The sequence below is a fragment of the Candidatus Kryptobacter tengchongensis genome, assembly GCF_001458555.1.
Classification (GTDB): domain Bacteria; phylum Bacteroidota; class Ignavibacteria; order Kryptoniales; family Kryptoniaceae; genus Kryptonium; species Kryptonium tengchongense.
This window is the reverse complement of record NZ_CZVH01000054.1, coordinates 1-41,873: the sequence shown is the minus strand read 5'-3', so window position 1 is coordinate 41,873 and position 41,873 is coordinate 1. Positions and strand designations below refer to the sequence as shown.

At 36.8% G+C, this 41,873-nt stretch carries 38 protein-coding genes and 1 pseudogene; 15 read left to right on the top strand and 24 right to left on the bottom strand.

Annotation, left to right across the window (positions count from 1 at the left end; translation table 11 throughout):
* Positions 1-701, bottom strand: a 701-nt coding sequence (locus tag AT685_RS05065) for a hypothetical protein (protein ID WP_143713130.1), incomplete at its 3' end; no start/stop codon positions are given.
* 116 nt (positions 702-817) lie between these two features.
* Between AT685_RS05065 and AT685_RS05060 the strand changes: the two genes are divergently transcribed.
* The 3 genes from AT685_RS05060 to dcd are packed head-to-tail and all read left to right on the top strand — an operon-like array spanning position 818 to position 4,342.
* Entirely contained in the window at positions 818-2,392 is a 1,575-nt protein-coding gene (locus AT685_RS05060; protein ID WP_072151796.1) for an ATP-binding response regulator, read from the top strand.
* 4 nt (positions 2,393-2,396) lie between these two features.
* Positions 2,397-3,791: a sigma-54-dependent transcriptional regulator gene (locus AT685_RS05055; protein WP_072151795.1), complete on the top strand. Its 1,395-nt coding sequence runs from the start codon at positions 2,397-2,399 to the stop codon at positions 3,789-3,791.
* 14 nt (positions 3,792-3,805) lie between these two features.
* A complete protein-coding gene (dcd, locus tag AT685_RS05050; RefSeq protein ID WP_072150415.1) occupies positions 3,806-4,342 on the top strand; it encodes a dCTP deaminase in 537 nt (178 codons plus the stop codon).
* A 5-nt stretch (positions 4,343-4,347) separates the two neighbouring features.
* Here dcd and AT685_RS05045 read toward each other — a convergent pair whose 3' ends face one another.
* The 16 genes from AT685_RS05045 to mraZ are packed head-to-tail and all read right to left on the bottom strand — an operon-like array spanning position 4,348 to position 21,368.
* Positions 4,348-4,629, bottom strand: a complete 282-nt coding sequence (locus tag AT685_RS05045) for a 4a-hydroxytetrahydrobiopterin dehydratase (RefSeq protein WP_072151794.1) — start codon at positions 4,627-4,629, stop codon at positions 4,348-4,350.
* 3 nt (positions 4,630-4,632) lie between these two features.
* Positions 4,633-5,814, bottom strand: coding sequence for a cell division protein FtsZ (ftsZ, locus tag AT685_RS05040; RefSeq protein ID WP_234696248.1), 1,182 nt, complete (start codon positions 5,812-5,814; stop codon positions 4,633-4,635).
* Between the two features lie 22 nt (positions 5,815-5,836).
* Complete coding sequence (gene ftsA, locus AT685_RS05035; RefSeq protein WP_072151793.1) at positions 5,837-7,069, bottom strand: cell division protein FtsA; 1,233 nt, start codon at positions 7,067-7,069, stop codon at positions 5,837-5,839.
* A 17-nt stretch (positions 7,070-7,086) separates the two neighbouring features.
* Positions 7,087-7,809: a cell division protein FtsQ/DivIB gene (locus AT685_RS05030; RefSeq protein WP_072151792.1), complete on the bottom strand. Its 723-nt coding sequence runs from the start codon at positions 7,807-7,809 to the stop codon at positions 7,087-7,089.
* Positions 7,806-8,723, bottom strand: coding sequence for a UDP-N-acetylmuramate dehydrogenase (gene murB / locus AT685_RS05025; protein ID WP_072150411.1), 918 nt, complete (start codon positions 8,721-8,723; stop codon positions 7,806-7,808). Before murB ends, AT685_RS05030 begins: the two co-directional genes overlap by 4 nt.
* Positions 8,710-10,107, bottom strand: a complete 1,398-nt coding sequence (gene murC, locus AT685_RS05020; protein WP_072151791.1) for a UDP-N-acetylmuramate--L-alanine ligase — start codon at positions 10,105-10,107, stop codon at positions 8,710-8,712. The genes murB and murC overlap by 14 nt, the downstream gene beginning before the upstream one ends.
* Positions 10,091-11,197 carry an undecaprenyldiphospho-muramoylpentapeptide beta-N-acetylglucosaminyltransferase gene (gene murG, locus AT685_RS05015; protein ID WP_072151790.1) on the bottom strand — a complete coding sequence of 369 codons (1,107 nt, stop codon included), beginning with the start codon at positions 11,195-11,197 and terminating at the stop codon, positions 10,091-10,093. The genes murC and murG overlap by 17 nt, the downstream gene beginning before the upstream one ends.
* A 1-nt stretch (position 11,198) precedes the next feature.
* On the bottom strand, positions 11,199-12,293 hold the full coding sequence (locus tag AT685_RS05010) for an FtsW/RodA/SpoVE family cell cycle protein (protein WP_072151789.1): 1,095 nt from the start codon (positions 12,291-12,293) through the stop codon (positions 11,199-11,201).
* Positions 12,290-13,672 carry a UDP-N-acetylmuramoyl-L-alanine--D-glutamate ligase gene (gene murD / locus AT685_RS05005; RefSeq protein ID WP_234696247.1) on the bottom strand — a complete coding sequence of 461 codons (1,383 nt, stop codon included), beginning with the start codon at positions 13,670-13,672 and terminating at the stop codon, positions 12,290-12,292. Before murD ends, AT685_RS05010 begins: the two co-directional genes overlap by 4 nt.
* Positions 13,669-14,784: a phospho-N-acetylmuramoyl-pentapeptide-transferase gene (gene mraY / locus AT685_RS05000; protein ID WP_072151788.1), complete on the bottom strand. Its 1,116-nt coding sequence runs from the start codon at positions 14,782-14,784 to the stop codon at positions 13,669-13,671. The genes murD and mraY overlap by 4 nt, the downstream gene beginning before the upstream one ends.
* Before the next feature lie 4 nt (positions 14,785-14,788).
* On the bottom strand, positions 14,789-16,183 hold the full coding sequence (locus AT685_RS04995) for a UDP-N-acetylmuramoyl-tripeptide--D-alanyl-D-alanine ligase (protein ID WP_159420483.1): 1,395 nt from the start codon (positions 16,181-16,183) through the stop codon (positions 14,789-14,791).
* 2 nt (positions 16,184-16,185) lie between these two features.
* Entirely contained in the window at positions 16,186-17,676 is a 1,491-nt protein-coding gene (locus AT685_RS04990) for a UDP-N-acetylmuramoyl-L-alanyl-D-glutamate--2,6-diaminopimelate ligase (protein WP_072151786.1), read from the bottom strand.
* Positions 17,673-19,709, bottom strand: coding sequence for a penicillin-binding protein (locus AT685_RS04985; RefSeq protein WP_072151785.1), 2,037 nt, complete (start codon positions 19,707-19,709; stop codon positions 17,673-17,675). The genes AT685_RS04990 and AT685_RS04985 overlap by 4 nt, the downstream gene beginning before the upstream one ends.
* Positions 19,706-19,993 (bottom strand): FtsL-like putative cell division protein, encoded by a 288-nt coding sequence (locus AT685_RS04980; protein ID WP_072151784.1) that lies wholly within the window; start codon positions 19,991-19,993, stop codon positions 19,706-19,708. Before AT685_RS04980 ends, AT685_RS04985 begins: the two co-directional genes overlap by 4 nt.
* Positions 19,990-20,925 (bottom strand): 16S rRNA (cytosine(1402)-N(4))-methyltransferase RsmH, encoded by a 936-nt coding sequence (gene rsmH, locus AT685_RS04975; protein WP_234696246.1) that lies wholly within the window; start codon positions 20,923-20,925, stop codon positions 19,990-19,992. The genes AT685_RS04980 and rsmH overlap by 4 nt, the downstream gene beginning before the upstream one ends.
* On the bottom strand, positions 20,922-21,368 hold the full coding sequence (gene mraZ, locus AT685_RS04970; protein WP_072151782.1) for a division/cell wall cluster transcriptional repressor MraZ: 447 nt from the start codon (positions 21,366-21,368) through the stop codon (positions 20,922-20,924). The genes rsmH and mraZ overlap by 4 nt, the downstream gene beginning before the upstream one ends.
* A 237-nt stretch (positions 21,369-21,605) precedes the next feature.
* Between mraZ and lexA the strand changes: the two genes are divergently transcribed.
* Positions 21,606-22,235 carry a transcriptional repressor LexA gene (lexA, locus tag AT685_RS04965; RefSeq protein ID WP_072151781.1) on the top strand — a complete coding sequence of 210 codons (630 nt, stop codon included), beginning with the start codon at positions 21,606-21,608 and terminating at the stop codon, positions 22,233-22,235.
* On the opposite strand, the gene mfd is transcribed toward lexA, so the two are convergent.
* The 5 genes from mfd to mnmE are packed head-to-tail and all read right to left on the bottom strand — an operon-like array spanning position 22,185 to position 30,585.
* The gene (gene mfd, locus AT685_RS04960; RefSeq protein WP_072151780.1) at positions 22,185-25,442 is read right to left on the bottom strand and encodes a transcription-repair coupling factor; all 3,258 of its coding nucleotides are present in this window, start codon (positions 25,440-25,442) and stop codon (positions 22,185-22,187) included. The genes lexA and mfd overlap by 51 nt on opposite strands.
* 9 nt (positions 25,443-25,451) lie before the next feature.
* Positions 25,452-26,387, bottom strand: a complete 936-nt coding sequence (murQ, locus tag AT685_RS04955) for an N-acetylmuramic acid 6-phosphate etherase (protein ID WP_072150747.1) — start codon at positions 26,385-26,387, stop codon at positions 25,452-25,454.
* 1 nt (position 26,388) lies between these two features.
* A complete protein-coding gene (rsmG, locus tag AT685_RS04950) occupies positions 26,389-27,111 on the bottom strand; it encodes a 16S rRNA (guanine(527)-N(7))-methyltransferase RsmG (RefSeq protein ID WP_072150748.1) in 723 nt (240 codons plus the stop codon).
* Between the two features lie 57 nt (positions 27,112-27,168).
* Positions 27,169-29,058 carry a tRNA uridine-5-carboxymethylaminomethyl(34) synthesis enzyme MnmG gene (gene mnmG / locus AT685_RS04945; protein WP_072151779.1) on the bottom strand — a complete coding sequence of 630 codons (1,890 nt, stop codon included), beginning with the start codon at positions 29,056-29,058 and terminating at the stop codon, positions 27,169-27,171.
* Positions 29,059-29,106: 48 nt separating this feature from the next.
* Positions 29,107-30,585 carry a tRNA uridine-5-carboxymethylaminomethyl(34) synthesis GTPase MnmE gene (gene mnmE / locus AT685_RS04940; protein WP_234696245.1) on the bottom strand — a complete coding sequence of 493 codons (1,479 nt, stop codon included), beginning with the start codon at positions 30,583-30,585 and terminating at the stop codon, positions 29,107-29,109.
* A 70-nt stretch (positions 30,586-30,655) separates the two neighbouring features.
* Here mnmE and AT685_RS04935 point away from each other — a divergent pair, with 70 nt between their 5' ends.
* Genes AT685_RS04935 through AT685_RS04915 form a run of 6 tightly spaced genes read left to right on the top strand, consistent with a single transcriptional unit; the run spans position 30,656 to position 37,060 of the window.
* On the top strand, positions 30,656-31,279 hold the full coding sequence (locus tag AT685_RS04935) for a TetR/AcrR family transcriptional regulator (protein ID WP_072151778.1): 624 nt from the start codon (positions 30,656-30,658) through the stop codon (positions 31,277-31,279).
* Positions 31,280-31,289: 10 nt separating this feature from the next.
* A complete protein-coding gene (locus tag AT685_RS04930; protein WP_072151798.1) occupies positions 31,290-32,615 on the top strand; it encodes a TolC family protein in 1,326 nt (441 codons plus the stop codon).
* Entirely contained in the window at positions 32,612-33,652 is a 1,041-nt protein-coding gene (locus AT685_RS04925; protein WP_072151777.1) for an efflux RND transporter periplasmic adaptor subunit, read from the top strand. Before AT685_RS04930 ends, AT685_RS04925 begins: the two co-directional genes overlap by 4 nt.
* 18 nt (positions 33,653-33,670) lie before the next feature.
* Positions 33,671-35,212 carry an efflux RND transporter permease subunit gene (locus AT685_RS08585; RefSeq protein WP_234696244.1) on the top strand — a complete coding sequence of 514 codons (1,542 nt, stop codon included), beginning with the start codon at positions 33,671-33,673 and terminating at the stop codon, positions 35,210-35,212.
* A complete protein-coding gene (locus AT685_RS08580; protein ID WP_234696243.1) occupies positions 35,178-36,770 on the top strand; it encodes an efflux RND transporter permease subunit in 1,593 nt (530 codons plus the stop codon). Before AT685_RS08585 ends, AT685_RS08580 begins: the two co-directional genes overlap by 35 nt.
* Positions 36,767-37,060 carry a PG0541 family transporter-associated protein gene (locus AT685_RS04915; RefSeq protein WP_072149971.1) on the top strand — a complete coding sequence of 98 codons (294 nt, stop codon included), beginning with the start codon at positions 36,767-36,769 and terminating at the stop codon, positions 37,058-37,060. The genes AT685_RS08580 and AT685_RS04915 overlap by 4 nt, the downstream gene beginning before the upstream one ends.
* A gap of 34 nt (positions 37,061-37,094) precedes the next feature.
* Here AT685_RS04915 and AT685_RS04910 read toward each other — a convergent pair whose 3' ends face one another.
* Positions 37,095-37,892, bottom strand: coding sequence for an enoyl-ACP reductase FabI (locus AT685_RS04910; protein ID WP_072149972.1), 798 nt, complete (start codon positions 37,890-37,892; stop codon positions 37,095-37,097).
* Between the two features lie 16 nt (positions 37,893-37,908).
* Positions 37,909-38,166, bottom strand: a complete 258-nt coding sequence (locus AT685_RS04905; RefSeq protein WP_072149973.1) for a hypothetical protein — start codon at positions 38,164-38,166, stop codon at positions 37,909-37,911.
* A 146-nt stretch (positions 38,167-38,312) separates the two neighbouring features.
* Between AT685_RS04905 and AT685_RS04900 the strand changes: the two genes are divergently transcribed.
* From AT685_RS04900 to AT685_RS08290, 5 genes and pseudogenes are all read left to right on the top strand, one after another.
* Entirely contained in the window at positions 38,313-38,996 is a 684-nt protein-coding gene (locus tag AT685_RS04900) for a YggS family pyridoxal phosphate-dependent enzyme (protein ID WP_072151776.1), read from the top strand.
* Between the two features lie 14 nt (positions 38,997-39,010).
* A complete protein-coding gene (locus AT685_RS04895) occupies positions 39,011-39,532 on the top strand; it encodes a DivIVA domain-containing protein (RefSeq protein WP_072149975.1) in 522 nt (173 codons plus the stop codon).
* 18 nt (positions 39,533-39,550) lie between these two features.
* Positions 39,551-40,378 carry a purine-nucleoside phosphorylase gene (locus AT685_RS04890; RefSeq protein WP_072151775.1) on the top strand — a complete coding sequence of 276 codons (828 nt, stop codon included), beginning with the start codon at positions 39,551-39,553 and terminating at the stop codon, positions 40,376-40,378.
* A 7-nt stretch (positions 40,379-40,385) separates the two neighbouring features.
* Complete coding sequence (locus AT685_RS04885) at positions 40,386-40,628, top strand: DUF2905 domain-containing protein (RefSeq protein WP_072151797.1); 243 nt, start codon at positions 40,386-40,388, stop codon at positions 40,626-40,628.
* A gap of 46 nt (positions 40,629-40,674) precedes the next feature.
* Positions 40,675-41,873, top strand: a pseudogene (locus AT685_RS08290) (class I tRNA ligase family protein); the annotation flags it as partial.

The following is a 41,873-nucleotide window of genomic DNA, read 5'->3' as shown; positions in this document are numbered from 1 at the left end:
AAAAACAAAATAAAACTGCGAAAATTCTTATCTCTTAACGGCTTTAAAATCTCGTCCCTCAACGAACCCCCACCCTCCAACTCAAATTTTACATCAGGGTGATGTTTGAATAAAAATGTTGTGATGACACCACTTATAAAACAAATTGATGTTATGACAAGATATCCAATCTTTATGTCTATCTTCTTTAAATCATCAAGTATGAGGGCAGAGATGAAGAAAATTGCAACATTGACGATATTATTATAAGCAGTTCTCTTGCCAAAGTATTTACCCCAAACACTTTTGGGGACAATTTCCCCTATCCAGGTTGTCCAAATGTTTGCAAGAATGCTCCCAGACGAGAAAGAAATAAGAAGAGTTAAAAGAAAAATTAAAATTTTTATTTCAGATCCAAGATTTAAAAACGGCAAAAAAATCAAGACAACCCAGATCCAGCGATTAAATATGCTCGCAATGATGGAAAGCTTTTGAGGGCTTTTGTACCTTTTTAAAAGATAAGAACCCAAAATTTGCATCGTCTGCGATATAAACGGAATCGCACCAATTAACCCAATAATAAATTCATTGGCACCAAGCATTAAAGCATAACCTGTCAAAAATGCACCCGTTGAAAGAACTATAAAAACCGTTGCGAAACTTCCCTCAATGATTGAATATTTCATCCCACGACGAGACGAATCTATATCAAGCGACGACATAAAATGTGCTTTTTGTTTTCGCTAAATTTATAAACAAAAATTTGCAAAAAACAATTTAAAAAGCCACACAAAGATGACTTCCTTTGACAATTTTCAGTCAATTTTCTATATTTTTAATGTTAAAACTTTTTAGAAAAACATCCATGAAGATATTGATCGTTGACGATGTAAGCGAAAGCCTTGAACTTTTAAAGGAAGTTTTTGAAACTATGGGTCACGCTGTTTTAACCGCAAGCAACGGGATTGAAGCTCTTAAAATTCTTGAGCAAGAAAAGGTTGATGCCATAATTTCGGATGTTCTAATGCCAAAGATGGATGGATTTCAACTATGTAGAGAGGTGAAAAAAATTGAATTCTTTAAAAACGTCCCATTCATATTTTACACTGCAAATTACACCGACCCTGAAGATGAAAAATTCGGGCTTAGCCTTGGGGCGGATGCTTATTTAGTTAAACCGGTTGACATTCAAATTCTTATAAACACAGTTGAAAAACTGCTTCAAAAAGAGAAATACCAAGTTTCAAAAATTGAATCAATAGGTGACGATGTTCAATATCTGAGGGAATACAACACTATTTTAATTCGCAAGCTTGAGGATAAAATGTATGAGCTTGAGCGAGCAAACGAGATGTTAAGAAAAATGAACGAAGAGCTTCAAATTTCACACGAGCAGTATAAAAGCCTGTTTGAAAACGCAGGAAAGCCAATTTTTATTGTTCAACCAGAAACATGGATGGTCCTTGACGCAAACGATCAGGCGGAAGCCCTTTTGAAATGCACAAGGGATGAGATTTTAAATTTAAATTTTGCAAAGTATAAAAAATTTTTCCAGCCACTTTTTAAGGGCGTAAGGGTTGTTAATTTTGAAACGACCATGATTGATTTTGAAGGAACAGAAAAATTCGTTGAGATGACGGCTAATTTAATTGGCTACGCACATACAAGCACAATTCAAGTTATAGTTTCAGACCTAACGGAGAAAAGAAAAATTCAGGAAGAACTGATACAAACGGAAAAGCTTGCTTCGCTTGGGAGATTATCCGCATCAATTGCCCACGAGATAAGAAATCCGCTCTCTGCGATAAATGTTAATCTTCAATTTCTACTTAAAAAATTTCCAGAGGGAGCTCAAGAAAGAAAATATCTTGATCTTGCACTTGAAGGTGTTCGTAGAATTGAAAAAATAGTTGAGGCAACACTAAACTTTGCTAAACCGAGTAAGCCAATCGTCAAAGAAGAAAACATAAACGATGTTATAAATGCAACTCTCCCACTTGTTGAAATATCAACGCTTAAGAAAAAAATTGAAATAATAACAAAACTTGAACCGAACCTTCCAAAAGTTAAAATTGACTTTAAGCAAATCCAGCAGGTCATACTAAACATATTGACAAATGCGGTTGATGCGATTGATAATGCTGGTCAAATAAAGATAAAGTCATATCGTGAAATGGAAAACGATATGGATTATGTTGTCGTTTCAATTTCTGATACTGGTTGTGGAATTCCAAAAGATGAGCTTACAAAAATTTTTGAACCATTCTACACAAAAAAAAGCGATGGCACAGGGCTTGGTCTCGCAATAAGCAAACAAGTTATGAACCAGCATGATGGAAAAATTGAAGTTGAAAGCGAAGTAAATCGTGGAACAACCTTTTATTTAAAATTTAAGGTAAAACAAGAGAGGTAGCAAAATGAAGTTCAAAGTTATGGTGATTGATGATGACGAGCTTTTTAATCAATCCATAACACAGGTTTTGAATGATTCAGGATATAATGTTGCCTCGTATCTATCTGGGGAGGAAGCATTGAAAAATCTGCAGAATGAGCGACCTGATATAATTTTGCTTGATATTTTTTTGAAAGGTGAAAATGGACTTGACATTTTGAAAAAAATCAAGCAGGAAGAACCCACTCTTCCAGTTCTTATGATAACAGCTTATTCCGATGTAAACCTTGCGGTTCAGGCGATAAAACTCGGAGCGGATGATTTCATACTCAAACCCCTTGATTTTGAACAGCTTGAGATTGCCATGCAAAAAGCAGTTAAAAATCTCAAACTTCAGCGTGAGGTCCAACAGCTAAAGGAGACACTTGCAGAACATGCAGGGGAATATCGCCTAATCGGGCAAAGCAAGGGATTTCTTGAGGCTCTGCAGCTTGCAGAAAAATACTCAATTAGCGAAGATACAACCGTTTTAATAACGGGGGAAACAGGAACAGGTAAGGAGCTTATTGCAAGATATATTCACGAAAAAAGCCCGAGGAAAGATGGACCGTTTATTGCCATAAATTGTGGAGCGATACCAAAAGATTTGGTTGAAAGCGAACTTTTTGGATATGAGCGCGGGGCATTTACAGGTGCAACTGAAAAAATGAAACAGGGAAAATTTGAACTCGCACATGGCGGAACGCTTCTACTTGACGAAATAGGTGAGCTAAACCCCGAAGCACAGGTTAAATTATTACGAGTCCTCCAGGATAAAAAGTTCTATAGGCTTGGCGGAACAAAAGAAATATCAGTTAATGTCAGGGTTATCGCTTCAACAAATAAAAACCTCAAAGAAGAAGTAGAAGCAGGCAGATTCAGAAGTGATCTTTATTACCGTTTGAACGTAGCAACGATACATCTTCCACCACTTCGCGAAAGAAAAGAGGATATACCGCTTCTTGTGATGAGCTTTATTGATGAATTTAATAGAAAATTTAGAAAAAACTTTAGCGATATTGATGAAAAAGCACTTGAGATTTTAAAATCATATCCGTGGCCTGGGAATATCCGTGAACTTCGCAACACAATAGAGAGAGTAATACTTATTGAAAATGACACAAAGATAAAACCTGAACACCTAAAACATCTTCAGGTTCCAAAAGTTGATTTTGAATCCAACGACGAAAGCGATTTTGTTCTTAAAATTCCTCCCAACGGAATAACTATGGATAAAGTTTTGCGTGAGCTTATAATTCAAACATTGAGGATGACAAACGGAAATCAAGTTCAAGCAGCAAAAATCCTCGGGATCAGTCGTTCAAAATTAAGATATAGAATGGAACAATTAAAAATTGAACAAAGAAAAATCTTAAAATAATTTACAAGGGAGAGATGATACTTAGCGATAAAAGAATACTTGAGGAAATTGAAAAAGGCAACATTGTAATTGACCCATTTGATATAAACTGCCTGGGGACAAATAGTTATGACGTTCATCTTGGCGAATGGATGGCGGTTTATAAAAACGAGATACTTGATGCGAAAATTGAAAACGAACTTGAATATTTTAAAATCCCGCCGGAAGGGATAATACTTTATCCAAACAGACTTTATCTTGGGGTCACGCTTGAATACACCGAAACGCATGGTTTTGTTCCATTTCTTGAGGGTAAGTCAAGCGTTGGACGACTTGGGATAGATATTCATTCAACCGCCGGCAAAGGCGACGCTGGATATTGCAACCATTGGACACTTGAAATCTCAGTCAAGCAACCTGTTAGAATTTATGCGGGAATGCCGATCGGACAATTGATCTACTTTGAAATCTCTGGTGAAATTCTAACACCATATAACAAAAAGAAAAGTGCAAAATATAATCAGCGTTCAAATAAACCGATCGGCTCAATGATGTGGAAGAATTTTATATAATCAACTTACTCAATTTTGTCAATTTTCTCCGCTATCTTAAAATCCTTTTCGGTTACACCATTTTCACTATGAGTTCTTAAGGAAAGATTAACACGATTATATGAAATAAAAATGTCCGGGTGATGATCAAGCTTTTCCGCTTCAAATGCAACTCTTAACACAAAAGCCATCGCTTCACGAAAGTCTTTAAATTTAAATTCTTTAACGATCGCATCACTTGTCTCGCTATAAACCCAGCCGTTTAAGTTTTTCAATCTATTTTCTAATTCGGATTTAGTAAGTTTCATTGTTTAATCCATAACTTGTTTTAAAAATGTTGGATTATCATCTTCATCATCTTTTGCGTCTTTAGCATTATGAATATCGGATTTATTTATGTTAAGAATAACTCCTCTGCGGATATATGCAGGCACATTCAAATTTTCAGTGCGTGAGGTATCTTCCGATCTATCATAAACCGGGGTTATTTTTTTAGAAGGGTGAGGTGGTGTTTTTTTCGTCGGATAAGTTGGCACACCAAGACCAGTTGCGATAACGGTGACCATAATTTCATCGTTCATTGAATTATCAAGGACAACACCATAAATTAAATTCACATCTTCTCCTGTTTTATCAGTTATAACTTTAATTGCATCTTCAACTTCTTTAAGTGTAACTTTACTCCCAACGATGTTAATTAGAACACCCTTTGCACCAACTATTGAGAGACCTTCAACCAATGGATTAGATATTGCCTTTTGCGAAGCTTCGGTTGCTCTGTGTTCACCTCTCGCAGACCCCGTTCCAAGAAGCGCATCTCCCATATCTCGCATTATAGTTTTAACATCATTAAAATCAACATTAATTATTCCCGGCTTTATTATTATATCGGTTATACCACGAACAGCGTTATTAAGAACTTCATTTCCATACTCAATTGCTGAAAGTATATCCGAATTTCCGGCAAGTGCAAGCAATTTTTGATTGCTTATGACAATTAGAGTATCAACTGATTCCCTAAGATTTTTCAAACCATCTTCCGCTATTTTCATTCTTGCGCTACCTTCATAACTAAATGGAGTATAAACTATTCCAATTACGAGAGCTCCTAAGCTTTTGGCAATGTTGGCCACTATCGGGGCTCCTCCTGTCCCTGTTCCTTTACCCATTCCAGCCGTGACAAAGACAAGATCACTTCCTTGAAGATATTTTTCAATTTCATCCTGCACCTCTTCAACTGCTTTTCTTCCAGTTTCAGGTTTTGCGCCAGCACCAAGTCCCTTGGTTAAACTTTTACCCGCCTGAATTTTGATTGGTGCTTTACACTCGGTTAATGATTGTAAGTCGGTGTTAATCCCGATAAGCTCAACGCCCGTGATTCCCCTTTTAATTAAATTGTTAATTGCATTACACCCACATCCTCCAACTCCAACAACTTTTATCCTGGCTCCAGTATTTGACGATTGTTCTGAACCCTCAGCTAAAGTTATCACGGCAGCCTCCAAAGTTAGTTTTTTAACCAAAAATTGTTTTGAAAAAATCTTTTAACTTTTTCACCGTCTCATTAATAACACTTCCTTTGCTTTTCATTCCTTGTTTAATTTCCTCAGCTTTATATAAAACTAAACCTGCAGCGGTTGAATAAATTGGATTTTGAACTTCCTCTAAAAATCCTCCTGCAAATCCTTTCGTTGGGATCCCCAAGCGAGCGGGCATTTCAAACTTTTTACTTGCCAACTCAACTATCCCTTTCAAAAGAGCAGTTCCACCAGTCAAAACAATCCCAGCTGACAAACTTCTCGCAAAACCTTGCTTTCTCAAATGCTCTTCATAAAGAATCTCAAATATCTCCTCAACTCTTGGTTGGATCACCTGACAAAGCATGCTTCTTGTAATTTCAAAAGGCTCCCTGCTACCAATCCCATGAACTATAATGCTTTTATCCTCTGTGATAGCATCTAAATAAGCATATCCTTCCTTTACTTTTAATTCCTCAGCGAGATATTTTTGAATTCTAAAAGCTTTTCTTATATCTCCTGTTATTCTCTCCCCAGCTATTGGCAAACTTCCAGTATATCTTAGTATCCCATCTTCAAAAACTGCGACATCAGTTGTCCCGGCACCAATATCAATTAAGGCTACGCCGATTTCTATTTCCTCGGGTTCAAGCACCGAATACGCAGAAGCGAGAGGTTGAAAAACAAACTCTTCAACTTCAAGACCTGCTCTGTTAACAGTTCTTCTGAAATTTTCAATTAAAGATACAGAAGCAGTCACAATATGAACCGTTGCTTCAACCCTTATCCCAATCATCCCGATAGGATCTTTTATGTGCTCAATGCCATCAACCTTGAACTCCTGAGGCAATGTATGTAAAATAATCTTATCGGATGGATACCGCACATTTTTCGCATCCTGGATTAAGCGTGCAACATCTTCTTTAGTGATCTCATGATTCGGAGCCCGAGTTGTGATCACGCTCGTACTTAAAATCCCTTTAATATCACTTCCAGCAACGCCAACGATAACCTTTTTTACAGCTTCGCCAGATTGATTTTCAACCATGCTTATAACATTCCGTATCGCTCTGGATATAGTATCAATGTTAAATATCCCGCCACGAATAAACCCATCACACGGGCTTTTCGCAAGCCCAAGAATGTTAACATCTCCATTTTCTTCAACTGATGCAACAAGTGCACAAACTTTACTTGTCCCTATGTCAAGCCCAACTATTATCTGCGCCATAACCGATTCCCAATTTTTTAATTGAATTTCGCATATAACTTTTCATCATATCTTAAATCAATGTAAATAGGATAACCACGCTCTGGAACAACCTGAGTCCAAAATTCCCTTAACAGGATGAGTTTCTCTCCAATTTTATCCCCACCGAGAAAAACCATAACCGCACCTTCTGATGTAAAAAGGATAAATTCACCATTTTCAAATCTAACCTCAGAGATCAAATCATAAACTTTTTCATCAATTGCATTTTTGATAAGTTCAAATTGCTTTTTTATCTGCCCAATTGTATCCGAATTGAGATTTACCGGTTTGTAATTTATCCCGCTTAATAAAGGAACCGCAAATATCCTTCCGACCTCGTCAAATGGGATAATCTTGCCATCTAAATCAATGTAATAAATTCTGCCTCCATATATTGTCATAGCAATAGGCTTTCTCTCAAGCACCTCTATGAAAAGTACATCTGGCAAATTCGTGTAAACTTCAGCATATTTTATAAAACTATATCTCTCAACTTTTCTTCTTATCTGGGCTAAGTTAATCTCCGAAATTTTAACACCCAACTTAACATCAGCAAGATCGGTTATTTTTTCATCAGGTATCACTTTGTTCCCCTTAACAATTATTTTATTTACCACTCTGTTTTCACGCCAGTTCATTGCTCCAAAAACCAGGACAAGCATAAAGCCGATAAAAATTAAAAGCGTCCACATTTTTATTTCTCTTTCAACCAACCTCATACCAAATTTTGAATTTCTTCTTCCTTAAACCCAATTAATCTAACTTCAAGTTCAAGTTTTATCCCAAATTTTTCATAAACTTTATCCTGTATAAGTTTTATCAATTCAAGGACATCGCTTGCGGTTGCATTACCTTTATTGATGATGAAATTTGCATGTTTTTCGGAGATTTGAGCATCGCCAATTTGAACTCCTTTCAACCCTGCCTCCTCTATTAATTTGCCAGCATAATTTCCAGGTGGATTCTTGAAAATGCTTCCTGCATTTGGGAAATTAACAGGCTGCGTTTGATTTCGCTTGATCAAAATTTCACGCCTTACCCTTCTCATCTCATTAACATCACCATAAGGGAATTTAAATCTCGCCTGAACGATAACATCTTTAGTTAAACCTGAAGTTCTATATCCAAACCCACAATCCTCTTTGTTCAACCTAATGAGTTCCAAATTTCTTATAACATCTACATCAATAAGATAATCTGAAATTTCACCAGAATAAGCCCCTGCGTTCATAACTATAGCTCCTCCCAATGTCCCTGGAATTCCTGCAAGCATTTCAACTCCACGAAAGCCATTTTCAATACAGAAATCAACAAACTTTGCAAGTTTAACGCCAGCCCCTGCGATAACACATTCACCTTCAACTCTTATAAAATTCAAACCAGCCTCAAGGTTTATAACCGCACCCCTGAAACCTGCATCACTTATCAAAACATTACTTCCATTTCCGAGAATTACAAAATCAATATCCTTCTCTTTAAGATATCGTATCAATCTCAAAAGTTCATCAACATCTTTTGGCTCAATATATAAATCAGCCGGTCCGCCTATCTTGAATGTTGAATACTTCGCAAGCGGTTCGTTGATCAAAATTTTACCTTTAACTATTTTTCTTATCTCTTCAAGATTTATCATCTTTGAAGGAGTCACTAAGTTTTTTAATAAAATCGCCGCATATTCTTGTTATATCACCAGCTCCCATAAATACGACCATATCTCCAGGCTTAACAAGTTTTAAAACATAATTTGGGATTTCTTCCTTATTTTGAACATAATGAACTTCCTTATGACCGAAATTTCTCGCTGAATTTGCAATCAATTCACCGGTCACACCTTCAATTGGCTCTTCCCTCGCTGGATAAATATCGGTTATAACACAAACATCCGCGTTAAAAAAAGAACGTCCAAATTCCTGATAAAAATCTCTTGTCCTTGAATAAAGATGCGGTTGAAATACAGCTATAACCCTTCTTTTCCAACCGTCTTTCGCTGCTTGAAGAACCGCCTTTATTTCCGTCGGATGATGAGCGTAATCATCAACGACCATCACATTGTTAACCTCAGCTCTTATTTCAAAGCGTCTGTAAACACCTTTAAACTTTTCAACAGCGCTTTTTACTATTTCAAACTCAATCCCGAGTTCCATACCAACTGCAATCGCTGCAAGAGAATTTTTAACATTATGAAGCCCTGGGACTTGCAGGTTTATCCTTCCATAATTTTTGCCCTTATAAATCAAATTGTAAGATGAGCTTCTTTCTTTAAACTCTGGCTCAACAGCTTGAATATCTGCTTGAGCATTCAATCCGTAGGTTATAACTCTCTTTTTTATTAGCGGCATTATGTCTTGAATCATTGGCTCATCAAGGCAAAGGACAACAAAACCATAAAACGGGACTTTATTGGCAAAATCAACAAAGGCAGATTTTAATTCCTCAATGTTCCCATAAGAATCAAGATGTTCAGCTTCAAGCGTTGTTATGACCGCAATCGTTGGGGTAAGTTGAAGAAAAGACCTATCAAATTCATCAGCTTCAACGACAATAAAATTTCCATGCCCGAGCCGTGCGTTTGTCCCACCAAGGTCACGAAGAACTCCACCTACAATAACCGTTGGATCAAAGCCACCTTCAATTAAAACAAGTCCAACCATTGATGTTGTCGTCGTCTTCCCATGCGTTCCAGCTATACCAATCCCATACTTCAATCTCATAAGCTCCGCAAGCATCTCAGCCCTTCTTATCACTGGGATTTTTCTTCTCATCGCTTCCTGAATTTCTGGATTATCCATCTTTACGGCGGAAGAATAAACGACAACATCAACATCATCTTCAACATGTTCTGGGGCATGACCTTGATAAATTTTCGCCCCAAGATTTTCAAGCCTTTGCGTAATCTCGGACAATTGTTTATCTGAACCTGTGACCTTAAAACCTTGGTCAATCAAAATCTCCGCAATACCACTCATTCCAATTCCACCAATTCCAACAAAGTGTATTTTCTTAACCGTGCTGAACATTTTTCTTCCTTGCCAATTTTAAAATTGATTTTGCAATTAATTCACTTGCATTTGGGTTAGAAAGCGCCTTCGCTTTTTCTCTCATCATTTGAAGCTTTTCATCATCATTGATCAATTTAAAAATTTTTTCCTTTAATTTTGACTTTAATTCTGCGTCAAGCAAAATTTCACCAGCTCCATTTTCAAATAAAACTCTTGCATTTTCATATTGATGATTTGCGGTCGCAAACGGATACGGAACAAGGATTGATGGAACACCAAAATATGTAATTTCAGATATCGTCGTTGCCCCAGCCCTGCACAAAACAAGATCACAGGCAGAATAAGCATAATCAATTTCATCTATAAATTTAAAAACCCTCACCCCAACTTTACCTTCACACCTTTTTTTAATATCTTCAAAATCAAGAGCCCCTGTTTGCCATATTACCTGAATTCCCTCACTGATAAGTTCATCAATTACCTCAAGCACCGCTTGATTTATTGACCTTGCTCCAGCACTGCCACCAAAAATAAATAATGTTTTCTTCCCTATATCTAACCCAAAGAATCTCAATGCCTCATCCTTTGGATAAATTTTTAGATTACTTCTTACAGGATTCCCAGAGAGAAAAACATTATCTTTCCTTTTCAAATACTTACGAGTTATATCAAAACTTATATGAACCTCATCAACAAGCGACGAAAGAAGACGGGTTGTGATCCCTGGATAACTGTTCTGTTCTTGAATTAGCGTTGGGATGCCAGCTAAAGAAGCAACAAAAACTGGAGGACCACTTACATATCCACCAGTCCCAACAACAACATCAGGTTTGAACTTTTTCAGAATAAAAAAAGATTGAATTAAACTTACAACAAGCTTTAACGGGAAAAGCAAATTTCTTGGATCAAGTGAACGCCTGAAACCTGAAATCCAAATGGGCACAAACTTATACCCTGCTTTTGGAACAACTCTTGATTCAATCCTTCCTTTCGTGCCAACAAAAATTATCTCAGCATTTTGTTCAATTTTTTTAATCGCATCTGCAAGCGCTATCCCTGGGAAAATATGTCCTCCAGTTCCACCACCTGCAAACATTACCCTTACCATCTCAATGTTTAATTTGCTTTGAAATGTTTAGCAATATACCCACTCCAATACAATTTGAAATCATCGCGCTACCACCATAACTTATAAACGGAAGAGGTATTCCCGTCGGGGGCAAAAGCCCCGAAACAACTCCAATATGAACAAGCGCCGTCAGAAAAATCAAAAATGTAATCCCAGCAGAAAGAAATTTCCCAAAATCATCAATAGCATATTTTGCAATTCTAATTCCACGATAAAAAAAGGCAAAAAAGATAAAAATCAAAAACAATGAACCAATAAAGCCATATTCCTCACCAAAAATTGAAAATATATAATCATCATACGCAAGCGGTAGATAAAACTCACGCTGCCTGCTATGCCCAGGACCAACCCCAAATAAACCGCCAGTCCCGAGCCCGATCAAAGCCTGCAACGCCTGATATCTAACCCTACCCAATGCACCTCCAGGATCAATATAGGCAAGCAATCTTTGTAATCTGTATGGCTCAATTATAAAAAAAAGAACAATCACAGGAAAACTTATTGATAACATAATCGCAAGATGCTTTACCTTAACACCAGCAAGAAAAATCAAAATGATACCTGAAACAAAAATCAAAAATGACATTGTAAAGCTTTTCTGCAATAAAACAAGTCCAGATACAAGCGCAACAACAAAAAACAAAGGGAAAAAACCAAATTTAAAATCGGTAATTCTCCCACGATTCTTTTCAATCAAATACGCAAGGTAAATCATCATTCCAATTTTTGCAAACTCTGAAACTTGAAAATTTATCGGACCAATTGAAAGCCATCTTGTCGCATTCCCCTTACCGAATATCAAAACAAGAATCAATAAAATTAACACAGTAATGAAAATGTAAAGTGCATACTCTCTAATTTTCCTGTAGTCAACAAACACAGCAAATAAAACCATAACTACAAATCCAAGCAATACCCTAAGAAAATGCTTTTCAAGAAAATAACTTACGGAATTATATCTTGAACTTGCGATATAAAGCGTTGAAGAAAAGACAACCAAAAGCCCGATAAACATCAAAGTGGTAACAAGCAAAAACAAAATCCTATCAATATGTTGTTGTTCCGATTTTTTCATCTCAACTCATTCACAAGTTTCTTAAAAACCTCTCCCCTATGCTCATAATCCCTGAACATATCAAAACTTGCACATGCAGGCGAAAGCAAAACAACATCCCCAGGATTAGCCTCCTCATAAGCTTTTTTCACAGCCTCATCCATTGAATCAACCTTGACGACTTTGGTTAAGTTCTTAAACTCGTTATAAATCTTTTCCCTTGACTCACCTATCGCAATTATCAGTTTAACTTTTCTTTTCACAAGATCATAAACTTTTGAGTAATCATTTCCCTTATCCCTTCCCCCAGCAATTAAAATTATCGGTTCATCAAAACTTTCAAGCGCATACCATAGAGAATTTACATTTGTAGCCTTTGAATCATTGATAAACTTAACACCATTTATCTCACGGACAAACTCAAGCCGATGTTCAACCCCCTCAAAACTTCGTAAGCTTTCCCTTATTATTTCATCTTTTACTTCCATTGCCCTCGCTGCAAGAGCAGCAGCAAGGGAATTGTAAACATTGTGAATTCCCCTTATTTTTAGCTCCCTCATCTCTAAAATTTTCTCTTTTTTATTTTTATAGCTTAAGACAATATGATCATCCTCAATAAATGCACCACACGGCAACTTTTCCACAACGCTAAAAGGTAACTTTACAACATCCAAACCTTCAACATACGGCTGAACTATTTCATCATCATAATTGTAAACTGCGAAATCATCCTCTTTTTGATTTTTAAAGATTCTAAACTTTGAAATGACATAATCGCCAAATGAATCATACCTATCAAGATGATCAGGGGTTATATTCAATAAAACTGCCACTTTGGGTTTAAAACTTTCAATATGATCAAGTTGAAAACTGCTCACTTCAAGAACTACAACGCTATCTTCAGTTGCATCAAGGGCGAAATCCGAAAATGGTGTCCCGATATTTCCAGCTACGATTGTTTTAAACCCAGCGGTTTTGAAAATATGTCCAATCAAACTTGTCGTCGTTGTTTTTCCATTTGTCCCGGTCACAGCAACAATTGGCGCCCTACAAAACCAAGACGCAACCTCAATCTCGCTCCATACTTTAACCCCAAGTTCTATCGCTCTTTTAACAACAGGCGCGTTTGATGGAACACCAGGGCTTATCACCATGAAATCACAATCATAAACCTTCTCACTATGTCCACCAAATTCATATCTTATCCCAAGCGAACTAAGCTCATCTGTTGTAAACTTAACATACTTTATTTCCTCAATATTTTTCATATCACTTATCAAAACATCCGCACCAAGTTTTTTAAGAAGCTTTGCCACCGCAAGACCACTTCTTGCTCCTCCAATCACGCTGATTCTTTTGCCACTGATACTTTGAGCTGTCAAACTCATAAAATTTTTCATCTAATTTTAAATGTGACCAAGCTTAAAATTGAAAAAATTATTGCGATGATATAAAACCTTATCACAATCTTTGGTTCATCCCACCCAAGAAGTTCAAAATGGTGATGAATTGGCGCCATTTTGAAAACTCTTCTCCCTTCACCATATTTTCTCTTTGTATACTTAAAATAAAGACGCTGAATTATCACGCTCAATGTCTCTATAACGAAAATGCCACCGAAGACCGGAAGCAAAAGTTCTTTCTTTATCATCACTGAAACCGCACCAATTATTCCACCAAGTGCGAGCGAGCCAGTATCCCCCATAAAAACCTGTGCCGGATAAGCATTAAACCATAAAAACCCCAGTGATGCACCAACAAGTGCAGAAAGAAAAACGGAAAGCTCTCCAGAACCACGAAGATAAACTATACTTAAATATCTACTGAACTCAATATGTCCCGAAACATAAGCCATAACCGTAAGCGTTAAAGCAGCAATCCCAACAGTTCCAATTGCAAGCCCATCAAGCCCGTCTGTTAAATTCACAGCGTTTGATGTCGCAGTTATTATAAAAACGATAACGGGAATATAAATCCACCAATAAACATAATCCCAATTCAAATTCTTTATAAACGGTAATGTCGTTATAGTTTCTATCCCATCAAATTCGGGCGAATTATAAAGTATAACTCCAACAATTAAACCAATGCTTATTTGTCCTATCAACTTATACCTTGCAATCAAACCTTTCGGATATTTCTTAACAACCTTGAGATAATCATCAATAAAACCAACGATTCCAAGCCAAATCGTGACAAGAATTATCAGCCAAACATACATATTTTTCAAATCCCCCCATAACAAAATCGGCACAAGAATCCCAAGGTGAATTATTAAACCACCCATCGTTGGGGTTCCCGCCTTAGCCTTATGTCTTTCGGGTCCATCCTCACGAACCATCTCACCAATTTGTTTCTCCTTCAATTTATTAATTATCTTCGGTCCAAACCAGAAACAAATAATCAAAGAAGTTAACACAGCAAGACCACTTCTAAATGTTATGAACCTGAAGGCGTCAAATCCAGGAGGTGCATACAACCTATTTATCCAATCAAAAAGATAATATAACATTACCTCAAGCCCCTATAAGTTTTATAAATTTTTCAACCACTTCTTCCATTTGCATACCTCTTGAACCTTTTACAAGAATTACATCTCCTTTCCCCACCACCTCAAAAAGATGATAAACAAGCAGATCCTTATCGTCAAAATGCATCGCATGTTTTATCAAACTAGAAGCAACCTCATAAGCATAGTGCATAGCTGAACCATAAGTAAATAAATAATCAATTCCAAACTCAGCCACCTTCCGACCAACTTCCCTATGTGCCTCCTCGGAATATGATCCAAGTTCAAGCATATCACCAAGCACCGCGATTCTTTTACCCGAACATTTTATCTGCACGAGCGTTTTAAGTGACGCCACCATGGAATCAGGATTTGCATTGTATGTGTCATTTATCACCGTTATCCCTTTTATCTTCACGACTTCCATCCGCTTTGAAAATGGTTTATAAGATTGCAAAGCCTTCTTAATAAGCGAAAGCGGAACCCCAAACTTTAATCCAACCGCAAACGCACAAAGTGCATTCATCACAAGATGCTCGCCTGGAATTGCCAGTTTCAAAACTTGCTCCTTTCCATTGAATTTGACTTTAAATTTAAATCTTGCAAGCGAATCAAATTCAATTATTTCCCCTTTAACATCCGCATCTTCCGAAAAGCCAAATGTGATTTTGTCTTTAAATTTTTCACCCATCTTCTTTAAATACACATCATCAACATTAACAAAAACAAATCCCTTTCTCTCATAAAGATAATCAAATAGCGAACCTTCTTCCCTTGCAACCCCCTCAAGGTTTTCAAAAAATTCAATATGCTCCCGTCCTATGTTCGTTATCAAACCATAATTTGGCTCTGCAACTTCACACAAATATCTAACCTCGCCAAAATGATTCGTCCCAAACTCAACCACCGCAATTTGATGTCTTTTTCTAAGTTTGAAAAGCGTCAGCGGAACACCAATTTGATTATTAAGATTTCCCTCCGATTTTAAAACTCTATATCTTTGCCCGAGAACCGACGCTACCATCTCTTTCGTAGTTGTTTTACCATTACTCCCAGCAATGGCAATTATTGGAATGTCAAAATCTTTCCTATAAGCATTCGCAAGCCTGCCAAGCGCTTTTAAAGTATCATCAACAGCAATTAAAACCTTCCCTTTGAATTTCCCCACATTTTTTTCAAACCATTCAGAATTAACCACGCAAGCAACAGCACCCTTTCTAAAAGCAGATTTAACAAAATCATGACCATCAAATTTTTCTCCCTTTATCGCAAAAAATATCTCGCCTTTCCTTATCCTCCTTGAATCAGTTGAAACTCCGACAATCCTCTTCCCTTCAATCTTTCTCAAATTCATCGCAGAAACAAAACCCATGCCTTCTATGTGCTTAATACTTAAACTCAACTTTATACCTTTCTTTTAGTTTGAAAAAACTCCAAAACAACCTGACTATCGCTAAATGGAATTTTTACATCCCTTACTATTTGATACTCCTCATGCCCTTTCCCAGTAATCAAAACTATATCGCCTTTCTCTGCCATCTCAAGCGCCCTCCAAATTGCTTCCTTACGGTCAACAAAAATGTAATAAACCGAATTTATCTTTACCCCCTCAAGAATATCAGATATGATTTTTTCAGGATCTTCAAACCTTGGATTATCCGAAGTTATAACTGTGATATCACTTTTCTCGGTTGAAATTCTTCCCATTATTGGTCTTTTACCTTTATCCCTATCACCACCACATCCAAAAACAGTTATCAGTTTTCCTCCGCCAGATTGTTCCTTCAATTTCAAAATCGTATCAATACATTTTTCAAGCGCATCGGGTGTATGTGCATAATCAATTATCACAGTATAACCATCTGGCGAAATCATCCTTTCAAATCTCCCCTTGACATTTTCAAGTTTTTCAATCCCCTTTTTTATATCTTCATGTTCAACTCCAAGAACATAACCGACCGCAACTGCAGAAAGAATGTTATAAACATTGAACTCACCAATTAATTTTGAATTTATCTCAAGTGCATTTTCCGTTGGTGTTTGAATAACAACATATGTCCCCTCAAAACCCAACCTCACATCCTTAACCTTGATATCTGCTCTTTCGCTCTTTCCATAAGATAATCTCATCGCTTTTGTATCAGCGACAATTCTTTCGCCGTTTGGATCATCAATATTGTAAATTGCATAAGCAGATTGCTTTAATGAATCAAACAAAATTTTCTTTGCTTGTAAATACGCCTCAAATGTCCGATGAAAATCAAGATGATCTTGTGTTAAGTTTGTAAAAACACCGACATCAAAATCAAGACCATAAACACGATCAAGTGCCAAAGCATGTGATGAAACTTCCATTGCACACGCCGAAATCCCTCTTTCAATCATCTTGCTCAAAAACATATTAATTTCAGCTGACTCTGGCGTTGTCTGTCCAGCTGGGATTATCTCATCTTCAATTACATAGTTTATCGTCCCAATTAAACCAGTTTTTAAACCAGATGATTCAAGAATTGATTTAATAAGATGGGTTGTCGTTGTTTTCCCATTCGTTCCAGTTACACCTATAAGCTTTAACTTTTGCGACGGGAAATCGTAAAACGCAGACGAAATGAGCGCAAGTGCTTTCCTTGAATCAGCAACGACAACCTTCGCAACTCCTCTTTCAACAAAATAACTATCTTCTATCACATCATCTTCAAGCACAACTGCAACCGCACCAGAAAGCACAGCCTCTGGAATAAATCTATGCCCATCAACATTTAAGCCTTTTATCGCAACGAAAAGATCCCCTTCATTAACCACACGGGAGTCATAAGCAATACCCTTTATCTCAAGATTTTCATCACCAACGAATCTCTTAACCTTAAGATATTTTAAAATTCTGGAAAGATTCATCTTTCGTTCCAACTTACTTTTAAATCATCCCGACAGTAAAGAACGCATTCCATCCCAGGTTTTATCTTTGTTCCTGGCTTTGGGTTTTGCTCAACAACTATACCAGACCCAACAATGCTAACTTTTAGATCAAAGGATGAAATTCTCTCAAGCGCAGAACGAATGCTTAAATTTTTTAAATTGGGCATCAAATTAACACTTTCAACATTTTCTGTCTCTGTTTTTTCTAAAAATGATATTTTCTCGCTTTTACCAGCAGTGAAATCTTTTCTACCTGGTTCAAACTCAATTGGAGATAAATTGCTTAACTGTTCCGTGATTCTTCTAAAAACAGGCGCTGCAACGATTCCACCAGCATAGTTTTTCTCGGGTGATTCAAGCATGACAAAGCATACATATTTTGGTTTATCAACAGGGAAAAACCCAACAAATGAAGCACGATAATGTGATTTTGAATAAAAACCGAACTCATACATCTGCGCTGTGCCAGTTTTCCCAGCAATTCTTAAACCTTCAACTTTTGCCTGAACCCCAGTGCCTTCATTTACAACTTCTTCAAGTATATCTGTTAAAACCTTCGCCGTTGACTCTGAAATAACCCTTCTGATTTTGACGACTGGAAAACTCTTGACAACTTCACCCCTTGAATTGATTATCTCCTTTACTATTCTTGGTTTAAACAGAATTCCCCCGTTTGCAATACTCGCATAAGCCATTGCAATCTGTAGTGCTGTTGCCCTCAATTCATACCCGAAAGACATGTAAATTTTTGTCGCAGGAGACCATTTATCAGGCACTTTTACCTCCCCTCGTGCTTCCGCAGGAAGCTCAATGCCAGTATAAGTCCCGAAACCAAAGTTTTTGATATGCCTATAAAATTCAATTTTATCAAGCTCAAGCCCAAGCTTCGCCATCCCTATATTACTTGAATACTTCAAAACCTCCCTAAAACTCAAAAAACTATTGGGTTTAAAATCAATTACCCTAACCCCTCGTATGATGCTTTTACCTCCTTCAACATCCACTTTTAAATTTAACTTTGACGGATCCTTCTCAAGTAAAAGCGAAGCTGGAACAATTTTAAATGTTGAGCCTGGTTCAAAAGCGTCAATGATTGCTCTATTTTTGAATCTTTCCGAATCAAATAACCAATAATTATTTGGATTAAAATTTGGATAATTCGCAAGCCCAAGTATATCCCCAGTCCACGGATCAACAACTATTACAACCCCACTTTTTGCTTTAAATTCTTTTACCGCTTTCTCAAGCTCCGTTTCAATTATCGTTTGAACGCCAACATCTATCGTCAATTTTAAATTATACCCATCAATTGGCTCAACTTTTTCAATCTCAACCGACGCCTTCACATCACCAAGCGCATCTCTCGTCAATTTCATAAAACCATTTTCCCCTCTTAAAATTTTATCAAATTCAAGTTCAATCCCCATCAAAGCTTCACCATCGCTATTAACAGCTCCAAGCACATGGCTTGCAAGATTATCATACGGATAATATCTCTTAAACTTCTCAATTTTAATTATCCCCCGATAAATCTCCTTTTCTCGGCGTGACCTCAAACCGTTCACAAATTCATCAAATTTAGCAATTGCTTCGGATGTTGCGTTCTTAACAAGCCAGATAAATCTTTTATCACTTTCTCGCAATTTTTCGAGATAATCTCTTTTCTCACCCCCAAAAATTCTCACAAGCTTATCCGCAACTTTATCCACATTTGCACCAATTTTCTTCAAATAAAATGGGTCCGCACCGATATCCGCTACAATATGATTTGTCACAAGAATCCGCCCTTCTCTATCAAATATCAAACCACGCTTTGCTGGTAAAGTTATCTTTGTGTAATACTGAACATTTGAAAGGGAAACATAATACCTGTGGTCAAAAATCTGAACCTTTAAAAGTCTCAACACAATAAATACAATAAACACGATGAAAAGGTAAAACAAAAAGTTCAACCTACTTTTAAAAACAATCCCAAAATCTTTTCCAGCATTATTTTTAACTTCAAAACTCACTTCCTTATCACAATTTCTTTTGAGTTTACCTTCGGGAAAGTAAGCCCGAGATTTTGCCTTGCATACGGAACGATATAATTTACCGAAACAAGCTTTTCATACCTCGCCTCAAGAAGCAATTTCTCCATTTTCAACTGTTCAAGCCTTCTTTCAAGTTTAACAATCTCATCAGCTCTTCTATCAACAATGAAAGAATTCCATATATACACAACCGTTATCAAGCCAGCAAATAAAAGAAAAATAAAAATCTTCGCTCCAGTTATTTTATCTTTTTCCTTACTCATGAAAATTCAAAAATTTTTTCTCCAGCTCTCAACTTCGCACTCCTCGCCCTTGGATTTGAACTTATCTCTCTTTCACTTGGAACGACAGGTTTCTTCGTGAGAATTTTTATCACTTGAACTTTCCCACATCTACACTCTGAAACATCAGGCGGACAAATACATCTTCTTTCATTGCTTTTGAAAAATGCCTTCACAATTCTATCTTCAAGTGAATGATAAGAGATAACAACAATCCTCCCACCCCTCTCAATAATATCAATCACGGAGTCAAGCGCAATTTTTAAATTGTCAAGTTCTTTATTCACAGCTATTCTTAAACCTTGGAAGACCCTTGCAAGAACTTTTAATCTATATTTTTTGCTTGCAACTTTATCAATTATCTTCACAAGCTCGCCGGTCGTTTCTATCCTTTTTCTCTGCCTATATCTTACAATTTCCCTTGCTATCGCCCTTGCCCTTGGCTCTTCCCCAAACCTGAAAATTATATCAGATATTTCCCTTTCAGAATAATTGTTCAAGATATATTCAGCTGTCAACTCATAGCCTCTGTCCATTCTCATATCAAGTTTATCATCAAATCTGAAACTAAAACCGCCACCATGGTCAAGCTGAAAAGATGAAACCCCGAGATCAAGCAAAAAACCTGTTATTTTTTCCACACCAATTTCTTTCAAACTTTCCTTCACACTTGCATAATTTTTGTTAAGGATCAAAATCCTTTCCCCAAAACTTTTCAACCTCTCACTTGCAAATTTCACCGCCTCCGGATCAATATCAAAACCTATAACTTTTGCATTCGTCCTCTTTAAAATTTCCTCGCTATGACCTCCACCTCCAATAGTTCCATCAACATAAATCCCATCGTCCCTCGTTATCAAAAATTTCATCACCTCATCAACCATCACAGGTATGTGAAAAACTTTCTCCATCATTTCATTCCCAAAACTTTTTCTGCAATGCTTTCATAACTTTCAGGTTGAGTATTAACATATTCATTAAAGACCTCTGGATTCCATATCTCAATTCTATCAAGAGCACCAATTATAAGTGCCTCTTTATCAATTTTCGCAAACTCAAGAAGATTTTTTGGAATCATTATCCTTGATTGGTTGTCAAGCGTGACCTCAACAGCCCACATCAAAAGAATTCTAACTAACAACCGATGCTGTGGATTAAATGTGTTCAGCTCTTTTAATCTTTTCTCAAGCTTTTCCCATTCATCAAGCGGAAACAGAAAAAGGCAAGTCTCAGTGCCCCTTGTGATCACAAAAGTTTCATTTGCCTCTGGCGAAAGATACTTACGCATCCTCGCCGGGATGCTCACTCGCCCTTTCTCGTCCACTGCGTATATGTAACTTCCTTTAAATGATGACATAAAAACTTAATTTTTTTACCACAATTCACCACAATTTACCACTGCACTTTAAATATACATTTTTAAATTCTCCAGTCAAGCCTTCACCTCAATTTGCAAGCCCAAATGCGTTATTTCGCTTTTACAAAAAGAGGCTCTAATGGTAAAATTAACCAAGACTTGATTTTTGAACAAATGTTCAATATATTAAACCAAATCATAGAAGCTCTGTTAAAACCTAAAAAAGGAGAAAAGTGAATGGAAAAAACATTAACAAAAAGGCAAAACCAGGTCCTTGAATTCATCAGAAAATACACAATTGAAAATCAAAAACCCCCAACAATACGAGAGATATGTAAAAAGTTTAACTTTAAATCAACAAATTCAGCTCATTCAATTTTGAAAGCGCTTGAAAAAAAAGGATACATACAGCGGACAAACTTCAAATCAAGAAACATAAACATCAACAATTTCAAACTAAATGAAACGCCGAACGAAATCAAAGAAATACCTCTTGTTTCAACATTTGACTCTCAAAATCCTTTCATGATGTTTGCAAACTTAAGTGGAACCATCAAGCTTGACCCCAAATTGTTCGCCCATTCACCTCTATTTGCACTTGAAGTTCCAGACGATGGGATGCAGAAATACGGAATTTTCAAAGGAGATATCGCAATAGTAACACAAAATCCAGATATAAAGAATGGAAGCATTGTCTTCGCTGTGGTAGGCACCGAAGGATTAATTCGCTACTATAAAAACGAAAATGGAGAAATTTACCTAATTCCATCAAGCAGAGGTTATGAAACCCTCAAATTTAAAGAAGAGGATAAAACCTTATGGATTGGTGGAGAAGTTTCTCTCATAATCAGAAAATTGAACCGATAACTCCTCAAGCAAACCATAGAATTTAACAAGATTTTGCCTCACCGAAGTTGAATATTTAAACTTTAATACCAGTCTCGTTTCCTTGCCTCTTTTTTCAAACTTCAAATTTGAACCCCTTGAAAAAACATCAACTATTTCCCTGAAAACTTCCGAATTCAACACCTCCTCCCTCAAAATAACGACAACATATTCCCTCCCGACCTCAACCCGCTGAATGTAATTCTTTTCACATAAATGTTTTATCTTTGAAACAAAAATCAAATTTTCAACCTCTTCTGGTAACTTCCCAAACCTATCTTCAAGCTCATCTCTTATCACATCAATTTCATCTAAACTCCCCGCTTCATACAATTTTTGATAATAGCTGAATCGTTCAGAGTCAGAATCAACATAATAATCAGGAATGAAAGCGCTCACATCAACAGAAACGATGGCATCAAATTTTTTCTTCAACTTTTTTTCATCTTTGAAAATCTCTTTAAACTCCTGCGCTTTTAATTCTTCAAGCGCTTCCTCAAGAATCCTGCAATAAAGATCAAAACCGATGGAATTTATAAATCCCGTTTGCTCTTTCCCGAACAAATTTCCAATTCCACGAATTTCCATATCTTTTAAAGCAAGATTTAAACCCGAACCGAGTTCAGTAAATTCTTCAATTGCGGATAATCTACGAATTGCATTTGTCCCTATCGTTTCAACAGGTGGTATTATAAGGTAAGCATACGCTTGTCTGTTTGAACGCCCAACTCTCCCACGAAGTTGATAAATTTCAGCAAGCCCAAATGTGTGCGCATTGTAAATGAAAATAGTATTCACATTTGGAATATCTATCCCCGCCTCAATTATCTTCGTTGAAATTAAAATATCAAATTTCTGCTCAAGAAATCTCAACATCACTTTTTCAATCGCCGATGGCTTCATCTTACCATGAACCACATCAAATTTTAACTCTGGAACAATCCCACTTAAAAATTTAGCCACCTCCTCAATTTCTACAATTTTATCAACCACAAAATAAACTTGACCCCCTCGGCTTATCTCATAATAAATTGCATTTTTAACGATATCTTTAAACCTCGGAGAATCAACAGTTATTATCTTTGTGATTATCGGAAGACGATTTGGCGGTGGGGTGTTAATTATTGACATATCCCTTGCACCCATAAGCGAAAAATAAAGCGTCCTCGGGATCGGAGTAGCACTCAAAGTCAAGGTATCCACATTAACCTTCATTTTCCTCAACTTCTCCTTCGCTTCAACTCCAAATCTGTGCTCTTCATCTATGATCAACAAGCCAAGGTCTTTAAATCTTATGTCATTTGAAAGCAATCTATGTGTTCCAATGATAATATCAACATCCCCTTTCTCAATGTCTTCAATTATCTTCAATTGCTTTGATCTTGGAACCAATCTTGAAAGAACCTCAATTCTGACAGGATAATTTTTCAATCTCTCCCTAAATGTTTTATAATGTTGATGGGCAAGGATCGTTGTTGGGACAAGCACCGCAACCTGCTTTTTATCAAGAACTGCTTTGAAAGATGCTCTTATGGCAACCTCTGTTTTCCCGAAACCAACATCACCACATATTAATCTATCCATTGGTTTTTCGCTTTCCATATCTTGTTTAACTTCAATTGTTGCCCTCCGCTGGTCTGGTGTATCCTCGTAAATAAAAGAAGCTTCCATTTCCTTTTGCAGATAATTATCAGGCGAAAATTTAAATCCCTTTACATAACTTCGCTTTGCGTAAAGCCATATAAGGTCTCTTGCAACCCTTTTAATGCTATCTTTTGTTCGTTCTTTAAGTTTTTCCCATTCAGCCGAGCCAAGTTTATTTAACTTTGGAACAACCCCTTCTTCTCCGCGATACTTTTTTATCCTGTTGATATAATTCAAATTCACATAAAGAATTCCTCCATCAGCATATTCAAGCCGAACTGCTTCCTGTTCAATCCCGTTTATCTTTATCTTTTGAAGCCCCACAAATTTACCAACGCCATAATCAACATGAACGACAAAATCACCCGGCTTTAACATTTCAAGCTCGTGAAGTGTGATACCCTTAAATTTTCGGTATTTTAGAAAATTTCTCGCCTTGATCCTATTGAAAATCTCATGTTCAGTAAGAACAGCGATTTTATCCTTCATTAAGATGAAGCCTAAATTTAGAGATTTCCCTTTAAAATGAATCTTTGCCATTTGCTCAAACCCCATCGTCTCTTCAACAAGTTCCCTCATCCTTTCCATTTGCTCATTCCCATCACAGAGAAGATAAACCTCAAACCCGTTTTTGAGCATCCTTGAAACTTCATCGGAAAATAAAGTTATACTGCTATTAAAAAATGGTTGTCCCTTTGATGAAAAATCCATCAAATTTCCACTAAAATTCCCTGCTTCAAGTCGCAAGATATTGATTAATTTTTTAAACTCAACCCCCTCAAATATATCTTCATCAAGCGCTTGAATTACAAGGTTTATATCCTCAATGATACAAATAGAATCGTTAAGCAACTTTGAGATTTCAATCATTTCAACATTCACATCAACAAGTTTCGGAACGATCAGCGTCCGATTTAAGTTACGAAGCGACCTCTGTGTGAAAATATCAAATTCCCTTATTGAGGCAACCTCATCGTCAAAAAACTCTATTCTTACAGGATACTCACCCACAAAGCCAAAAACATCAACTATGCTTCCCCTTATGCTGTAATCCCCTCTTGATTCAACATACCTTTTTCTCTCAAATCCACTTCTTAAAAGATAAGAGACGAAATGGTCATAATTTATTTTCTCTCCAACCGAGATCGGGAAGGAATAAAAGTTAAGTTCTTTACTTAAAGGTATTCTTTCATCAATTTGCTTTACTGAAAGGATAATTATCTTTTCCCCTTGTGCATATTCATACGCAAATTTTACTTTCAAAACATCTATATCATCCGCAAGCATATCTTCGTCTGGGATAAATTCAAAAACTTTGTTCTCACCAATGATGAAATTTAGATCGTCCGCAACCTTATGCCCAAATTCTTCATCTTGAACTAAAACGATGATTTTCCCCCCTATGTTCTGATACACATATGCAACAATAAAACTAAAAAGTGAACCTGAAACATTTTTCAAATTTATTATCGTATCATTGCTCTTGAGAAATTCGCCTAATCTCTCAAACTTATCTATTTTAAAAATTCTTTCAACAAAGTCCATTTCCAAAACTTAAATTAAGGTTTTCCCTTCAATTGCTGCTCTCACAAATCCGTCTGCTTTTCTTAATCTTTCCCGTGCTTCTTCAGCTGAACACCCAGTTTTTATCATAACTATTGCGGTTTTTGCATGACCTCCAGCTTCTTTAAGATACCTCTCAGCGGTTTCATAATCAACACCTGTAACAATCATAACAACCCTTTTCGCTCTCTCTTTTAATTTCTCACTCGTCATCTGAAGGTCAACCATCAAATTTTCATAAACCTTCCCAAGCCTGATCATCGCAGTTGTTGAAATCATATTAAGAATTAACTTCTGAGCGGTTCCGGATTTCATTCGCGTTGAACCCATTATCACTTCTGGACCAACTTCTGGACATATCGCAACATCAACAAAGGGATAATTAAATTGATTTCTTGGATTTGTCGTTATGAAAATCGTCTTAGCCCCAAGCTCTTTCGCTCTCCTCACAGCCCCTACAACATATGGAGTTCTACGACTTGCGGCTATTCCACAGACGACATCCTTTTCATTTACATTTTTCGCCTCAATATCCCTTGCTCCATCTTCTTCTCTGTCCTCTGCACCTTCTTGAGCTCTGAAAACTGCTTTGGGACCTCCTGCGATTATTCCCTGAACCATCTCAGGGTCTGTCCCAAATGTTGGCGGACATTCAGCTGCATCCAGAATCCCAAGTCGTCCACTTGTTCCAGCGCCGACATAAATCAACCTTCCACCCTGCTTAAATGCTTGAACGACAAGTTCAACAGCCTGTGCAATGTAGGGTATTTCCTTCTCAACCGCATAAGGAACTTTTTTGTCTTCATCATTAATGATTTTTAAAATCTCAATCGTTGACTTTGAATCAATGTCCATACTTGCTGGATTTCTTTGTTCAGTTGTTAGGTTCAGAAGTTCATCAAATAATTCTTTTCCTGATTTCGCCATTTTATACCTTCTTTGTTGTTAATTTCATCAAAACAACCTTTTTATCTTCTAAGTTTATCCTTTCAAATCCAAGAAAATTGAGCTCAACAACATCAACTTCAGAAACAAGGGATGTTTTAAATGCATCGTTAATTTCTCTTTCAACATCTCCTCCCTTAAAAGCAATTAAAGAGCAAGAGTGAAGATAAAACTTAGACTCCGTTTTTTCCAAGAACTTTTTAGGGAAAATTTCAGGTTTCAAAAATTTAACACTCCATTTCACAACCTTCTTTAATTCCCCAACAGCCCTACAGATTACATAATCAAATCTATTTCTATACTCGTTCAGTTTTGAAATTTCCTCAGCTCTGCCCCACACCGCTTTTGCATTTTCAAGTCCAAGCTTTTTGATAATATCAGATACAGCTTCAACTTTTTTCAAAGTCCCGTCAAGAAGGATAAAATTTGAATCTTGTTTTAAAATTGCCCACGGTATCCCAGGTAGTCCACCACCTGTTCCAAGGTCAAGTATCAAAGAACTTGATTCAATCTCAATTTTAAATAAAGGTGAAATACTGTGAAGTATGTGTCTCCCCCAGATGTCAGATTCTTTCCTTGAGATTAAATTTATCTTCCTGTTCCAATCTATCAACAAGGAAACATAACTTTGCAAGAGCCTTGCTTTAGCTTCGTCAATTTCCAGACCATTTAACTTGCATATCTCCCTAAATTCCTCAAATTCCATCAAAATTACGACTTTTAACTTGAGGATAGTTTTAAAAGTGTTTCACGTGAAACACTTTTAACCCTTTAAATAGACCATCAGCACAGATATATCAGCAGGTGAGACCCCAGAGATTCTTGATGCTTGCCCTATTGACCTTGGTCTTACCTTCATTAGTTTTTCCCTTGCCTCCGTTGAAAGCGACTTAACCTTTGTATAGTCAAAATCTTCAGGGATTTCCATCGCCTCATATTTTTCAAATTTCTCAATCTCCTCAATCTGTCTCTGGATATAACCTTCGTATTTTATCTCAATTTCAACTTGCCTCAAAACATCCTTCCTCCGCAAAATCTTCTGTAAGATATTATCTGATTTAAATGATTCAAGTTCAAAAAGCTCAGATATATTGACCTCGGGTCTTTTTATTATCTGATCTAATTTCTCGCTTTGTTCAAGCGGTTTTGAACCTATTCTTTCAAGATATGAGTTAACCTCGGAAGGTTTAACGCTTCTGTTTTTGACAAAGTAAAGCGCTTCTTTTATCATTTCTTCTTTCTCAAGTAACCTTTGATAAACATCACTTGGTATTAAACCAAATTTATATCCATATTTCATCAAGCGTCTATCGGCATTGTCTTGTCTTAACATCAATCTATATTCAGCTCTTGATGTAAACATTCTATAGGGTTCATCTGTGCCTTTGTTTATTAAATCATCAATTAAAACACCTATATAAGCCTCGCTTCGTTTTAAAATGAACTCGCCCTCACCTTTAATTTTAAGCGCCGCGTTTATTCCTGCTATTATCCCTTGAGCTGCTGCCTCTTCATAACCTGAAGTTCCATTTATCTGTCCAGCAAAATAGAGCCCTTCAACCAATTTCGTCTCAAGCGTTAATTTCAACTGATGTGGTGGGAAAAAATCATATTCAACTGCATACCCCGGCCGAAGCATCTTAACATTTTCAAGCCCAGGGATAGTTTTCAACCCTTCAAGTTGTATTTCAACGGGTAAACTTGTTGAAAAACCGTTAACATACATAACATGCGTATTTCTGCCCTCAGGTTCAAGGAAAATCTGATGTCTTTCCTTATCACGGAAACGATAAACTTTATCTTCAATTGATGGACAATATCTTGGACCTCTTCCTTTGATTAAACCTGTAAAAAGCGGAGAACGATCAAAACCTTTCTCAAGAATTTTATGCGTCTTTTCGTTTGTATAAGTTAAGTAACACGGGATTTGATCTTTTATAATTTCCTTTGTCTGAAAAGAAAACGGTTCAGCATCAGGGTCACCTGGTTCAATTTGAACTTTTGAGTAATCAACAGTTCGAGCATCAATTCTCGGGGGCGTTCCCGTTTTCAACCTTCCACTTATAAAGCCAAGTTTTTCAAGTGATTCAGTAAGCCCCACCGCAGCAGGTTCGCCAAATCTTCCTCCAACTCTGCTTACAAGCCCGGTGTACATCTTGCCATTTAAAAATGTTCCCGCCGCGATAATGAGAGCTTTACATGCAATTTTTATATCAAGCCCAGTTCTGATCCCAACAACTTTGCCATTTTCAACAAAAATTTCCGTCACAACATCCTGCATTATATCAAGCCCTTCTTGAGCTTCCACACGTCTTCGTGCCTCTATAGAATATTGCTCACGATCATTTTGTGTTCTCAAGGACCATACCGCTGGACCCTTTGACTTATTTAAAATTCTATACTGGATCGCTGTTGCATCCGCGATTTTCCCTATTTCTCCACCAAGAGCGTCAATTTCCCTTACAAGATGTCCCTTTGCTGTTCCGCCAACTGCGGGGTTGCATGACATCCGCCCTATTGCGGTTATATCCATTGTCATAAGAAGTGTTTTCATTCCCATCCTTGCAGATGCAAGCGCAGCTTCAATTCCGGCGTGCCCACCGCCGACAACTATGACATCGTAGATTTCATCTATTGTTGGGTTTATTATCATCACTTCAAGAAAGATTTTGTTTTAAAAACGTTTCACGTGAAACACTTTTTATTTACCGATGCAAAACTTTGAGAATATGTTATTTAATATATCCTCTGTCGTCACCTCCCCGATTATCTCCCCAAGATAATTAAGCCCAGCTCTCAAATCTACAGCCACAAGGTCTCCACTCATTCCTTCCTCAAGCGATTTCAAAGCATAAAGCAAGCTTTGCTTTGCTTTAACAAGCGCATCACGATGTCTTACATTTGTAATAACAACGCTTGCCTCAGTTCTATTCATTCCAAGGAAAGATTGCTCAACCATTATCTTCTTAAGCTTATCAAGCCCAAGCCCCGTCAACGCAGATATATGAACAACTGGAAAATCCTCAAATACCTTTTCCATCTGCATTTGCTTTCCATCTAAAAGGTCAACCTTGTTGAAAACAATTACGCATCTTTTTGACTCATTTACCGCAAGATTCAAAACACGATGATAAAGCCTCATATCGCTTTCATCAACCTCATCCGTTGAATCTATCACAAGTAAAATCATATCCGCCTTCCTCAACTGTTCTTCCGCTCTTCTAACTCCCTCCTGCTCAATTATATCATATGTTTCCCGCAAACCAGCAGTATCAATAACCTTGAAAAGAACACCCTCTATATTTAAGCTTTCCTCAATTACATCCCTTGTTGTCCCAGGAATATCGCTAACTATAGCTCTATTCTCGTTTAACAACGCATTTAACAAACTTGATTTGCCAGCGTTTGGCTTGCCCGCGATGACAACCTTTATACCTTCACGATAAATTTTTCCATATTTAAATGTCTCTATCAACTCATCAATTTCTGCAATTGCATCTCTTATTTTGTTTGCCAGTTCTGGCTTATCAACAAATTCAAGGTCTTCATCTGCAAAATCAAGTTCAAGTTCAACAAGCGAACACAAATTTATCAAATCATCACGCATCTTTTTAATTTTCCTTGAAATGGAACCCTCAAGCTGAGAAAGCGAACTTTGATATGCAAGATCAGTTGCAGAGCGAATCAAATCAGCTATTGCTTCCGCTTGTGAAAGATCAATTTTACCGTTCAAAAAAGCCCTTTTAGTAAATTCACCAGGTTGTGCAAGTCGTGCACCAGCCTCAAGAATCGTCTCAAGAACTTTTCTTGTAACAAAAATCCCACCGTGACAGCTTATCTCAACTACATCTTCACCAGTATAAGAGTGCGGAGATCTGAAGACAGTTGCAACGACATAATCAACAACTTTGCCTGAAGAATCAACTATTTTTCCGTAATGCGCCGTGTGCGTTTTCACTTCCTCAAGCTTTCTCTTGCCTCTGAAAACTTTATCTGCAATCTTTATCGCATCTTTTCCACTTATTCTAATCACAGAGATGCCAGCTTCCCCAATCGCCGTTGAAATAGCGGCAATTGTATCGTCAAGATATTTCATCGCCGAAGATAAAAAATTTGATTGACTTGTTTTCAATTTAAAAAATCGCCACCTCAAAATCAAATCAATATATTTTGAACTCATCGGTCAAAATTTGACTTTTTGGTCAAAATGTATTATATTTGGTCAACCTAAAATTTAAAAACAGTTTGATATGTCAAAATCAAGAAGGCGTGAAATAATCAAAGAGAGACATAAACAAGAAATCATTGAATCTGCATTGTATCTATTTGGCAAGAAAGGTTACAAGGATACAACCATTGAGGAAATTGCAGAATATGCCCAATTTAGCAAAGGCTCTATTTATTCTTATTTCTCAAGTAAAAAACAACTTTTTGACGAAATTTTAAAAGCACTTTTTGATAAAATTCAACTGTTTGCGGACGAAGCCAAAAGCCTCAAAGGTGAGGCAAGAGAAAAATTAAGGGCTTACGCCTTAAATCTTGTCAATTTCTTTTTAAACGAAAACAGATACTCTTTTCATGTGATGATGCAGGCGATTATGCAAATGGAAGCAGATGAAAAAGAATCAACAACAAATTATGTTAGAGAAAGACTTCACCAAATCTCAAAGATATTGCTTGAGATCATCAAAGCAGATATAAAAAATAGACGTTTGAAAAACATCAGCCCAAATCTCGTCGTTATGGCTTTTAATGGCATGCTCAGAGACATCATCTACGGATGTTTGACGGAAGATCAAATTGGGATGAAACCTGAAGAGATGGTTGATATGGTTATTGAGATAATTTTTGATGGAATTTCAAAAAACAAATAAAAGAAGCAACATGAGAACACTAATCTTGTTTCTACTACCTGCGATATTACTATCGCAGTCAAAAATATTGACCCTTGAAAATGCAATCAAAATAGCACTTGAGAATAACAACCAAGTTAAACTTGCAAGACTTGAGATAATCAAATCCGACGAAAAACTTATTGAGGCAAGGTCTGGCTTAATCCCGCAAATTACTGTTTCAGGCAGTTATTCAAGATATCTAAAAAAACCAGTTTTATTCCTTCCACCTGATTCGCCATTTGGAAGATTAACAGGGGGGGTGATTGAGATAGGCTTTGATAATTCGTATATTGGTTTGATTAATCTTCAAATGCCACTTTTCTCTTGGTCTGTCTACGCTGGGATAAAAACTGCAAGCAAAGGAAGGTTAATCGCCGAACAAGCACATAAAAGTGCGGTGTTGAAAACGATAAGCGATGTGAAAAAATCTTTTTATGGACTTCTCCTTGCCAAAGAAGCCTATAAAATAACACAAATGAGGATTGAACTTGCTGAAGACAACTTGAAAAATGTAGAAAAGTTATATCGCCAGGGTGTCGCCTCCGAGTATGATTACATCAATGCACAGGTTCAATATCAAAACTTACAACCATTGTTAATTCAAGCCGAAAACAACCTTGAAATTGCAAAGAATGCTCTTAAACTTGTCCTCGGTATTGATGTAAAACAAGATATAGATGTGGAAGGGGAAATGAATGTTGATAATTTAACAGAGATTGATTATTCAACCGCGCTTAAAGAATTATACGAAAACAATCCAGACCTGAAACAGGTTGAGTATCAGGTTGATCTTTCAAAGGATCTTGTTTCGCTTGAGCTTGCTGGGCATCTTCCTTCGCTTTTCCTTACTGGAAACTTTCAATATCAAGCACAAGCAAATGATTTCAACTTCAATCAATATAGGTGGATAAGGACAACATTTGTCGGCTTGCAAATACAAATTCCAATTTTTAAAGGATTCGGAACTCAGGCAAGGGTTGACCAAGCTAAGATGTCGCTTCAGCAAACAATGGAAAGAATGACTTTCACGAAACAGTTACTTGAAAACGAATTAAAAAATACGATTTATAAAATTGAGCAATCAAAAAAGAGAATAGAGGCACAGAAAAAAGCGGTTGAGCTTGCTGAACTTGGTTATAAAATTGCAAGGAAAAGATTTGAAAGTGGTGTTGGGACACAACTTGAAGTGAGCAATTCCGAATTAAACCTTGCACAGGCAAAGTTAAATTATCAACAGGCAATTTATGATTATTTGACAGCTCTAAGCGAACTTGAGAAATTAACAGGCAAAACAAATTATATGGAGGAAAGATGAACAAAATCTTTTTAAGCATATTTTTAATAACCTTAATAATTTTCGCACTTGGTTGCGCTTCAAGGACTGAAAATTCAAAAGCGAATAATCCTGACGAAGAAATTATTCCTGTTAAAACCTTAAAAGCGGTAAAAAAGAATTATGATATAATACTTGAATACGCTGGAACCGTTGAACCTTATCAAAAAGCTAGGATTGGAGCACAGATGTCTGGAACAATTGAAAAAATTTATGTTAAAGAGGGTGATTTTGTAAAAGAGGGACAACTCCTCGTTCAGATGAATACACAACAATTAACGCAGGCGAAAATACAGTTTGAACTTGCTGAATCTGACTATAAAAGGATGAAATCTCTTTTTGAAACCGGCTCAATCCCAGAACAACAATTTGAAAGGTCAAAAGCAAATTATGAAGCAGCGAAAGCTTCGTATGAACTCATGCTATCAAATACTCAAATTCGCGCTCCATTTGATGGTATTGTTACCGAAAGACTTATGAATGAAGGCGAGGTCTTCACACTTGTCCCCTCAGGTGGTGGAAGCCCTGGGATAATTACCCTTATGCGAATGGATGTCGTAAAAATTAAATTGAGCATCGCTGAGAAAGATTTTCCTTTGATTAAATTAAATCAACCAGCTGAAGTAATTGTAGATGCTTATCCCGATAAAGTTTTTATGGGGAGGGTGATTCAAAAAAACCCAGCCGTAAGCGCGCTTACAAGAACATTTACTGCCGATGTTGAGGTCCCAAATCCACAACTCTTGTTAAGACCTGGCATGTTTGCAAAGGTTCGGATAAAAGTTGGTCAGGGTCAGGGAGTAATCATCCCAGAATCAGCAGTTGTCCCACTCCCGGGCTCAAATGTGAATTATGTCTTCGTTGTACGCGAAGATATTGTTAAAAGAAAGAATATAACTATTGGGAGGAAATTTGATGGTGAGGTTGAAGTGTTAAACGGCGTTGAGGAAAATGAACTTGTCGTTGTAACAGGTCAAGCGAAACTTTACGACGGAACAAAAGTAAAAATAGTTGAATAAAAATCAGGAGGTGTAAAAATGAACTTATCTAAATTATCTGTAAATAGACCTGTCACAGTAATAATGTTTTACATGGCACTTGCTGTTTTGGGAGCTTTTGCATTCATTCGTCTTGCGATAGATCTACTTCCAAAACTTGAACCCCCAGCGATAAGCGTTGTGACAATTTACCCAGGGGCATCAGCGGAAGAAGTTGAACAGAAAGTTACAAAACCCATTGAAGAAGAAGTCAGCACAATTAATAATGTGTCAAAAGTTACATCAAATTCAAAAGACAATATTTCAATTATAACTGTATCATTTAGCTGGGGGACTGATATTGCAGAGGCAACAAATGATATAAGAGATGCAATAGATAGAGTAAAGAGAAACCTACCTGATGATGCGCAAGAACCTTCAATTTTTAAATTCAGCACATCAACTTTGCCAGTTATGATAATAGGTATAAATTCAAGTGAAAGCTTCCCCGGGATTAACAAAATCATAGAGGACAAAATAGCTCAACCACTGAGACAGGTCCCAGGGGTTGGCGCCGTCTTTGCGATCGGTGGACCCCAACGCGAAATTCTTATAAAAGTTGACCCCAAAAAACTTGAAGCTTACAACTTAACAATCCCACAACTCGCTCAAATACTTAAGACCGAAAATTTTTCTCTTCCAGCTGGCATAATTAAAGTTGGGATGAAAGAGTACAATGTTCGCGTTCCAGGTGAGTTTAAATCAATTGACGAAATTAAATCAACTGTCATTGGGAATTATCAAGGTGCTCTTGTTTATCTAAAAGATGTTGCTGATGTAATTGATACAATCAAAGAACAAACGCTTTATGTCAAAATAAACAATACCCCTGGGGTTTTACTTTTCATCCAGAAACAGGCAACGGCAAACACAATTGAAGTAGTTGAAGCCGTTAAAAAAATTCTGCCGAAAATTGAGAAGACTTTACCAAGAGATGTGAAACTCAACATCGCATTTGATTCCTCTGAATTTATCAGAAATTCAATTCGCAATTTAAATAACGCGATAATTTACGGTGCGATTTTCGTTATACTTGTTGTTCTTTTCTTCCTTCGCAAAGTGAGAGCAAGCTTGATAATAATTCTAACTATTCCATTTTCACTTATCGTCGCATTCATCACACTTTATTTAATTGGCGGGACAATAAATCTTATCTCGCTTTCTTCACTTGCCATTGCTGTTGGGATTGTTGTAGATAATGCCATAGTTGTCCTTGAAAACATAACCCGACACATTGAACGGGGTGAAAATCCAAAAACAGCTTCGGTTATTGGGGCCAACGAGGTTGGTCTTGCAATTTTGGCATCATCATTGACGAATATTGCTGTGTTCTTCCCCCTTGCGTTTTTAACTGGAATTGCCGGCTTCCTTTTTAAAGAACTTGGAATTCTTGTAACCGTGATGGTTTTAACATCACTATTTGCTTCATTGACTCTAACCCCGACCTTATCTTCCAAATGGCTGAGGAAACAGGAAAAATTAAAAAACAAATTCCTCTCAAAATTTTTTGAAACGAGCGAAAAAATGGTTCCGTTCAATTGAAGGAGTCTATGGAAACATCATATCTTGGGCTTTGAAACACAAAGCTATGGTTATACTTATTGCACTTATTTTATTTGTTGGCTCATTTATATTGTTTAGATTTGTTGGATTTGAATTCTTCCCCGCAAGCGATACAGGACAAATCCAGATAATCGCACAACTTCCCGTTGGAACAAGAATTGATGAAACAATAAAGGTTGGCGAGCAATTACAGAAAATTTTAATTGAGGAAATCCCCGAAAAATGGAGAAAATATATCTTTATGAGAGCTGGAACAACTGAGCAAGGCTTTGCAACAATAACAGGTCAAGTTGAAGGGAGTAATGTTGTGACCGTTGGCGCAAGACTTGTCCCATTGAAAGAAAGAAGGGTTACAGTCCAGGAACTTGGGGCAAGAATCAGAGAAAAAGCTAAATTGATCCCGGGGATTGATAAAATTGAAATTTCCCGTGGATCAGATTTCCAGGCACTGCTATTTGGTGGTGGGAAACCATTGACAGTTGAAATCGTCGGCTATGATTTAAACCTTACATCGCAAGTTGCCGAAAAAATCAAAGATGAGCTTGAGAAAATCCCTGGTGCAAAAGATGTTCAGATAGGAAGAAGTGGATTAACACCAGAGATAAGAATTGAAATTGATAAACAAAAAGCGTCCGCTCTTGGACTTAACACAACAGTTATTGCAAGCACAATAAGATCAAGTATTTACGGACTTAAAGCAACAACCTATAAAGAACTCGGCGATGAATATGACATATTAATTCAACCTGGCGCTGATCTGCGAAACAGCATTTCATACATCAGCGAAATTCCTGTTCGCACTGTGTCTGGAAACACCGTTAAAATAAAAGATGTTGCAAAAATTTATGAGACTTTCTCTCCAATTGAAATTCAGCGCAGGGATAGACAACGAATTATACCCGTAGGCGCAAATGTTGAAGGAAGAGCTCTTGGCGATGTTGTCAAAGACTTACAAGAAAGGATATCAAAAATTGATATACCACCAGGGATTGAAATAAGATTCGCTGGTCAGGTTGAGGAGCAGGCGAAATCATTCCGTGACCTTTTCCAAGTTTTAATCCTTGGCGTTATATTGACCTATATGATTATGGCTTCACAATTTGAGTCACTGCTTCATCCATTCGTTATAATGTTTTCAGTTCCATTTGCGTTCACTGGCGTTGTTTTAGGTCTGCTTGTTTTTGGAGTACCGTTTGGGCTTACAGCTTTTATGGGCTTGATAATGCTTGTCGGTATAGTTGTTAATAATGCGATTGTTCTCGTAGATTACACAAATCTTTTAAGAGCTCGTGGTTACGAATTTTACACATCAATAATTACAGCTGGAAAAACACGCTTGAGACCCGTTTTGATGACAACTTTCACCACGATCTTAGGAACCTTGCCACTTGCCGTTTTCAAAGGTGAAGGTTCTGAACTATGGCGTCCGCTTGGGATAACGATGCTTGGAGGTTTAACTTTTTCAACTTTAATAACACTTGTGCTTGTTCCAACAATCTATTCAATCTTTGAACATAAAAAAGTGGAGGTTAAATGAAACTTGTGATGCTTATATTCAATCAAGCTCTTGAAGATGAGGTTATGAAAATTTTTGACAAGTTAAATATACGTGGATTTACACAAATTAACGATGTTTATGGTCAGGGCTCAGATAAAGGAGAGCCACACTTTGGTACACATATATGGCCAGATGTCAACACAATGATTTTAACCGTTATTCCTGATGAAAAAGTTGAAGATTTTTTGAGCGAGGTGAAATTTCTGAACAATAGATTTGAAGAGGAAGGAATCCATGCATTTACTCTTAATGTTGAACGGATGGTATAAAAATAAGGCGGGCTTCTACGCCCGCCTTCACTTTTTACCCTGCGATAAACTCCCCCCCATCAACCCCTATGATATTACCAGTAACCCATTGCATATCATCATGGCTTAAATGAACGATTGCTTTTGCAACATCTTCAGGTGTTGTTAGTCTGCCAGATGGGTTTCTCCTAAGCGAATATTCAATCATTTGCTCATTTCCTGGTATTTTTCTCAACGCTGGAGTATCTGTAACACCAGCTCTTATACCATTAACAGTTATTCCATATTTTGCAAGTTCGTATGCAAGCTGTCTTATATGAGATTCAAGTGCAGCTTTTGCTGCTGAAACGGGTCCATAATATGCCCAAACTCTCGTTGACCCCTCACTTGTCATAGCGAAGATCCTTGTCCCTTTCCCTATCAACTTACGATGAAATAAATCCTGAACCCAGTAAACCAAACTATGTGCCATTACATCAAGTGTCATATCCATTTGCTTCGGCGTTACCTGTTCCTCGGGATTTTCGGCTATATACGGTCTTAAAGTTCCAAAAGCAAGTGAGTGAAGAACAACTTTTATAATTGATGGTTCGCTTGAAAATCTTTTTTCAATAGCGTCCAAAACCTCTTTTCTTTTTTCATGATCTGCTGCATTTACATTAAAAAATTCAACCTCAACTCCATTTTCCTTTATTTGATTTATAACCTTCTCAACATTTGGCATTGTAGCAGCTCTATCAAGATGGACTCCGAAGATATTATAACCATTTTTTGAAAGTTCAATTGCAGTGGCAGCACCAAAGCCACTTGATGAACCAAGAATTAATGCCCATTTTTTCATCTCTTTCTCCATTTTATTTCACTTTGATTTAAATTCCCCTTTCCTTTAATCTCATCCTTATAATTTTTATCGCCTCTTCCTCCGGTATATTCAATCTTGCCCTTGCCATCTTAACAGCTATCTCAAGCGAATCAATTTTGCCCGTAAGATAAAGCCAAATATGATATCCAAGACGATTTAAATCATTTGGTTCTTCTGCTGGGATACCCTCAACGCTTGAATAAGCGATTTTCTCAAGACTATCAGATGGAAATTCTTTAACCGAAGATGGGGCTTTTGTCGTCATTTAAATTTTTAACTTTTTTTACAATTTTACGATTTTACGATGAAAATTTCAAGTTTATATAACTCAAAAGTCACCGAATAGCTCAATTTGATTTTTTACGGACTATAACTTATATTTAAAACTCAAAAGCACACTTTATTTTCCTAATGATCGCTGAAAACATCTCTGAAATAAAGAAAAGGATTTGGGAGGTCTGTAAAAAAGTAGGTAGAAATCCAGAGGAAATCACTATAGTAGCAGTTACAAAAACTGTTCCTGTTGATAAGATAAAAGAAGCCATAAACGCTGGGATTTACGACATAGGTGAAAACAAGGTTCAAGAGCTCCTTGAAAAAAGGAATTCAATTGAAAATGTAAGATGGCATTTCGTTGGACACCTCCAGACTAATAAAGTTAAATACATAGTTGATTTCGTTTACCTGATACATTCTGTTGATAGCTTGAAACTCGCACTTGAGATTGAAAAGCGAGCTAAAAAAATAAATCGCATAATTGATATTTTGATTGAGGTTAATACATCTGGAGAGAAAACAAAATATGGAGTAAAGCCAGAAGAGGCAATTGAACTTGTCAGACAGATTTCTGAAAGATGCGAGTTTGTCAGAATAAAAGGATTGATGACGGTTGCAGCATATTTGCCAAATCCAGAGGATGTTCGCCCGATGTTTAGATTATTAAAGCAACTGAAAGAGGAGATAGAAAAATTTAACTTTAAAAATGTTGAGATGAAGCATCTTTCAATGGGAATGAGCAACGACTACCTAATAGCAATTGAAGAGGGTGCAACTATTGTAAGGATTGGAACTGCCATATTTGGACCAAGAAATTAAAAGGTTAAATAAAAATGAAATTCACGCCACTTGCCATTAAAAAACAGCAATTCAAAAAATCGTTAAGAGGTTACAATATTGAAGAGGTAAGGGTTTATCTTGAAATGCTTGCAGGTGAATATGAAAATCTTTTGCAGGAGAACAAGGAGTTAAAAGAAAAAATAGCAATGCTTGAAACTGAAATTTCAACTTATAAACAGATTGAAAAAAATTTGCACCTTGCGGTAACCCAGGCGCAGGAAACAGCAACGAAAACACTTGAAAATGCCAAAAAGCAGGCTGAGCTCCTGATAAAAGAAGCTGAGCTTAAAGCAAAAGAAAGCATCAATAAGGCAAAACTTGAAATAGCAAAAATTGAAAATGAAATTCAAATCCTCAAAAATGAAAAGGAACGAATTTTAAGTGAATTGAAGAATTTCCTTCTATCTGAACTTGAAAAGTTAAATCTACTTGAACCTTCTGCAAAAATTGAAACACAAGAAAAAATTGAGGAAAAAATTAAACTTGACGATATAATTAAAAACCTTGAACAATAAAACAAAGAGCAAAAAAGTATGAGCGAATTGAAACAGCAGATAATGGAAGCGTTAAACTTTATAAGGACAATGACAAATCTTGAACCCAAAATTGGTATAATTCTTGGAACCGGTCTTGGCGGACTTGCAAAGGAAATTGAGGCTGAAACAGTGATTGACTATGCAGAAATCCCACATTTCTCAATCTCCACCGTTGAATCGCATCATGGCAAGCTAATTTTTGGAAAGCTAAGTGGGAAAGATGTTGTGGCAATGCAAGGAAGATTTCATTATTACGAAGGCTATACAATGAAACAAATTACATTCCCAGTCCGTGTGATGAAATTTTTAGGTGTTAAGTATCTTTTAATTTCAAATGCAGCGGGGGGATTAAACCCACTTTTTAGAAAAGGTGACCTGATGATAATAACAGACCATATTAATCTACTTGGAGACAATCCCTTAATAGGTCCAAATGACGATGAACTTGGTCCAAGATTTCCTGATATGTCAGAACCATACAGTAAAGAACTTATTGAACTCGCAGAGCAGGTGGCACTTGAAGAAAGGATAAAAGTTCAAAAAGGTGTTTATGTTGCAATGACAGGTCCAAGCCTTGAAACAAGAGCTGAATACCGTTTCCTGAGATTAATTGGCGCTGACGCCGTTGGTATGTCAACAGTTCCAGAAAACATCGTCGCAAATCATATGGGGATGAAGGTATTCGGAATTTCGGTTATAACTGATGAATGCTTCCCCGATGCACTTCAACCTTTAAGCGTTGAGGAAGTTATTAGAGTTGCATCTGAGACAGAACCTAAATTAACTTTATTAATGAAACGCTTGGTTGAAAAAATTAATGTTTGAAATCGTTATGTTTCAGTCGTTTGGAAAAATTCTTATGCTTTTAGGCGTTTTAATTTTTGTTTTTGGTCTCATACTTTTAATCGCCGATAAAATAGGAAGCAAAATCCCATTTTTGGGTAAATTGCCAGGCGACATCTTGTTACAGAAGCGAAATTTTACTTTTTATTTCCCGCTCACGACGAGCATCTTGTTAAGCTTGATCCTAACTTTGGTATTATGGATTTTATCTTTCATATTTAGAAAGCACTAAGTCTTCAAATGCAAAGAGAAATTCTAAAAATAAATTGAAAGCAAAGATGTATAAAGAATTAACCGACAAAATAAAATATTCCGAGCTTGAACGTGAAATTTTAAAATTCTGGAAAGAGAATAAAATTTTTGAAAAAAGCATAAAAACACGAGAAGGGAAACCAAATTTTACATTCTATGAAGGACCACCCACGGCAAATGGTCGCCCTGGAATTCATCATGTCATGAGCAGAACCATCAAAGACCTCGTCTGCAGATATAAGACGATGCGGGGTTTCAAAGTTTACCGCAAAGCTGGTTGGGACACCCATGGACTTCCAGTTGAGATTGAAATTGAGAAAAAACTCGGGATAAAACATAAAGATGAAATAATTGAATACGGGATTGAAAAGTTTAACGCCGAATGCAAAAAATCCGTCTTTGAATATCTTGATGATTGGGAAGAAATGACGGAAAGAATTGGATACTGGATTGACCTTGAAAATGCTTACATAACCTTTACAAATGAGTATATTGAATCAATCTGGTGGGCTTTGAAGCAATTTTTTGATAAGGGATACATTTACAAGGGTTATAAAATTCAACCTTATTGTCCAAGGTGTGAAACACCGCTTTCATCGCATGAAGTTGCACAGGGTTATGAAGATGTCAAAGACCCCTCAATTTATGTTAAAGTAAAAGCAAAGGATGAAGAAAAAAACCTATTTCCTTGTCTGGACAACTACTCCATGGACATTGATCTCAAATGTTGCACTTGCGGTTCACCCAGAAGTAACTTATGTTAAAATTTTTCACAAAGGTGAAAACTTAATCCTTGCAAAAGATAGATTAAATGTAATTGACGGGGATTATGAAATTCTTGCCGAATATAAGGGCATCAATTAAAAGGAAGGGAATATGAGAGACTTTTTAGCTACATACCCGTTGATAAAAAAGCTTTTTATGTTGTTACCGCCGAATTCGTCAGCACAGAAGATGGAACTGGCATAGTTCACATCGCTCCTGCATTCGGTGAGGAAGATTATCAAGTTGGGTGCGAATATGATTTGCCAACGCTTCAACCAGTTGATAAAAGCGGTGAATTCACAGATGAAATCATTGATTTCAAAAGAAAGTTTGTTAAAGATGCGGATCCAGAAATAATTCAAAATCTAAAGTCCCGAGGATTGCTCTACAAAAAGGAGACGATTGTTCATAGTTATCCGCATTGTTGGCGTTGCAAAACTCCGTTGCTTTATTATGCCCG

Excerpts from the sequence above, each read along its gene's own strand:
- AT685_RS04890 (WP_072151775.1), top strand. The coding sequence starts at position 39,551 with ATGAGCGAATTGAAACAGCAGATAATGGAAGCGTTAAACTTTATAAGG.
- AT685_RS04910 (WP_072149972.1), bottom strand. The coding sequence starts at position 37,892 with ATGGAGAAAGAGATGAAAAAATGGGCATTAATTCTTGGTTCATCAAGT.
- murQ (WP_072150747.1), bottom strand. The coding sequence starts at position 26,387 with ATGGCGAAATCAGGAAAAGAATTATTTGATGAACTTCTGAACCTAACA.
- murD (WP_234696247.1), bottom strand. The coding sequence starts at position 13,672 with ATGAAAAATTTTATGAGTTTGACAGCTCAAAGTATCAGTGGCAAAAGA.
- murB (WP_072150411.1), bottom strand. The coding sequence starts at position 8,723 with ATGATAAATCTTGAAGAGATAAGAAAAATAGTTAAAGGTAAAATTTTG.
- ftsA (WP_072151793.1), bottom strand. The coding sequence starts at position 7,069 with ATGGCGCAGATAATAGTTGGGCTTGACATAGGGACAAGTAAAGTTTGT.
- AT685_RS04905 (WP_072149973.1), bottom strand. The coding sequence starts at position 38,166 with ATGACGACAAAAGCCCCATCTTCGGTTAAAGAATTTCCATCTGATAGT.
- rsmG (WP_072150748.1), bottom strand. The coding sequence starts at position 27,111 with ATGGAATTTGAGGAATTTAGGGAGATATGCAAGTTAAATGGTCTGGAA.
- AT685_RS04915 (WP_072149971.1), top strand. The coding sequence starts at position 36,767 with ATGAAACTTGTGATGCTTATATTCAATCAAGCTCTTGAAGATGAGGTT.
- AT685_RS05045 (WP_072151794.1), bottom strand. The coding sequence starts at position 4,629 with ATGAAACTTACTAAATCCGAATTAGAAAATAGATTGAAAAACTTAAAC.
- AT685_RS05060 (WP_072151796.1), top strand. The coding sequence starts at position 818 with ATGTTAAAACTTTTTAGAAAAACATCCATGAAGATATTGATCGTTGAC.
- AT685_RS04900 (WP_072151776.1), top strand. The coding sequence starts at position 38,313 with ATGATCGCTGAAAACATCTCTGAAATAAAGAAAAGGATTTGGGAGGTC.
- murG (WP_072151790.1), bottom strand. The coding sequence starts at position 11,197 with ATGGTAAGGGTAATGTTTGCAGGTGGTGGAACTGGAGGACATATTTTC.
- AT685_RS05030 (WP_072151792.1), bottom strand. The coding sequence starts at position 7,809 with ATGAGGTTGGTTGAAAGAGAAATAAAAATGTGGACGCTTTTAATTTTT.
- mfd (WP_072151780.1), bottom strand. The coding sequence starts at position 25,442 with ATGGACTTTGTTGAAAGAATTTTTAAAATAGATAAGTTTGAGAGATTA.
- AT685_RS04980 (WP_072151784.1), bottom strand. The coding sequence starts at position 19,993 with ATGAGTAAGGAAAAAGATAAAATAACTGGAGCGAAGATTTTTATTTTT.
- mnmG (WP_072151779.1), bottom strand. The coding sequence starts at position 29,058 with ATGATAATAAACCCAACAATAGATGAAATCTACGATGTCATAGTTGTC.
- AT685_RS04925 (WP_072151777.1), top strand. The coding sequence starts at position 32,612 with ATGAACAAAATCTTTTTAAGCATATTTTTAATAACCTTAATAATTTTC.
- AT685_RS08585 (WP_234696244.1), top strand. The coding sequence starts at position 33,671 with ATGAACTTATCTAAATTATCTGTAAATAGACCTGTCACAGTAATAATG.
- dcd (WP_072150415.1), top strand. The coding sequence starts at position 3,806 with ATGATACTTAGCGATAAAAGAATACTTGAGGAAATTGAAAAAGGCAAC.
- mnmE (WP_234696245.1), bottom strand. The coding sequence starts at position 30,585 with ATGAGTTCAAAATATATTGATTTGATTTTGAGGTGGCGATTTTTTAAA.
- AT685_RS05055 (WP_072151795.1), top strand. The coding sequence starts at position 2,397 with ATGAAGTTCAAAGTTATGGTGATTGATGATGACGAGCTTTTTAATCAA.
- AT685_RS04990 (WP_072151786.1), bottom strand. The coding sequence starts at position 17,676 with ATGAATCTTTCCAGAATTTTAAAATATCTTAAGGTTAAGAGATTCGTT.
- AT685_RS04895 (WP_072149975.1), top strand. The coding sequence starts at position 39,011 with ATGAAATTCACGCCACTTGCCATTAAAAAACAGCAATTCAAAAAATCG.
- AT685_RS04935 (WP_072151778.1), top strand. The coding sequence starts at position 30,656 with ATGTCAAAATCAAGAAGGCGTGAAATAATCAAAGAGAGACATAAACAA.
- murC (WP_072151791.1), bottom strand. The coding sequence starts at position 10,107 with ATGTTCAGCACGGTTAAGAAAATACACTTTGTTGGAATTGGTGGAATT.
- mraY (WP_072151788.1), bottom strand. The coding sequence starts at position 14,784 with ATGTTATATTATCTTTTTGATTGGATAAATAGGTTGTATGCACCTCCT.
- AT685_RS04930 (WP_072151798.1), top strand. The coding sequence starts at position 31,290 with ATGAGAACACTAATCTTGTTTCTACTACCTGCGATATTACTATCGCAG.
- rsmH (WP_234696246.1), bottom strand. The coding sequence starts at position 20,925 with ATGATGGAGAAAGTTTTTCACATACCTGTGATGGTTGATGAGGTGATG.
- AT685_RS05010 (WP_072151789.1), bottom strand. The coding sequence starts at position 12,293 with ATGAAAAAATCGGAACAACAACATATTGATAGGATTTTGTTTTTGCTT.
- mraZ (WP_072151782.1), bottom strand. The coding sequence starts at position 21,368 with ATGTCATCATTTAAAGGAAGTTACATATACGCAGTGGACGAGAAAGGG.
- lexA (WP_072151781.1), top strand. The coding sequence starts at position 21,606 with ATGGAAAAAACATTAACAAAAAGGCAAAACCAGGTCCTTGAATTCATC.
- AT685_RS04885 (WP_072151797.1), top strand. The coding sequence starts at position 40,386 with ATGTTTCAGTCGTTTGGAAAAATTCTTATGCTTTTAGGCGTTTTAATT.